We start from the raw sequence: 44,500 nt of genomic DNA on the forward strand, positions 1-44,500 counted from the left end.
ATTTAAATAGTTAACTAGTTTAAATTTTATATATTTAACTAGGCATATAGTTAAAATTTTCTATAGTTTCATAGGTAAATATAAACATAGGTATATAGGTTTATATTTATCTATTAATCTAGTTAAATAGTTTCATATATGGGTATTATAACTAAAAATAGAAAATTTAAAGGCGTTGCAATGATAAAAGATTTATGTTAATATTAATTTTGCGAGTAAGCCAGACAATCGCTGCTGAGAAATCAGGAGAGGAAAGTCCGAGCTCCATAGGGCAGGGTGCTGGGTAACTCCCAGTGAAGGCGACTTTAAGGAAAGTGCAACAGAGATATACCGCCTTAAGGAATACATTCTAACTTGTTAGAATGTATAAGTTCGAGGGACTAAATCTTAGATTTAGACTCTCACTTAATTTAGGGTAAGGGTGGAAAGGCGAGGTAAGAGCTCACCAGCGCAATGGCGACTTTGCGGCTATGTAAACCCCATCTGGAGCAAGATCGAAAGTGGAACATTATGGGGCTGCCCGTCCCGTTCCCGGGTGTATCGCTTGAGCCCATTAGTAATAATGGGCCTAGATAGATGGTTGTCTAACACAGAACTCGGCTTATAGACTTACTCGATCCATTAAAAACACTAAGGTATGAACTTAGTGTTTTTATTTTAGCGTTTTTGAACAAATCGTGAATAATTTACTTTTTAAAATCTTATTCTTTCAATTAGAAAGAATAAGATTTTTATTTTTCATCAGAATTGAGTATTAACCTTATGGAGGAAAAATATATTCTTGCAAAATGAAACTTAATATAAAATAAAATGTATCATATAATAAAAATAATCAGTAAAAATCTTTGAAATAGCTACAAAAATGTAGTAATATATAGGAAAATAAGGTTATTTTACATAAATAGCCTTAAATGAAGTGAAATGAAGTTTCCTAATTCTTAAATATGTTATATTATACTAATATAAAGAAAATTTAGTAAATTGCATGAAAATGAAACAATTAACTTCAAATTTGGTTTCGAAATAGTTACATAGCTTTACAAAATGAAAAAGACTTAATTGAAATTAAAGATTTTAATCTTTAATAATATTATTTAAGGGGAGGTTATAATAATGAAAAAGAAAAGTCTATTAAGTATATTCTTACTAGCTATTTTTCTTTTCTCAATGACAACTGTAGCTTTTGCGGAAAATTGGTATTATGTAGGAGTGCCAGTTATAAGACAACAAAAAACACAATGGTGCTGGGCAGCATCGGGAGAAATGGCAGGAAAAGCTGTAAATCCAAGCTCTACTAGAACTCAAGCAGACGGAGTTTATTATGTTACAGGAGGATATGAAAATTATCCCAACACATCTAATGCTGCAGCATCCGTAGCTACCTATGTATCAAAGAACCAAAAGAGGTTTTATGTAGACAGAGGTACATGGACCATTAATTCTATTCGTTCAGAGATAATGGACAAGCAGAGCCCTCTAATAACTCTAGGCGGATATTATGATTACTATGGAAATAGAAATGGTGGTCACTTTGTAGTAATTGATGCAGTATATGAATATAGTAACACTCTTCGTTATGTAGATCCATGGGATGCAACTACCCATTGGTGTTCATATCAAGCATTTAAAGATGGAAGTTACAATAGTAGAAAATATGAAGAAACTGTTTATGGAAGATAGAGTTTACTAAAAACTCAAAGGAAAGGGATATTTTATGAAGGGTATAGGTATAAAATTTTTAAACTTATCATTAATAATTGTTCTGTTATTTTCATCAATAACAGTTTTTGCCGTAGATGGGGATAGAGATGTATCTACATTATTAAGTGAAGAATCATTGCAGGTATCTTCCGATAGAGGTAGCATAGAGGGTATTTTAGATGAAGCTTCAGAAGAGATAAAAGATATATTAAAGATAGAGAAGGCACCATATTTTCAAGTGGAAAGCTTTATAAAAATATATAACCTTCAGGATAGTGATATTGTAAAACACTATAAAGAAAATAAGGAGTTTAAAAAGAATATTTCAGATGAGTATAGGTGGGTTGCACCAGCTTTTCAAGAGGATAATAAAACTCTTTTAGTTAACTTTATAAAAAAGACTGAAGGTGAAGGTTGGTCCATGGCTGGTTTTTCAGATGGACTAGCTACAGAGGGATATTCCTTCTTACTAGATAAAGAAAAGATAATAGAGCTTCTTGAGGATAATGAAATAAAAAACATAGATGAAATGAAATTTGTCAGAACAGATTTATATGTTACTAATATTATTTACATAAATATGGATAATAAGGAGTTTGCAATTCCTTTTAGTAACAATGCGGAAGTGCTAGGTTTTGAAAATGGTAAACTATACAATATAGATAAATTGATGAACCAAATTGCAGAGAAATATACCCCTTATGACGTAGAGGCTTCATCAAAGGATGTAGCTATGGAAGAAGGTAGTGATAAAGATAAGGTTATAATAGCTTCCATAAAAATAATATTTGTGGGAATAGCAATAGTATCTATAGGTTTATTAATAATAGTAAATAAAAAATCCCTAAAATCTAATAAACAATAAGCATTTCCTACAAGCACTAAATATATGCCTCGTAGTGTTTGTATATACCATAAAAAGACTAGGATTTCCCCCAATCCTAGTCTTTTGCTTTATGAAAAAATAATTTTAACTATAAAAAATCTTTAAAAAAATTTAAAAAAATTTATTAAAACAATGGTAGAATTAAGATATATTTTTATAAAGAAAAGAGTATCTCCTAGGAGCTTAAATCATAGTACTATCAAGGGTTTAAACAAGGAAGGACATAAAAACATAAAAAGCTAAGAATATTAAAACATAGGAATATAGTATTGTTTTAAATATATTAAAGTTTATATAAAAGATTTAATTAAAGGATATATTTGGATATAACCTCGCGGGTAAACAGTAAAATATATGGCAAATTATTATAAATTGTGATATAATTTTTTGAGTAACGACAGAAATAAAATGTTCTTGTTAACGAAAGCTAGTAATTGTGTAGGTTAACAAAGATTCGTGGAGCTTAAAAATTAGACAAGCTTATTGGTTGTACATAAATAAAATATAGAAAATAAAACTCATTACAGAAGATGAAATGAAATATATGGTGTTATAAGTAATATGTCTCTTTTAATATCGTATATTATATAAGGGAAGTTTAGTATTATTTTGTTTGGAGGTAAGAACTATGGAAAAGGCAAGCTTGCATAGTGAAGAAATTAATGTAAATTATAAAGAAAATTTAGATTATACCGAAAAGAAATCAAGTTTATTTATTTATAATCTATTAAAAAGAGGGTTTGATATTGTATTTAGCATAATAGTAATTATAGTTACTAGTCCAATACTTATAATATCAATGCTCATAGTATTTTTCCAAGATTTTAAAAGCCCTATATTTGCTCAAAAGAGAGTTGGGATTAATAATGAGGAATTTACTATGTATAAAATTAGATCTATGGTTTACAATGCAGAATCTGAAGGATTTAAGTGGGCAAGCAAGGATGATTGTCGAATTACTACCTTTGGTAAATTTATAAGAAAAACTAGGATTGACGAATTGCCACAATTGCTAAATGTTTTAAAAGGCGATATGAGTGTAGTAGGACCAAGACCAGAGTTGGAATTTTTCTATAGAAAATTTGAAAAGACTATACCAAACTTTCGAGATAGACTAGCTGTAAAACCTGGTTTAACAGGTTGGGCACAGGTAAATGGTGGCTACGATTTATTGCCAGAAGAAAAGCTTAAATATGATATAGAATATATAGAAATAAGAAGCATTATGATAGATATTAAAGTTTTGTTTAGGACTATTGCAGTGGTTTTTACAGGAGATGGAGCTAGATAATTAAGATAACTATAGCAAATATTAGAGGTGGTAGAATGAAAATAGTAGTTGTATCAGAGTTTTTTTATCCTTACAAAACGGGAACACAAAAAATATTAACAGAGTTATCAGAGGATTTTGTGGAATATGGATTGGAAGTAGATGTTTTAACTACGAAAAATGGTTGTAGGGAAGAAAAACAAAAATTGGATAAATATGAAACGTATAAAGGCATCAATATAAAACGTATATTTACCACTGATGGAGATAGGGATAGTAAATATAAAAGGATAATTAGTTATGCTGTATTTACATGGAATGTGTTTATAAATTTGTTGTTAAAAAAAGATTATGATAAGATTTTATTTGTATCTAATCCGCCGTTGGTACCTTATATTGGATATATAATGAAGAAACTTAAAAAAAAGGAATATATATACCTTGTTCACGATATATATCCTGATGTAGCAGAGAAACTTAATGTTATAAAGGAAAATAGTATTATATCTAAGGCTATGAATCGTATAAATAATAAAGTTTATAATAATGCCCACAAAATAATTGCCTTGGGAAGCGACATGAAACAGGTAATCGTAAATAAAGGTATAGATAAGGATAAAATAGAAATTGTAACAAACTGGGCAGACTCAAAAGTAACTTATGAAAAAAACGTAGGTAGTGAATTCTTCATGAACTCTGTAATGGAAAATAAATTTAATATAGTCTACTCGGGTAATATAAGTAAAGTTCATGATGTAGATACTTTATTAGATGTTTCAAGGCAATTAAAAGATGATGAAGAAATAAAATTTATATTCGTTGGCAATGGTAATAGAAGGGACTATATTATAGAAGCTAAGGAAAATGAAAGTTTACATAACGTTGAAGTTTACGATTATATGTATGGAGAAGAGTATAATAATCTATTAAACTCTGCCAGTGTTTTTATAACTACTTTGCAGAAAGGTATAGAAGGACTAGGCGTACCATCTAAAACATACACATATATGTCAGTGGCAAAGCCGCTAATAGCCATAATGAACAAAGATAGCGAAATAGGAAATATGGTTAACAAATATAATTTAGGAAGACAATTTAGCAGTAATGAATCAAAAGAAATTACGGAATTTATATATAATATAAAAAATAATAAATTGTTATATGATGAAATTTGTTCTAATGTTAGAACTGTATTTAATTCATGTTATGAAAGAAAAAAAGTAACTCGAAAGTTTTATAATGTAATTACAAAATGAATATAAACGGGGGCGTTTTAATTATGTTTAAAGATAAAGTATTATTAATAACTGGGGGTACAGGATCCTTTGGAAATGCTGTATTAGATAGATTTTTAAATACTGATATTGGAGAAATTCGTATTTTTTCTCGTGATGAAAAAAAGCAAGATGATATGAGAAAAAAATACAATAATAGTAAAATAAAGTTTTACATAGGTGATGTAAGAGACTTACAAAGTATTAAAGCTGCTATGTATGATGTAGATTATGTATTTCATGCAGCAGCATTAAAACAAGTTCCTAGTTGTGAGTTCTTTCCTTTAGAGGCGGTAAAAACAAATGTTATAGGAACTGATAATGTACTTACAGCAGCCATAGAAGCTGGAGTAAAAAAGGTAATATGTTTATCTACAGATAAAGCAGCTTATCCTGTAAATGCTATGGGAACTTCTAAAGCAATGATGGAAAAAGTTTTTGTAGCTAAATCAAGAACAGTATCACCAAAGAAGACTTTAATCTGTGGAACTAGATATGGAAATGTTCTATGTTCAAGAGGTTCAGTTGTTCCTCTATTTATAGAGCAATTAAAGAGTGGAAAGCCACTTACAATAACAGAACCAAAGATGACAAGGTATATAATGAGTCTAGAAGAGGCTGTAGAGTTAGTTGCCTTTGCTTTTGAAAATGCAGAAAGTGGAGACATTATGGTTCAAAAGGCACCAGCTTGCACAATTGAAGTTTTAGCTCAAGCTGTAAAAGAGTTATTTGGAGTAGAATCTGAAACAAAAATAATAGGGATTCGTCATGGAGAAAAGATGTATGAAACACTTTTAACTAATGAGGAATGTGCAAATGCTATAGATATGGGAGATTTCTATAGAGTACCAGCAGATAAAAGAGATTTAAACTATGATAAGTACTTTACTGATGGAAATGAAGGAAGAACACAACTTGAAGAATATAACTCTAATAATACGGAACTTTTAAATGTAGAAGAAGTAAAAGCAAAACTTTTAACACTAGATTATATTAAAGAAGAATTGGAAGCATGGAGGAATAGATAGTGAAGGTATTAGTAACTGGCTCAAATGGTTTCATAGGTAAAAATCTAATTGAAAAGTTAAAAGAAATAGGTGGATATGAAATACTATCCATAGATAAAGAAAATTCTAAAGAAGAGTTAAAGTCAGGGGTATTAACTTCAGACTTTATTTTTCACCTTGCTGGAATAAATAGACCTGAAAAGGAAGAAGAGTTCTTTGAAGGTAATTCAGGGTTAACAGGGGAGATAATAGAATTATTACTAGAGAATAATAAAAACACTCCTATTTTAATAACTTCATCTATTCAAGCAGAGCTAGATAATGCTTATGGAAAAAGCAAAAAAATGGCTGAAGAGGAATTGTTAAAATATAAGGAAGTTGCAGGAGCAAGAGTTTTCCTATATAGATTACCAAATGTTTTTGGTAAATGGTGTAGACCTAACTATAATTCTGCTGTGGCTACTTTTTGTAATAACATAGCCAAGGGTGAAGAAGTGTGGGTATCAGATCCTAGTAAAGAAATGACTTTAGTTTATATAGATGATGTAGTAAGATGCTTTATAAACTCTATGAAATCTAATGAAGAAGTAATAGGATATGCTTCAGTAGACGTAGAGCATAAAGTGACATTAGGAAGAATAGTAGAACTTTTAAATTCCTTTAAAGATAGTAGAAAGAATTTAATGGTTCCAGATATGAAGGATGGGTTTACTAAGAAGTTATATAGTACCTATCTTAGTTATTTGCCAGAGAAGGAATTTAGTTATCTTCTAAAGATGAATGTAGATAATAGAGGTTCCTTTACTGAGTTTTTAAAGAGTCCAGATAGAGGTCAAGTATCTGTAAATATATCTAAACCAGGTATAACTAAGGGAAACCATTGGCACCATACAAAAAATGAGAAGTTTCTTGTGGTCAGTGGAACTGGACTTATTAGATTTAGAAAAATTGGTAGTGAAGAAATAATAGAATATAAAGTTAGTGGAGAAAAGCTTGAAGTAGTAGATATTCCAGTAGGATATACTCATAGTATTGTTAATACTGGTGATACTGATATGGTAACCATAATGTGGGTTAATGAAGTTTTTGATCCTCAGGTTCCTGATACAATATTCTTGGAGGTATAGAGATGGAAAAATTAAAGGTAATGACTATAGTTGGAACAAGACCAGAGATTATAAGATTAGCTGAGACAATAAAAAAGTGTGATGAATACTTTGAACATATATTAGTTCATACAGGACAAAACTGGGATTATACTTTAAATGATGTGTTTTTTAAAGAGCTAGAGCTTAGAGAACCAGATCACTTCCTAGGGGTAGTGGGAGAAGATTTAGGTGAAACTATGGGAAATATATTAGCTGAAAGCTATAAGATACTAGTTAAAGAAAGACCAGATGCACTACTAATACTAGGTGATACTAACAGTTGTTTGAGTGCTATTTCAGCTAAAAGGTTAAAAATTCCAGTATTCCATATGGAAGCAGGAAATAGATGCTTTGATCAAAATGTACCAGAAGAAATAAATAGAAGAATTGTTGACTGCACAAGTGATGTAAATTTAGCATATACAGAACATGCAAGAAGATATCTTTTATCAGAGGGTATGAGAAAGGAATATACTTTTGTAACAGGGTCACCATTACCAGAAGTATTTAAAAAGTATATGCCTAATATAGATGCTAGTGATGTTTTAGAAAGATTATCTTTAGAAAAAGGTAAATACATATTAGTAAGTGCTCATAGAGAAGAAAATATAGATAATGATGAAAACTTTAAAAGTTTAACAGATGCTTTAAATGCTATAGCTGAGGAATATAATATGCCAATAATATATTCAACTCATCCTAGAAGCTGGAAGAGAATTGAAGATAAAGGCATCAAGTTCCACGAGAATATTAAACAATTAAAGCCTTTTGGATTCTATGATTATAATAAACTTCAAAAGGATGCTTTCTGCGTATTATCAGATAGTGGTTCTTTAGCAGAAGAGTCTAATATCATGGGGTTCCCAGCAGTATCTATAAGAACAAGCACTGAAAGACCAGAAGCCATTGATAAAGGTTCAATAGTTCTTGGTGGAATAACTTTTGATAGCATAACTCAAGCAATGGAAGTTATAGTTAAGCAAAAATCATTAGGTGAAGAGACAGTAAAAGTTCATGATTATACAGATGTAAATGTAGGAATGAAGGTAGTAAATGCTATTCAAGGATATACATCAGTAATAAATAAATTTATATGGAGAAAATAAAATGAAAATTTTACAGATAAATTCAGTATGTGGATTTGGAAGTACTGGAAGAATAGCTACAGATCTTTATAAAGTACTAGAAGAACGAGGCCATGAGTGTTTAATAGCTTATGGTCGTGGTACTGCACCAGAAAGTATAAAATCTATTAAAATAGGTACGAATCTGGATAATTATATGCATGTAGCTAAAACAAGAATATTTGACAAGCATGGATTTGGATCTACTAAAGCTACTAAAGAATTTATAAAAAAGGTTGAAGCATATGATCCAGATGTAATCCATCTTCACAATATACATGGATATTATATTAATATAGAAATGCTATTTGAATATTTAAAAAAAGTAAATAAGCCGGTTATATGGACTCTTCATGATTGTTGGGCTTTTACAGGGCACTGTTCCTATTTTGATTATGCTCAATGTGAAAAGTGGAGAGTAGGATGTATTGATTGTCAGCAAAAGGGAACATATCCATCATCTAAATTACTTGATAATACTAAATGGAATTATAAAAAGAAAAAAGAAATATTTACTTCCTTAGAAAATGTAACTATTATTACACCATCTATATGGTTAGGTGATTTAGTAAAAGATTCTTTTTTAGGAAAATATCCAGTTAAGGTAATTAATAATGGTATAGATTTGGATGTTTTTAAACCAGTAGAAGGTAATTTTAGAGATAAGTATGATATTAAAGATAAATTTGTAATTCTAGGTGTAGCAAGTGTATGGGAAGAAAGAAAGGGCTTAAAATATTTAGTTCAACTAGCAGAAAAATTAAACTCTGGTTATAAGATTGTTATTGTTGGTGTAACAGAAAAACAAAAAAATGAACTACCTAACTCTATTATAGGAATAACAAGAACTAGTAATGTACAAGAATTAGCTGAAATTTATTCCACTGCAGATGTATTTATAAATCCTACTTTAGAAGATAATTTTCCAACTACTAACTTAGAATCACTTGCATGTGGTACTCCAGTTATAACCTTTAATACAGGTGGAAGTGGAGAAAGCTTAAATGAGGGTTGTGGAATAATTATTGAAAAAGGAAATATAGATTTAGCAGTAAGTAAAATTATAGATTTAGGTAAAGAAAATTTATCTAGTGAGCAATGTGTTAAACAATCTAGAGTTTATGATAAACATCATGCATATAATAAATATGTAGACCTTTATGAAAAAGGTAGGGATAAAATATGAAAAAAGTGCTATATATATCTTCAGCAGTAGATCCTACTAGGATAAAAGAAATAATAAAAAGAAGAGTAAGTAAAAATTCAAATAGTTTAGAACCTATAGCAAAATATAACAATCTGTTAATTGATGGACTAAGTAAAGATAGAAATATAAAAGAAGTAACTTCATTAATTGGAGCTCCTATTTCAAAAAATGCGTTTTCATATAAGTATTTTAAAGGAAGTAAAAGAATTGAAGGTAAAAAGACTTATTTAATGTTAGGTTTTTTTAATTTTCCAGGTATAAAACATTTAACTATCATATTAAAATCTTTGATATATATAGTTTATTGGAATATTAAAAATGCTAAAGAGGATAAAGTTATTATTATTGATGGATCGTACTATTCAGAAATCATAGCCGTTCATATTGGTAATCTGTTTTTTAAAACCCCTATAGTATATAGTGTATTAGATGTATATAATTACATGGCAAAGTTGAAAAATATTGACAATGAAAGTTTTAAAATAAAATTTTGTAGAAAAGTATATGAAAAGTTAAAATATAAAGTTAGTGGGTTTATATTAATCACTAAACAAACTAATGATCTTATTAATACTATGAATAAGCCATATGTAATTATTGAGGGACTAGTACCCTACGAAGAAAATAAAGATGAATTTACCCCTGAGCATAAAAATATGTTTATTTACGCTGGAGGGTTACAAGAACAGTATGGTATAAGAACGTTAGTTGACGCATTTACTAAAATAGACTCTAAATATGAATTGTGGCTTTTTGGATTAGGAAATCAAATAGATTACATAGAAAAAGTTTCTCAAAAACATAAAAATATATTTTATAAAGGTAGCATAAGCAATGATGAACTAATGAAGATAGAAAAGCAAGCCTTTTGTTTAGTTAATCCTAGACCAACCAATGAAGAATATACTAAATATTCTTTTCCTTCAAAAACAATGGAATATATGTTAACAGGAAGACCAGTATTAACTACGCGTTTAAAAGGAATTCCTTCAGAATATGATAACTATATATACTATATTGAGGATGAGTCAGAAAATGGAATTGTAAATGCAATAAAATTTATGATTAATAATGATAAAAATATACTTTCAAAAAAAGGAGATAGTGCTCGAAAATTTGTTTTAAACGAAAAAAATAATTTAAAACAAGGTAATCGACTAAGTGACTTTTTAAACACAATATAGAGAAAAGGAGATTTTTTAGATGCAAGAAAAAACCTCAATAAAATATTTGCCGATATTCACAGTACTTGCATATTCAACATTTACAATTTTGTTGTTTGCAATATCACCTTGGGAGTGGAATATAAATAATCCAGGTAAATTTTATTCATATTTAATAATATTAAATTTAGCTTTATTTTTTGGATATTTTATTTCTGTTAGAAAACACAAGTATGTTAATATTGATTATAGTAAATACGACATTAATATAATAAAAATATTAACTATATTTTTATATATACTACTTGCCATAACATTGTGTGGATTTTTTTTGGATTTTGATGTTAGAATTGATAACCTATTTCAAACATTAATAGAGGCTATTAAGAATCCAGCTAAATTTTATTATTCATATAAGCCTAAGTCTAACATATATTTTAAATTAGTAATTTGGACCAATGTATTACTTGCACCTGCTTTTTATTGCGTAATACCATTATGTACTTACTATTTTAAACATCTAAAATATCATGCAAAGATAACATTTATAATTTTAGTATTTTTTGAATTGTCTAAGTGGATATTAAAGGGGACTAACAAAGGTATATTTGATTTGTTTTTTATTATTTTTATAGTAATTTTCTTAAAGAAGATTAAACATATTAGAGAAGTAAATATGAAGAAATTCTTTAAAAAAAATAAAATTATAATAAGTGCATCAGTATTGGCTATTATCATTTTCTTGGTATATTTTACAAATAATATTAGCAGTAGAATATCTGATAATGTGGGACATTCTTTAGGTAGCATAATGGCAGGAATGAAAGTAAAAGAAAATAGTATATTACAATCAATATTACCTACTGGTATATTTAATATGATCTTAATAGTTAGTACTTATTTATGTCAGGGATATTATGCACTTTCAATGGCACTGAATTTACCTTTTACATCTACTTATGGTATTGGTTTTTCTAATTTCTTAATGGCTAATTCCAAAGAAATGTTGAGTATAGACTTATATTCAAGAACATACTTAGTAAAACTAGAAGAATTCGGATGGAGTTCTACAGTTAACTGGCATACTATGTATTTGTGGTTTGCAAACGATGTTTCTTTTGTTGGAGTAATAGGAGTTATGTTTATTATAGGATATGTATTTGCTAAGATATGGTTATCTTTTATTGAAACTAATAATCCCATTGCTTTATGCATATTAACGTTATTTGGAACTATGTTTTTATATATGTCAGCTAATAATCAAATATTTAATTTTCCAACTACATGTGTTGCATTTTTTGGATTAGTGTTTATTTGGTTTATAACTAAAATTTTTGAAAGAAAAAAATTAGAAATTCCAATTTTTAAATTTAGAGGTTTAAAAAATGAAAAAAATATTAAATAGTGGCTTTCTAGGAAATGTACTAAAAGTTTCATCGTCTAATTTATTGGTTTTAATATTAGGTGTGATGCTAACTTTTATTTTACCCATGAAATTATCTACAGAAGGATTTGGATATTGGCAGTTATTCGTATTATATACTAGCTACTGTGGTTTTTTTATACTTGGTTTTTCTGATGGCGTAAATTTAAGATATGGTGGATATAAATATGAAGATTTAGATTTTAAGTTATTCAGAACTGAATTTAAATATCTGATCATATATACAATACTTGTATCATTAGCTATGATATTAACTCTATTATGGTTGTTTTCAGATAGCCCTAATTTATTTGTATATATTGGATTTGCAGTAAATATAACCTTATTTAATATTCAAGGGTTTTTTATACATATTTGTCAAATAACTGGTAAGTTCAAGCAGTATTCTATTGGTATATCATTAGAGAGAATACTATTAGTCACATTTATAGTTTTTACGTTAGTGTTACCTATAAATAATTATGAAATATATATATGTGCAGATTTTATTGCTCGAATTTGTGTTATATGCTACTTTTCATATAACTGTAAAGAAATAGTTTTTGGTCAAAGATATAAGCTAAATAAAGTTAGAGATGAGATTATAACTAATGTTAAAATTGGATTCTTTTTAATGTTTTCAGCAATTATTTCTATGATGATGAGTAACTATATAAAGTTCTTTATTGAAAGAAATTTTGGAATAAAGGAATTCTCATATTTTGCTTTTGCAACCTCAATGCTTTCATTAGTTTTACAAACTATAGTATCAATTTCTACAGTTTTATATCCTATGATGAGAAGAATAGAAACTAAAAAATTAAAAGGTATCTACAAAAGCTTGAATAACATACTAAATGATATTTCTGGAATACTTTTATTAGCTTATTATGTAGCAGTATTTTTTATAATATATATAATACCAAAATATTCTTTAGTATTAGAATTCTTAATGATATTATTTCCAGTAATACTATTTAATATAAAAAATAATATGCTAATAACTCTGTTTTATAAAGTATTTAGGCTAGAAAAACAAATTTTTTATAATAATATAATTGGTTTAGGATTAATGATGATATTAACTTCAGTTGGATTTTATTTTAATAAAAGTATTGGTATAGTTGTTGTTGCTTATCTTTTATCATACTTTTTAATTACAATATATACTGAAAGAAAGTTATTTAAGATAAACAATTGGAGTAATGATAATAGAAATAACATGACTTATATTATTATAATATTTATTGCTATAAATTACTTTATACCAACACCTACCAATTTATTAATCTATTGCCCTGTATCGCTTATTATTTTTGGGTTACATGCTAAAAGAATATTAAAGGAAGTAAAATTTTTAGGTGGATTATTAAAATAGAGAAATGACAGTTAACTATATTAACATAGAATAAACTTAAAATATTTGAATTAGGAGATTAAAATGGACAATATGTTAGAACAAGTTCATAGACTGCAATTAGATCTAGCTTTGGAAGTAAAAAGAATATGTGATAAGCATGAAATTAAGTATTTTTTAGTAGCTGGAACATTGCTAGGTGCTATTCGTCATAAAGGTTTTATACCTTGGGATGATGACTTAGACATTGGGATGTTAAGAGAAGAATATGAAAGATTTATTTTAGTTGCAAAAACTGATTTGTCGGAAAAATATTTTTTGCAAAATGTGAATACAGATGAATTTTATGGATTACCATTTACTAAAATAAGAATAAATAATACTAAGTATATTGAAAAAAACTCATGTAGAAGTAAAGGTCATCAAGGTATATTTATTGATATATTTCCATTTGATAATGTACCTACAAATGATATTTCTAAGAAATTTCATAGTACTAAAACTTATATGTTAAAAAGATTGCTTTTATGTAAATTAGGATATCAACTTTGGACAGAGGAACAAGTAGTTAAGATGTTAGTTTATAAATTTATAAAGTTTATAACATTATTTATTTCAACTAACAAGATAAAGAAATTAATAGAAAAAGAATTTAAAAAGTATAATAGTATTGATACAGAATATGTTGTGGCTTTGGGTGGCTCATATGGATATTATAAAGAAACAATAAAAAAAGAATGGTTAAGTAATTTAGCCTATGTTGAATTTGAAGGATATAATTTTTTAGTTCCGAAAGATTATGATAAATATCTCATATATTTTTATGGAGATTATATGACCCCTCCACCGGAAGACAAAAGATATAATAGACATGGAATAGTTGAAATAGATTTAGGAGAAAAATAGTATAAAGGAGTGCTAAACTAAAGTTTTTATTAATCAAAATTCAATTTTATTGGTTCGTAATATTATTAAATTTATTTAGAATCATAATATTTTATCCTTAACTAGCGATAATTGATTGTATTCTGATAGTAAGGTAATTCTAAATATAAATTAATTTATATTTAGTATAAGAAACTAATAATTAATATTATCTAGATATATTATAGTAAATAGAATTAGAAGGAAAATTTCGTATTTACTATACTTTATAGGGGAGGCTAAAATGCTATTTAATTCATACGATTTCCTGATTTTTTTTCCTGTAGTGTTAGGAATTTATTTTGTAATTCCACGAAGAGTGCAGTATATATGGCTACTAATTAGTAGCTACTATTTTTACATGTCATGGAATCCTAAATATGCAATATTAATGCTAATATCTACTTTAATTACATATTTAAGTGGAATACTGATACAAAAATATAAGCAAAAAGTTAAGATGAAGAAACTTTTTGTTTTTAGTAGTTTTGCTATAAATTTAGGGATACTATTTTTATTTAAATATTTTAATTTTGTATTCGACAATATGAATATAATTTTAAATAAATTTAATATAGGAATAGCTACACCGGGATTTGACTTAATTTTACCAGTAGGTATATCTTTTTATACATTTCAAGCATTAAGCTATACCATAGACATATATAAAGGAAATATAAAGGCTGAATATAATTTTTTTAGATATGCGTTGTTTGTTTCATTTTTTCCTCAATTGGTAGCTGGACCAATTGAGAAATCTAGAGATTTATTACCTCAATTACAAGAAACTCATGAGTTTGAGTTTGAAAGAGTTAAAAGCGGATTACTACTAATGGTTTGGGGTTTCATTCAAAAATTAATAATAGCTGATAGATTAGCTATTATAGTAAATAATATATATAATAACTATACTGAATACAGTGGATTCTACTTGATTATAGCCACTATTTGCTTCTCATTACAAATATATTGTGATTTTTCATCTTATTCAGATATAGCTATGGGGTCTGCAGAAGTAATGGGATTTAAATTATCTAGAAATTTCCATAGACCATATTTTTCTAAAAGTATAAGTGAATTTTGGAGAAGATGGCATATTACTTTAGGGGCTTGGTTTAGAGAGTATTTGTATATTCCACTAGGAGGTAATCGAAAAGGAACAATTAAAAAATATAGAAACATAATGATGGTGTTTTTGGCAAGTGGATTATGGCATGGAGCAAGTTGGGGATTTGTTATTTGGGGAGGATTGCATGGGTTATACCAAGTTGTAGGAGATATTTTAAAGCCAATTAGAATTAAAATTATTAATATATTAAATATTAATAAGAGATCCTTTGGTTATAAAGCTTCACAAATTACATGGGTTTTCATTTTAACAAGTTTTGCATGGATATTTTTTAGAGCTCCATCAGCAAAAATAGCTATAGAAATTATAAGAAAAATATTCTCAATAGATTTAATTGGATTATTTAGCAATAAGATCTTTGATTTAGGATTTACAACCTATCAATTATTTTACTTATTTATAAGCTTATTATGCTTAGTTCTAGTTTCTTTATATAGAAGAAATCACAGCATTCGAGACTTTATTAAAAATCAGCATGGTATATTTAGGTATAGCATATATTCCGTGGTTATAGTCGTTTTGATTTTTTATTGGGTTAGTGGACAAGCTGCTGGAGATTCTTCATTTATATATTTTCAATTTTAAGGAGGCACAATGAAGAAGTTTTTTATTAAGATTACCATTATTATAGCTTTAGTAATTGCTATAATGAGTACAATATTTATTGGAGTAGTTGAAGTGATGGGTTCTGGATTTGCCGATACATACCAATCTGTAATAGTGAGAAAATATGATAAGTTAATTACTACTAACACCCCTAAAATAATAATTATTGGTGGTTCAAGTGCAGCATTTGGAATTAATGAAGAGATTATCAGTAAGAGTACAGGTTATGATGTAGTTAACTTAGGGTTACATGCAGGCTTTGGAAGTAATTTTCCTACGCAGTTATCAAAAGCTAACATTAATAATGGAGATATAGTTATTTTGGCTTATGAATATGGATGGATTGAAGAAGGTGCATTTGATAAACTAGGTGTGGACCTAGTTATGAGTGGAATAGATAATCATATAAGTTTATATAAGCATATTAGATTTCAAAATTATGATGATATTATAGATTATATTTTTAAGTATGCAAATAAAAAAGCCGAGAGAATAAGTACAGATGAAATACAAAAAGATGTATATTCTTCAAGCTCATTTAATGATAAAGGGCAAATGATTTATGATAGACAAAAGTCGATTATAACAGAAAAGTATGATGAAAAAAAATATGGTAATATAAATATAGATGACTTTAAAATTTATGATGATACTAAGAAATTTTTGATTAATTATCGTAAATTTGTAGAGAAAAAGGGTGCAAAGATATTCTTTACCGCAGCTCCTATAATGAAGTCTTCTAATAGGTCGGATAGTTATAAGTATAGTAATATGGTTAATACAGTGGAAAAAGAGTTAAATATTAAATATATATCAAATCCCACAGAGTATTTCTTTGATACTAAATATATGTATGATACTATATATCATTTGAATAGTGAAGGTGAGAAGATACGCAGTAACAAATTAGCTGAGGATATAAATAACGCATTAATAGATTATAAGTGATATATAAATAAAACTATTTTAGAATTAAACATTTTCTAAGGTAGTTTTATTATTTTATACTACTTATATTAATAATAAAATTTTAATTCTTACACCCCACACATCAAAATTATTAAGAATTTTATCATAATCTTAAAGAAAAAAACTGATAATATATTAATAGATGATATAATACCTAATTTGTGGTATATTTGTTTAGTATGAAATTTTATTAAACATAAGAAAAAAATATTTTACTTTTTTATAAATTGGTGTACAATTGTATGTGTAAAAATAGGAGGAAGAAGAATGAAGATCAATTTTTATGAATCACAAAGAGAATATAAAGAAAAAAAACATGAGTTTGATGGAGCTATAAAAAATATAATAGATAGTGGAGCTTTTATATTAGGAAATGAAGTTAAAATCTTTGAGGAAGAAATAAAAGATTTTACTGGAGCTAAACATGCCATAGGAGTGGCATCAGGAACGGATGCTTTAGTTATAGCATCAGATATCCTTGGTTTTAGTGATAATAAGGAAATAGTAACCACACCTTTTACTTTTTTAGCTTCGACATCTTGTCTTGCAAAGCATGGTGGTAAACCTGTATTTGTTGATATAGATGAAGAGTCCTGTGGTATGGATGTAGCTCAATTAGAGGCTGCTATTAATGATAATACTGTAGGAGTACTTCCAATACATTTATTCAATCAAATGTGTGATATGGATAAGATAATGGAAATTGCTAAGAAACATGATTTAAAGGTGCTAGAAGATGCTGCTGAAGCCTTTGGAATGAGATGGCAGATGCAAGGTGAAGAAAGATATAGACATGCAGGAACCATTGGAGATATGGGTGTGTTTTCATTCTTCCCAACTAAAACATTAGGTGGATATGGTGACGGTGGAATGATAGTTACTAATAGTGATGAACTAGCAGATATGTGCCGTATGTTTAGAGTTCATGGAGCATCAAAGAAATATCACTATGACTATGTAGGCTATAACTCAAGATTAGATGCTATGCAAGCAGCTGTTTTAAGGGTTAAACTTAAATATATAAACAATGCCATAGAAAATAGAGGAAGAGTTGCTAAGCTCTACACTGAAGGATTAAAAAATGTAGAAGGTGTAAAAGTTCAAGGAATTAAGGCTGCAAACCAAAAGAATGTTTATTATGTATTTAATATCTTTGCTGAAAACAGAGATGGTCTTGCGGAATTCTTGAAATCTAAAGGTGTGGCAACTAGTATATACTATCCAAAGCCATTACACCTACAAAAGTGTTTTGAATACCTAGGATATAAAGAAGGTCAGTTCCCAGTAACTGAAAAGATGTGTAAGCAAATTCTTGCATTACCTATATATCCAGAGCTTACTAATGAAGAAGTTGAATATATATGTGAATGTATAAAAGAATTTTATAATTAATAAAGGCTTTGTTTATCCAACAACAACCAGGTTGTTGGATAAACCTAATTAATTGTTAAAAAAGTATCAATATTTATTAAAATAGTAATTGCTAATTTGAACAGTAGGAGACGATATAATGAAAGATTTAAAAATATCCTTAGTAGGACTTGGCTATGTAGGAATGCCTTTAGCAGTAGCTTTTGCTAAAAAGGTTCCTGTAGTTGGATTTGATGTAAACAAGGAAAAGATAAATAAGTACTTAAGCGGAGTAGATGTGACTAATGAAGTTGGCGATGAGGCTATTAAAGCATCTACTGTAGATTTTACAAGTGATGAAACAAAACTAAGAGGATGTAACTTCCATATAGTTGCAGTACCAACTCCAACTAATGAAGATAAAACTCCAGATCTAAGACCAGTTATAGGTGCTAGTGAAATTTTAGGAAGAAACTTAACTAAAGGTTCTATAGTAGTATATGAATCTACAGTATATCCAGGGGTAACAGAGGAAATCTGTGTACCAATACTAGAAAGAGAATCTGGACTTATCTGTGGACAAGATTTTAAAATAGGATATTCTCCAGAGAGAATAAACCCAGGTGATAAGGTTCATAGATTAGAAAACATAATGAAGATAGTATCTGGTATGGATGAAGAAACTCTAGATACAGTTGCTAAAGCTTATGAACTAGTTATAGAAGCTGGAGTATATAGAGCTGAAAGCATAAAGGTTGCAGAAGCAGCTAAATTAATAGAAAACTGTCAAAGAGATGTTAACATAGCCTTCGTTAATGAACTTGCTATGATCTTTGATAGAATGGGTATAGATACTAAAGCTGTAATAGATGCTGCAGGTAGTAAGTGGAACTTTATAAAGCTAAACCCAGGTTTAGTAGGAGGACACTGTATAGGAGTAGATCCATATTACCTAATCCACAGAGCTAAAGAGGTTGGTGTTGAATCAAAGGTTATAGCTGCTGGAAGAAACATAAATGATGGAATGGCTAAGTATATCGCAGAGAACACAGTGAAAAGTTTAATAAAAGCTAATAAGAGAGTTAAAAATGCAAAGGTAGCAGTTCTTGGACTTACCTTTAAGGAAGATTGTCCAGATACAAGAAATACAAAGGTAGTGGATATTATAGATGAACTTAAAGACTATGGAGTTAATGTATTAGCCACAGATCCTGTAGCATGTAAAGAAGAAATTAAACATGAGTATGGAATAGATATGGTTTCTATGGAAGATATTAAAGAGGTAGATGCTATTATACTTGCTGTATCTCATCATAATTACAGAGAAATGACCATTAAAGACTTTGCTCCACTATATAGAAGCGAAGCTTTAGATGAAGTAGCAGCAGCTAAGGATGAAGTAGAAAAAGATGTGTTCATAGATGTAAAAGGCATCATTGATAGACATAGTGTAGATACAGATTCTGTGGTTTACTGGAGATTGTAATATAAAAAATAAACAACATAAATAAAACACCGAATATCTTAGATATTCGGTGTTTTTACTATTATTTTTTATCGGCAAATATATAATCTCTCATTTGTTTTTTAACAGTTTCAATATCAAACTTTAGGTAGTATATTCCAGTGCTCATATCACCAGCTCCATCTCCATCTCTTGGGAATCTTTCTTGCTCTAAATTCCCATTTCCTAAACCGGCTACCTTAGTTGCTAGAGATATAAAATCACCAGAACTTAGGTTAGTTTGAACTAAAGGAAGGATGTTATTTAGAATACTAGGATAAGATGTAGGAGATGCAGCAAGAGCTTTATTAAACACTGCAGACATTACATTTCTATGTCTGTGGGTTCTTTCATAATCTCCACCACTAGCATATCTTATTCTAGAATAGGCCAAGGCTTGATTACCTGTTAATAAGGTAGGGCCTGTAGAACTTACTCCAGGAATATGAGATACTTCCTCTTCAGTAATATCTATTGTAATTCCACCAAGGATATCAATAATTTCTGGCAATGAAGAAAAGTTTACTGATACAAAATCCTCTACATTAAGGCCAAAGTTTTCATTTAAGGTTCTTAAAGCTAAGGTTGGCCCTCCAAAGGCATAGGCATGATTTATTTTATCCATACCACGGTCTGGGATATTAACATAAGAATCCCTCATAATAGATGTTACTTTAACCTTATTATGAGCGGAATCAATGGTAGCTATCATTATGGAGTCAGAACGACCAGCTTGTCCTTCTTCTGCATCAATACCATATAAAGCTATATTTTTTATGGATTCATGGTTGTCGTATTCTTTAAAGGCATCCTTTGAAGCAATACCTAACTTAGATTTGTCAATCTCTACTTTATCCATCTTATTATATAATGAATAAAAATATCCTCCTCCAATAGCTATTATAAATATCAACACTCCTAGAATTCCCATTGAAATTTTAAATCCCAGTGAGCGTTTTTTCTTTTTTCTTCTTTTATTTTTCTTTTTTTCAGGATCAATTCTGTTTTGTGACATAGTTACACTCCTCTCTGTACCTAATTCTATCATCATATGTTAAAGGTGTAAATATAAAGAAAAGCATAATGGTCAATTATTCCATGAAGTTTATTATAAATTTTTATGAACATGATACGATGATATAATTATGAACTAATAATAAAAATAATAGTATATATAGGCGCAAAATCAAGGATATTGTAGAATACATTAGGTTATTATTCATAATTATACATAATATTACTAGTAACATTGGTTTTTTACTAGTAATGTTACTGGAAATATGATATTATACAAATGTGACAGTTATGTATGCAATTGAAATATAAAGAAATATGTACTATTATACGGATGTTACAACTAGGTATTCAAATTATATTTTTACATGGTAAAAATATACATAAAATGTTGTAATATGTATAAATTGATTTTGTAAGGAGAATTAATTTGGAAGAGAATATTATTAGTTTAAATGACATCTTCGAAATTTTAAAAAGAAAGTGGAAAATTATATTGGTATTTGCTTTGACCTCTACTTTAGTAGCATCAATAGCATTATTTTTACTAATAACTCCACAATATGAATCAACCACTAAGGTATTTATAGGTAAAGAAGAAAGTCAGCAGGAAGGATATAATATTTTAGATATACAAATGTATCAAAAATTATTAAAGACCTATGCTGAAATTATTAAAACTGAAGATTTGGTAAAAAAAGCTATAGATAAAACAGGATTCGAAATAAAGCCTAAAGAGGCAGTTGGAAATTTAACAGTGGTATCCCTAGCTGATACACAAATTATTGAAATAAAGTATAAGAGTAGCTCACCAGAAGAAGCTGTAAAGTTAGTATCTGCTATAAAAGATGAATTTGTTAAATTATCAACAGAATTAGTTCCTAATGGAAATGTACAAGTCCTAGAAGAACCTAGATTTCCATTAAGAGCAGTAAGTCCTAACAAAAGTATGGGGCTTATAATAGCTATAGTATTGGGAGTGTTTATAGGAATAGGAGTTATCTTCCTTATAGAGTTTATGGATAACACCTATAAAAATAAAGATAGGCTAGAAGAAGAATTAAACATACCAGTTTTAGGGATAATACCAAAGATAGACCTATAAAATCTTAAGTGGGATGATTAACACAAGATGGAAACGGAGGAATAATAATTTTGGAAGAACAAGTAATTAGCCTTGGAGAAATTCTAGAAGTGTTAAAGAAAAGGTGGAAGTTGATACTAATAGTAACTTTATTAGCGACTTTAGTATCAGGTTTGGTAAGCTTTTTCTTAATAAGTCCTAAGTATGAAGCAAGTACTAAGTTATTTATAGGTAAAGAAGCAGGAGCAGAGGCAGGTTATGATCAAAATGAGATAGCCATGTATCAAAAGTTAATGAAGACTTATTCTGAAGCCATAAAAACTAGAGATTTAGTTGGTAGAGCTATAAAGGTTGCAAACAGTAATCTAACAGAAGATGAAGTTCTTAAGAAGCTTACAGTGGTAACTGTAGCTGATACACAAATCCTTCAAATTAAAATTGATGATAAAAATCCTAATATGGCAGCAACTATGGTACAAGCTATAACCAATGAGTTTGTAACTACATCTAAGGTTTTGGTGCCAAATGGTAATATAAAAGTTATAGAATCAGTAAAAGTTCCAGAAATACCAGTGAGCCCTAATAAAAAAATGAATATAGCTATAGCCTTTTTATTAGGATTAATGGTAAGTGTAGGAGTAAGCTTTTTACTTGAGTTTTTAGATAATACATATAAAAATAGGGAACAATTAGAAAAGGAATTAGATATTCCTGTAATAGGAACTATACCTCACACTGAGCAGTAGAAAGTTACAGCAGATAATCTTATTAGATTTTTACTTAAGGAGAGAAATTAATGTTTATAGTAGAAAAAGATCCCAGGTCTATAGCTTCAGAAAGTTATAGGACTCTAAGAACAAATTTGCAATATTCATCCTTTGATGAGGAATATAAAGTAATAGTAGTAACTAGTGCAGAACCAGGAGAAGGAAAGAGTACTACAGCAGGAAACTTAGCATTATCTATAGCTGAAGGAGATAAAAAGGTGGTACTTATAGATTGTGACTTAAGAAAACCATCACTACATAAAAAATTTGAAATATCTAATACTGCAGGACTTTCTGATGTAATAGTTGGGAAGGAGAGTATTTCTGTAGTAGGACATAGATATAATAATAATCTTACCGTATTGACCTCAGGTAAGATTCCACCTAATCCATCTGAGATGTTAGGTTCAAAATCCATGAAGGCTCTCATAGATGCCTTAAAAAAGGTTTTTGATTATGTAATATTAGATACGCCACCAGTACAAGCCGTTACTGATGCGCAAATACTATCTACTAGAGCCGATGGAACATTACTTGTCATTAGAGCAGAAAAAACAAAAAAAGATTCTGTTGTAAATTCTATTAATCTTTTAAAAAAGGTTAATGCAAATATCATCGGTACCATATTAAATGGAGTAGACACTAAAAGAAATACCTATTATTACTATTATGGTGATAAATAATGTATAAAATTTCACTTAAAGGTTGGAGGAGTGCTTATGGTAGATTTTCATAGCCATATACTTCATGGAGTGGATGATGGATCTAAAGATGAAGATATGACTGTAGACATGCTTAAATTAGCAAAAAAGTCAGGAACCACAGGAATTGTTGCCACTCCCCATTTTTTTAGGGGTAGGTTTCAAGTACCTTATAAAGAAATTAAAAAAGAAGTAGCTAAATTGAAAATTTTAGCTAAAAATAAGGATATAGATATAGAAATATATTGTGGGCAAGAGGTTTACTATACTAGTAGAATTCTAGAAAGCTTTCAATGTGGTGATATAGGTACCATAGAAAACAGTAGATATATGTTAATAGAATTTCCTTTAAGAGAGTTTTCTGTGGATGAAGTTATAAATGACATCTATGAACTTCAATTAAAGGGAGTTGTACCTATCATCGCTCATCCTGAGCGGTATAAAAAGTTTATAGAAGCCCCAGAATTGATAAATAAGTTTATTGAAGAGGGGTTTTTATTTCAACTAAACACAGGGAGCATAACAGGAGATTTTGGTGGTGGAGTTAAAAAGACTGCTAAACTATTTGTAAAACATAAAATATATAGCACTATAGGTTCCGATGGTCATAGGTCCCAAGTTAGAACCATAGATATGACAGCAGGGATAAAAGCTATAGAAAAAATAAACCCTGGATATGCAAGGGAGATGGAGAACATTTCTCAGGAAATCTTAATGAATAATAAGGTTGAATTTAGAGGAGAAAGAATTAGAAAACAAGGTGGAATTTTTAATATATTTAAAAGATAAGTTGAACATTGTTCAATATACATAAATTTAAACTGGGTGTATCGGTTATATAAAAGTCGGGAAATTGGGGGAACTTTTTAGAATCGATAGGGGTTAAATAAAATTCGACATAAATAACTTAAATTTAAAGGGAATTATGAACTGTAGTCTGTACTTGGGCGCTTGGACTACAGGGAGTTAGTAGCGCAACCCACCTTTATCTTATTAATTCGGGGTAACTATAAGTTTGAAGGGGAAATTTATGGTATATGAGTTAGTGAAAGATAGCGGTGGGTTATTTTTATCTGGTTTTATAAATTAAGAATTGGTGGGCAGTCTTAATAAAGGAAAGTATAAAGATGAAAATGAAATATTAGGGGGTTATTATATGGCAAATCATAACTCAAATAAGAATTTAATAATTCTAGGTGCTGGTGGCCATGGTCATGTAGTTAAGGAAGTTGCAGAAGCTATGGGGATATTTAATAAAATAGACTTTTTAGATGATAATTCTAATGAAGCCATAGGGTTATGCTCTGAAAATTCGAAATTTATAGAAGAATACACCTATGCAATACCAGCCTTTGGAAACAATAAACTACGTATGGAGTGGATTGAAAAACTTGAAAAGAATAAATTTCAAATTCCAATTTTAATTCATCCTACAGCATATATTAGTCCATCAGCTACAGTATCTTTAGGTACAGTAGTAGAAGCTAAAGCAGTTGTAAATACAAACTCAAAGATTGAAAAGGGTTCTATTATAAGTATTGGAACAATTATTGATCATGATGCCACCATTGGTTATGGATGTCATGTAGACTGTGGAGCAGTGGTAAAGTCTAACTGCATCATTGCTGCCTTATCTAAAATTAATAGTGGTCAGGTTATAGAATATAATAATTTAACGGGATGAAGTAATAGATCATAATATTACTTTAACTTAAGGGAGGAATTGATATGTATTTAAAAGTAAAAAGATTATTTGACTTTATACTTGCACTTATAGGATTAATTTTACTATCACCATTATTTTTGATAATTATTATAGCTATAAAACTTGACTCTAAAGGTCCTGTTTTCTTTAAACAAAAGAGAGTAGGGTTTAATAAAATTCACTTTAATATTCTGAAATTTCGCACCATGAGAATAGATACACCTAAGGATATGCCAACCCATCTCCTTAAAAATCCAGAGCAATATATAACTAAGGTAGGTAAATTCTTAAGAAAGACTAGTTTAGATGAATTGCCACAAATTTTGAATATAATAGCTGGCTCCATGGCGATAGTTGGACCTAGACCTGCTCTATGGAATCAATATGATTTAATAGCAGAAAGGGACAAGTATGGAGCTAATAACATACGTCCTGGTCTCACTGGATGGGCACAGATCAATGGAAGAGATACAGTATCCATTGAAGACAAGGCAAGATATGACGGAAATTATGTTGAAAATTTGGGAGTAAAAATGGATGCAAAATGCTTCTTTGGAACAGTTATTTCTGTACTAAAGAGAGACGGGGTACTAGAAGGTGGAGTTAAGGAAGCAGTGAAGGGAAAAGAAGTTGAGGTGCAGAGGGATTCGGTGTCCTTTTGATATAGGAAGGTGATTAGCTGATGAAGAAAATACTTATAACAGGTGCTAATAGTTATATAGGTACAAGCTTTGAAAAGTGGGTAAAGCAATGGCCAGGAGATTATTTAGTTGATACTGTGGATATGATAGATGGAACTTGGAGAGAGAAGAACTTTTCAGGATATGATGTAGTATTTCATGTGGCGGGGATTGCTCATGTTTCTACAGATCCCAATATGGAAGAACTATATTATAAGGTTAATCGTGATTTAACTATAGAAACTGCAAAGAAGGCAAAGACAGAAGGTGTAAAGCAGTTTATTTTTATGAGTAGCATTATTGTATATGGTGATAGTAGCCATATTAATCATAAAAGAGTTATTAATAAAAATACAGTACCAGAGCCAAGTAACTTCTATGGAAGAAGTAAGCTTCAAGCTGAAGAAGGAATACTTCCACTTCAAGATGATAATTTCAATGTAGTAGTTATAAGACCGCCTATGATATTTGGAAAAGGGTCTAAAGGTAATTATCCTAAGCTTGCGAAGATGGCTCAGAAGCTACTGATATTTCCTGATGTTAAGAATGAAAGAAGTATGCTTCATATAGATAACCTTTGTGAGTTTATCAGATTAATGATTGTAAATGAAGAAAGAGAAATATTCTTTCCACAAAATAGAGAGTATGTGGGAACGAGTGAATTAGTGAAGCTTGTGGCTGAAGCTCATGGGAAGAGAATAGTACTTACAAAACTGTTTAATCCAATTCTAAAGTTAATGGGGAATTTTGTAGGGATTATTAATAAGGCCTTTGGCAATTTGGTTTATGAGAAGTCCATGAGTGGCTACGATAAAGCGAATTACCGAATAAGATCATTTAAAGAATCTATTGAGTTGACGGAATTGGAGAGTGGGCAATGATGAAAGCAGTTATTGTTAATTGCTTTGATACTTATGAGGAGAGAGCTGATTTAGTTCATGAGTTTTTCAAAGAACAAGGGTATAATGTAACAGTTATTCAATCAGGTTTTAGACATTTTAAAAAAACGCATAGAGAAGAGCCTAAAGAAGGTTTTATTTTTGTTAATTCAAAGCCGTATTATAAGAATTTGTCAGTAGCAAGACTTATATCACACTATAAATACTCAAGTGATGCTTTTAAGATTGTTGAAGAGATAAAACCAGACTTATTGTATACATTTGTACCACCTAATTCTTTGGCAAAGTTTGCAGCGGACTATAAGCAGAAGCATAAAGAAGTAAAACTTATATTTGATCTTATAGATTTATGGCCTGAAACAATGCCAATAGGAAAGGTTAAGAAGTTTTCACCTTTTACATTTTGGGGCGCAATGAGAGATAAGAGTATAAATAATGCGGATCTTGTGATTACTGAATGTGACTTATATCAAACTGTTTTGAGTGATGCGCTTAAAGGCGTAAAGGCAGAGACTGTCTATTTAGCGAAAAGGGAAATAAATGTGGTTAGCAATCCAGAGTTAAGTGATGATGAGATACATTTAGCTTACTTAGGGTCAATAAATAACATCATTAATATCCCAAAGATAAAAGAAATTATTGAAACTATTAAAGTAGTCAAGCCAGTGACGCTTCACATTATTGGTGATGGTGAAAGTAAAGAAGAGCTTATCGATTCAGCAAAAGCAGGCGGTGCAAAAGTAGAAGATCACGGAAAAATTTATAATTCACAAGAAAAGCAAGACATTTTTGATAAGTGCCATTTTGGATTAAATATTATGAAAGATAGTGTTTGTGTTGGCTTAACGATGAAGTCAATTGATTATTTCCAACATGGACTTCCTATCATAAATAATATTCCTGCTGATACTGCAGAGATTGTTGAGAAGTATAGAATCGGAGTCAATTTGACTGCCAATAACAATATTATTTTACAAAGCATTAGCGTTGACAATAGTACATATCGAAAGCAGGTTAATAAAGTGTATAGAGATATGTTTTCAGTAACTTACTTTACAAAAACTTTGGAGAAGATAATAAAAGAAATGAATAGAATTATGGAGGGAAATTAATGTTATTAAGCGTTATTGTTCCAGTTTATAATAGTGAGAAATTTATAGCTGATTGCATAGAAAGTGTAATTAATCAAACATACGTAAATATTGAGATGATTATAGTAAATGATGGATCTACAGATAAATCATATGACATATGCAAAGAATATTCTAGTAAATATGAAAGTATCAGGTTTTTTTCTATTGAAAACAGTGGTTCTGCATATGCAAGAAATTATGGACTGAAACAAGCAAAAGGTGATTATGTTGCATTTATTGATTCAGACGATTGGATAGAATTGGATATGTTTGAAAAGCTTATGTTAATCGGTGCCCCAAATAAATTAGATATAGTATCATGTAATTTAATTCATGTTAAAAATAACGGAAAAAGATATATAGAAAAAAGTAATAATAGAGGAGGTATATACAATAGAAATCAGATTAGAAAAGAAATATTTCCAGTACTCATAAATTCATCAAGTTTGTCTCAGCAAGAGTGGCCAATGAGAATGGTTACAAAAATATATAATAGAGATTTTCTAATTATGAATAACATAGGTTTTGAAAATGAGTTAAGAGCTGCTCAGGATTTTGTTTTTTCTGTAACAGCAATGTATCATGCGAGTTCATTTTATTATTTAAAAGATGAGTCACTTTATTATTATCGTGAAAACTTTGAATCGAGAACTCACAAGCACTTACATAAGGCTTGGGATAATTATTTAAGTATGAACAATTATTTGAAGCAATTATTAGAGAAATCTAATGAGTACGATTTTTCGAATCAATTAGAGTTGAGTAAACTACATGGCATTTTATCCTCTATTTCTTATATTTACAGAGATGGCAATAAGAATAGCTTTCTAAAAAAATACAAGTACACTAAAGAAATTGCGAGTTATTATGACTTAATAAATGTAGCTAATCTGATTGACTGGGAAAAGACACCAATGAAGAAAAAGATATTCATTTTTCTTCTGAAGAACAGGATGTGTTTTTTAGTAGCCTTGTTAGCAAATTCATATTACTTAGCAGTAGATCGAGTATATAGGAAGATTCTAAAAGGGAGAGTTATATCATGAAAAAACTACTTTTCGTTGTAAACAATTTTAACATAGGTGGTCCTCAAAAAAGTTTATTAGCATTGTTGGATAATATAAACTATGATCTATTTGATGTATCCTTAGTATCATTAGAGTCAGATGGTACACTAATAAAATATTTAAATGATAATGTTAAATTAATTCAAGTAAGTGAGTTGTTTACAGCATACACACTTCCATCAAAAAATACTTTTTATTACTTTAAAGTTATGTTAAAGCATAGAAAATATTTAGCAGCAATAGATTTTTTGTTGATTTTACTTAAGTATCTACTAAATAGAGATATGAATCCAGAACGTCAAAGGTTTTGGAAAAGACATAGTAAAGAACTGCCTAGGATAAAACAGCAATTTAATGCGTCTTTTGGAGTGTCTTCAGGCCTATCAACATATTTTATTGTAGACTGTATTAAATCAGAAAAGAAGTATCATTGGGTACGCGGCGATTATAGTAGAACATCTATAGATAAAAATGTTGACGATTATTATTTTAGTAAAGTTGATGGCTCTTTATCAGTGTCAAAAGAATGTGCTGATATTTTTGATAATATTTTCCCTTTCATGAAAGGGAAAATGAAAGTTTTTTATAATGTTTTACCAATCAAATTTTATGAACGTACAGCATCAAATACTAATGAAATTGCAGAAGATCAATCTATAAAATTTCTTACAGTTACAAGGATTGATCCAGATAAGGGCCTAGATATGGCAATAGATGCTTGTGAAACATTAATTAAAAAAGGTGTTGACTTCAAATGGTATATCCTTGGGGACGGAAAATATCGAGATAAAGTAGAAAGATTAATTGAAGATAGGAACTTAAAGAATCATATATTTCTATTAGGGTTTAAGCTAAATACTTTCGAGTATATTAAAAGGTGTGATGTTTTTGTGCATCCCTCAAGATCTGAGGGAAAATCAAACGCTGTAGATGAGGCGTTGTATTTAAAGAAGCCAATTGTAATTACTAATTATACTACCGTGAGGGAACAGATCACAGACAATGTTAATGGATTTATTTGTGGAATGAGTGGTAGTGAAATAGCCTACAAGATTGAATATGTATTAGATAACATGGATGATTTGAATAGAAAATTAAGTACTAATACTACGTATGACTACGATAAAGATCCAACGGGCTTCTTTATGAGTTTATTATAATTAATTGAGGTGTCATAATGAAAGAATCTGCTGTTTTAAGAATGTATAGAGTCGGGCATTGGCTTAACAAAAAAAAAATACCATTGCTTCCTGCAATTATTCAGCGAATGATTAGAGTTTTATTCGCATGTGAGTTACCTATGACAGTGAAAATTGGTAAGGGTTCTCAACTACACCATAATGGATTAGGCGTTGTAATTCACGAGAAAGCCGAATTGGGAAACAACACGCATATATATCAAAATGTAACAATTGGTGGAAGGGGTGGAAGAGGAGTTCCCAAAATAGGAAATAACGTATTTATTGGTTGTGGAGCATGCATACTTGGTGGAGTTGAAATAGGTGATAATGCTGCTATAGGAGCTAATGCATGTGTAATTGAAGATGTTATGCCAAATTCAGTAGTTGTTGGACCAAAGGCAAGAGTAGTTAGAGTATAGTTACAACTATAATACTGTAAAGGAGGATCGCAATGAAAAGTATGAATAAGTTAATCATAGTATTTTTAAATGTTTTTATCACTTTTTTCATGTTCATATATGCATATTCCAACATTAATAATGTAAATCAAAATTGGACTGTTATTATTAGTGTGATTTCAATCCTATCTCTAATCATTCAGCTCATAAGTCAACGTAGATTAGGTTTTGGGATTTATGATTTTGTTACATATTTCTTTTTATTTAGTCATATTTTCATGTTTGGTAATATTTATTTAATTGCTGCTGATAAAGCTGAATTTATATCTTGGGGATTAATTCACAGATATAATGCAAATCTTTTGTTTGAGGCAGCATTGTTTATATTGTGTTATTTACAGACGTTAAATCTAGGAATTGTCATTTTTACAAACAAGAAAAATAGAAATCTAAAGAGTAAATATAGAATTAAATTGAATGATAGGGGTGTAAAATATATAGGAATAGCTATTGCTGTTATTTCGACTCCTTTTAGAGTGATTATTGATATTGGAAACATTATAGCAGCACAAAGCGTTGGTTCTTATTATGCATTAGAATCGCAATCGGGAATATCTGATGATGTAGCTATGTTATTTGTACCGTCAATAATTTTTATACTGAATTCATCAATAAGTAAGAAAAAGAAAAGTGTTATGGTGATTGTTTTTGTTGTGTATTCTACATTGATTATGGTGCTGACAGGAGACCGGAGATATCAGTTTATAGGAATAATAATAGTTATGCTCAATTACTTCTACGTTAATAAAATTAAATTAAAAGTATCTAAAACATTAACTTTTTCAATTTTAGGAATTATAGGTTTAAATATTCTTACACAAATAAGTGAGATCAGACAAAAGTCTTTAATTTCAATTCCAGCTTTTTTTAGTGAATATTGGTCAAAACTTTTTTCCTTTGACTTTATATATAAAATATTCGGTGAATTTGGATTGTCATTTATGACTGTTGTTATTGCAGTTAAAAATATTCCTACACTAATCCCTTTTCAAAGGGGATTTAGCTTTTGGGGAGCAGTACCGTCTATTCTACCAATCGGATGGATTTTTCCTGAATTCTTTTATAGGGTTTCAATTTTTAGAAGACTCTATGAAATTGAAGGTTATCCGGTAGGGGCATCATTACCAGGAGAATTATATGCAAATTTTGGATGGCTAAGTCTAATTTTAGCATTTGTCTTTGGTAGTCTACTAGGGAAGTACTTTAAGTTTAACAGAACGAATAGTTCTCTTAAAACAGCACAGTATTTTTCTGTTTTTTATATACTAATTAACATTGTAAGAGCTTCATTCTTAGAGATAACTAGAAATGTTTTTATTATTGTATTTATACCGTTTTTCATATATTACTTTTTTAAATCAATGCGAATGAAATCAAATTAGATATATCGCAAATAAATATACGAATTTTGTGGGGTGACCAATGAGTATAAAAGTAACTAGAAAGGATATTGTTTGGAATTATACAAATCTTTTCTTAACAACAGCAATAAATATAATATTATTACCATTCATACTTCAAAATCTGTCTTCTAATGAGATGGGACTTTGGTATGTATTCACTTCATTTGGGTCTTTAGCTGCTTTAATAGATTTTGGATTTTCTACTACTATATCAAGAAATGTAACATTTGTATGGTGTGGAGCTAAAGAAATTTCAAAAGAAGGTTTTACTCAGAATACTGAAAATATAGAACCGAATTATTACCTGCTTTTCAAACTGATAAGAACATCCAAAACTATCTATCTGATTTTAGCATCGGTTGTATTTTTCGGTCTTTCTACCGCGGGTACACTTTTTATAATTGAGTCTGCAAAAGAGCAAATAGCGCAAAGTGATTACATGATTGCATGGATAATTTATCTCCTATCAGTAGTAATAAATATTTATTTTGCATATTGGATACCCCTTTTAAAGGGGATAGGAGCTATCAAAGAAAGCAATCAGGTGGTAGTAATATCAAAATTAGTACAACTATTCTTAACAATAGTTGGATTGTTTATGGGATATGGTTTGATTGCTGTTGCGGCAGCCTATTTTGTTAGCAATTTAGTTATGAGATTAGCAGCAATCTATTTATTTAACAAGTATGAAAATGTTAATTATAATTTATCTCAGTTCGAAACAACTAAGATACCAATGAAAGAAAAGAAAGATTTGTTTCTTACTGTATGGCCTAACGCATATAAACAAGGTTTGATATCATTATCAAATTTTATTCAAAAAAGAGCAAGTACGTTAATTAGTTCTGCATATTTAGGGCTTGAAATGGCGTCAGCAGTAGGATTAACGCAGCAAATATTCGATATAATTATGTCAGTTGGAAATGCATTGTTTAATACGTATATCCCTTCAATGTCATATGAAAGAGTAAATGGGAACAAGAAAAAACTTAAGAATTATTTTCTAAAGGCAACAGGACTCTCTTTTTATACTATCCTGTTTGGTGGAGTGATATCTATTTTGGTTATGCCCTTTTTACTAGAATTGATAAATTCAGACACAGGTATACTGCCAATAGGTATATCATTAGTACTTTTGATCCAAAACTTGTTGATAAACAATCATACGCTTTCAGGCGCATATATAGCAACAGGGAATAGAATTCCAATGTACAAGTCATATATCATTACATCTATTGGAACAATTGTATTGCAGCTTGTATTTGTCAAGGTTACTTCTTTTAACATTTTTGGTGTGATTCTCAGTGGTCTTATTAGTAACCTAGCATTTAACAATTGGTATTGGCCTTTACTATCAAGTAAAGATTTAGGACTTACACTTAAGGCGTTTGTTATTGGACTATTGAGGGAACCGTTAAAACTTGTGACAGATGTGAAAATATCTTTTGCTAGCAAGTAACATAGCAATTTGGTGAAATATTAATGAAACATATTGGGTATTAAAAATATCAAGCATTGTTAATTGAAAATAGATAGGCATATTAAGCAATAAAAGGAATACCCTTAGCATATGGATCTGCTACACAGCTTTATACAATTAGGTATCATTGCCTAATAGCACTGATGTTATTAGAAATTAAAGATAATTATATAGTAACTTAAGAAATATGATATTGATATGAAAGTATATGATCCCATTTCTGAAACCAGGGAAGTATAGCTTATGTATCGGACTTAATTGAGCAATTTACAAGAAATAAAAGGGATGGATGCAGTTATTTTTTTAGTATCACATAGTAAGTTTAGTAAATTCACTATAGAGAAAGTTAAAAGGATACTTTTTAATAATTACAATGAACTCAATGAAGTTACAACAGGTGCTGTTCAGCAAAAAAAATGTATTAATTTATGTAAAAGATATGCTTAATAAACAAGAATCTAGATAAAATGGATAAAAATGTTGGAGGTTATAATTATGGGATATGAAAATATTAAATTTGAAGATAAAACAAAGTTTTTAGTTACAGGAGGAGCAGGATTTATAGGTTCTAATCTTGTTGAAGCAATTTTAAGATTAGGTTATAAAGTTAGAGTTTTAGATAATTTTGCAACAGGAAAATGGCAAAACATAAAAGAATTTTTGAATAATCCTAATTTTGAAATGATTGTTGGAGATGTAAGAGATACAGAATCGTGTCAAAAGGCTTGCTCAGATATAGACTATGTTCTTCATCAAGGGGCCTTAGGATCAGTGCCAAGATCTATTAATGATCCAAGAACGTCAAATGATGTTAATACAACTGGAACTTTAAATATGATGATAGCAGCAAGGGATAATAATGTTAAGAGATTTGTTTATGCATCATCATCATCAGTTTATGGAGATGAGCCAAATTTACCAAAAGCAGAAGGCAGAGAAGGAAAACTTTTATCACCATATGCTATTACAAAAAAAGTATGTGAATTATATGGTCGTAATTTTTATGAACTTTATAATCTTGAAACTGTAGGTTTGAGGTATTTTAATGTTTTTGGTAAAAGACAAGACCCGGATTCAGTTTATGCAGCAGTAATACCTATTTTTATTAAAAAACTTTTGAATAATGAAGCTCCAGTTATTAATGGAGATGGAAGACAGTCAAGAGATTTCACATATATAGAAAATGTTATTGAAGCAAATTTAAAAGCATGTTTAGCACCTAAAGAAGCATGTGGTGAAGCTTTTAATATTGCTTATGGGGGAAGAGAATATTTAATAGATTTATACAATAAATTGAATGAACTTTTAGGAAAAGATGTAACACCAATTTTGGGACCGGATAGAATAGGTGATATAAAACATTCAAATGCAGATATAAGTAAGGCAAGGAAATTATTAAAATATGATCCATCTTATGATATCAACAAAGGACTTGAATTAGCAATTGAGTGGTATAAGGAGTATTTAAGCTAAGGGGTTAGATACTAATTTAGGTTTAGCAAGTAGTTGCCATCTGCTATGCCGATACTTTCAAAGCGCCCATTGAACTTAACTAGGTTGCTAAATGAAGTATAGTAGGTATGTGTAGCTATGCTTGAAGGTTTGTGAAGAATTATAAAGATTATGTGTTTTTTTAGTTGCTTGCAAAGGCTGCAGTTAAAGTTTACATTCATAAAAAATATTATATTAATATAACTGTGTAATATAAGGAGAAATTAATTATGAATTTATATAAAGAGTTATTAGATAAGAAAACAAAACTATCATTAGTTGGCTTAGGATATGTAGGATTACCTATAGCGGTTGCTTTTGCCAAAAAATTAGATGTTATAGGATTTGATATTAATAAGGAAAAAGTAGGAACTTACAAATCTGGAATTGACCCTACAAATGAAATAGGTGATGAAGGAGTTAAGAATTCTACAGTGCATTTTACTAGTAATGAAAAAATGTTAAAACAGTGTAAATTTCACATTGTAGCAGTGCCAACACCTACTAATGATGATAAAACACCAGATTTAAGACCTGTTAAAGGTTCAAGTGAAATAATAGGAAGAAATTTAACTAAAGGTTCTATAGTAGTATATGAATCAACAGTATACCCAGGGGTAACTGAAGAAATATGTGTACCTATATTAGAAAGAGAATCAGGATTAAAATGTGGACAAGATTTCAAAGTTGCGTATTCACCTGAAAGAATAAACCCAGGGGATAAGGTACATAGACTTGAGAACATAGTAAAAATAGTTTCAGGTATGGATGCTGAAACTTTAGATACTGTGGCAAAAGTTTATGAATTAGTTATAGAAGCTGGTGTGTATAGAGCAGAGAGAATAAAAGTTGCAGAGGCAGCTAAATTAATTGAAAACTGTCAAAGAGATGTGATTATTTCTTTTGTAAATGAATTATCAATGATATTTAATGGGATGGGAATTGATACTAAAGCTGTTATTGATGCAGCGGGAAGTAAGTGGAATTTCATTAAAATGAATCCAGGTTTAGTTGGAGGACACTGTATTGGAGTTGATCCTTACTATTTAATTCATAGAGCAAAAGAAATAGGTGTAGAATCACAAATAATAGCAGCTGGTAGAAGAATAAATGATGGCATGGCTAAATATGTTGCTGAAAATACTGCTAAGAGTTTAATAAAAGCTAATAAGAGAGTAAAAGGTGCCAAAGTAGCCGTATTAGGAACTACATTCAAGGAAGACTGTCCTGATACTAGAAATACTAAGGTTGTAGATATCATAGATGAATTAAAAGAATATGAAATAGAAGTTGTTGTTACTGATCCTGTTGCTGATAAGAATGAGTTAAGAGAAGAATATGGTTTAGAGTTAAAAGAGCTTGAAAATATAAATAATATGGATGCAGTTATATTAGCAGTATCTCATAGTCAATATAGAAACATGGATATTAATAATTTTAGCAAGTTATATGATAAAAAGAATGTTTTAAGTGAAGTAGCAGCAACTACAGAAGTAGAAGAAAAAAATGTATTTATAGATGTTAAAGGTATAATGGATAAAGATAGTATTGATAAAGAAAGATTTGTTTACTGGAGATTATAGAAATTTTAAGAAAAAACTTATATTTATAAATCGTAGATATTGATGTATTTCAAAAGGAGAATTAGCATGAAGGGTATAATTTTAGCCGGAGGTTCCGGTACTAGACTCTATCCAATAACTAAGTCTGTTTCGAAACAGATTTTACCTATATATGATAAACCAATGATTTATTATCCATTATCAGTTTTAATGCTTGCAGGCATTAAAGAGATACTTATAATTTCAACTGAAAGAGATCTTCCTTGCTATGAAGAATTACTTGGTAATGGGAGTGATGTAGGTTTAGATATTAAATATGCTGTACAAGCTGCCCCTAATGGGCTAGCGGAAGCTTTTATTATAGGAGAAGAATTTATAGGTAATGATAAAGTTGCTTTAGTTTTAGGAGACAATGTTTTCTATGGTTATGGATTTAGTGAAAGACTTAAAAATGCAGTAGAAAGGGATGAGGCTACTATTTTTGGTTACCATGTTAGTAATCCAAAAGAGTTTGGAGTAGTAGAATTTGATGATGTAAATAATGTTGTTTCTATAGAAGAAAAGCCTCAATTTCCTAAATCAAATTATGCAGTACCAGGGTTATACTTTTATGATAATGATGTAATTCAAATAGCTAAAACAATTAAACCATCAAAACGTGGTGAGCTTGAAATTACTGCTGTTAATAATGAATATTTAAGAAGAGGAAAACTAAAAGTTGAGTTATTTGGTAGAGGTATGGCATGGCTTGATACTGGTACACACAGAGGGCTTTTAGATGCGGCTAACTTTGTTGAAGCAATTCAAACAAGACAAGGATTATATGTTGCTTGTATTGAAGAAATAGCTTATAAAAAACATTTTATAACGAGAGAACAGCTTATAAAACTTGCAGAGCCATTAATGAAGGTTGAATACGGTAAATATTTAGTTCAAATTGCTAATGATTATAAAGAAGTTCAAGCTGAGGTAGCTACAACTGAAAATATATAGTGGATATGGAGGTAACTATGGGAAAGTTTAATTTTATAGAAACTAAAATAAAAGACTTATATATAATAGAACCTACAGTATTTGGTGATAATAGGGGTTATTTCATTGAAACTTATAGTAAAAAAGATTTTTATGAAGCAGGGCTTACTATGGAATTTGTTCAAGACAATGAAAGTAGGTCTAAAAAAGGTGTTTTAAGAGGCATGCATTTTCAAACAAAGCATACTCAAGGGAAACTTGTTCGTGTAACAGAGGGTGAAGTATTTGATGTTGCTGTAGATTTAAGAAAAGGTTCTCCTACTTTTGGACAGTGGGAAGGTGTGCTGTTAACGGCTGAAAATAAAAAACAGTTTTATGTACCAGGGGGTTTTGCTCATGGATTTTTAGTTATGTCTTATACAGCAACTTTTAATTACAAATGTACAGACTTTTATGCACCTGAATATGATAGTGGTCTTTTATGGAATGATGAGAAAGTGGGTATAAAGTGGCCACTAGAAAACATAGATGAAATTCTTTTATCAGAAAAAGATAAGGTACAAAAGAGACTATCAGAATTAGATGTACCTTTTATATTTGAATAATAAAAGTAAGGGGAAAGCTATTATGAAAACTTATTTAGTAACTGGTGGAGCTGGCTTTATAGGATCAAACTTTGTACTTTATATGATTAATAAGTATGAGGATATAAAAATAATAAATTTAGACAAGCTAACTTATGCAGGAAACTTAGAAAATCTTAAGGCTTTAGAAAATGATGAAAGACATGTATTTGTTCAAGGTGATATATGTCATAATGAATTAGTATCAAGCTTATTTGAAAAGTACGAAATAGATTATGTTGCTCACTTTGCAGCAGAATCTCATGTGGATAGAAGTATAAAAGAACCAGAAATTTTTGCAAAGACAAATGTATTAGGAACAGTTAATTTATTAAACTGTGCTAAAAATGCTTGGGAAACAGCTGATGGATGGAAAAAAGGCGTTAAATTCCTTCATGTATCTACTGATGAAGTTTATGGTTCATTAGGTGAAACAGGTTTCTTTATAGAAAGTACACCACTTGATCCTCATAGTCCATATTCAGCTAGTAAAACTGGTTCTGACTTAATGGTTAAGGCTTATGCAGATACATATAAAATGCCAGTTAATATTACAAGATGTTCAAACAACTATGGTCCTTATCAATTCCCAGAAAAATTAATACCATTACTTATAAACAACTGTTTAAATCATAAGGATTTACCAGTGTATGGTACCGGGATGAATATTAGAGATTGGCTTTATGTTGAAGACCACTGTAAAGCAATAGACATAGTTATTAACAATGGTAGGTTAGGTGAAGTTTATAACGTAGGTGGACACAATGAAAGAACTAATATTACAATAGTTAAAACTGTTATAAATTACATCAATGAACATGTAGATAAAGAAGTTACTGAAAACTTAATTAAATATGTAGCAGACAGAAAAGGTCATGATTTAAGATATGGAATAGATCCAACTAAGATTAAAGAAGAGCTTGGATGGTATCCTGAAACATCTTTTGAAGTGGGGATAGTTAAAACTATACAATGGTATTTAGATAACCAAGATTGGATGAAAAATGTTACTTCAGGAGAATATCAAAAATACTATGAGAAGATGTATCAATAGATAAAATTTATAAACTCTTAGGGCTGGCTCTGAGAGTTTTCTCATAAGAGGTGAAAAAATGAAGGTATTAATAACGGGAGCTAATGGACAATTAGGTCGAGAGTTAACTAAGCAATATTTAGATCAGAAGAATATAGAATTAATTTTAACTGATATTGGTGATTTTGATACAACTAAATACAATTTTAAAGAAAATAATACAATACAGAAAATAAGTTTAGATATAACTAACGAATCTAACATAAATAAAGTTTTAAATGAATATAAACCAGATGTGGTTATAAATTGTGCTGCCCATACAGCCGTTGATAAATGTGAAACTGATGGGGACAATGCATATAAATTAAATGCATTAGGACCTAAATATTTAGCGGTAGCTACCAGTGCAATAGGTTCAGAAATAGTACAAGTTTCTACAGATTATGTTTTTGATGGAGAAGGTAATACTCCACTAATTGAAACAGATAAAATGAATCCACAAACAGTATACGGAAGCACAAAATTACAAGGTGAAAACTTAGTAAAAGAAAATAATTCTAAGCATTATGTAGTGAGAACAGCATGGTTATATGGTGATGGAAATAACTTTATAAGAACAATGATTAAGCTAAGTGGAACTAATAAGGTTTTAAAAGTAGTAAATGACCAAAAAGGAACACCTACAAGTACAGTAGATTTAGCTAGAGTTATAATAAAGCTAATTGAAAACAAGTCTTATGGACTTTATCATTGCACGTGTAAAGGTGAATGTACATGGTATGATTTGACTAAAGAGATATTTAGATTAAAAGATATAGATACAGAGGTTATTCCTTGTACAACAGATGAGTTCCCAAGACCAGCTAAAAGACCTAAATATTCAGTACTTAGAAATTTAGCATTAGAAAATAGTATTGGAGATATAACTAGGAGCTGGGAAGAAAGTTTGGAGGAGTATCTGAATATTATATAGAGGATTATTTTAAAATACTAGGAGATTGAAATATGAAGGATATAGATATTAGGAATTTATTAGGTAGGGATACAATACAACTTAAATCAGAGCACATTGATAGGTATATCAAGGATAAGGTTATTCTTGTAACCGGCGGTGGAGGAAGTATTGGTTCAGAGATAATTAGGCAAATAACTAAATTTTCACCAAAGAAAATTTTTATTTTAGATATATATGAAAATAATGCTTATGATTTACAAATGGAGCTTAATAGAGACTGCCCCCAGGTGTGTAAAAGTGTGATAATTACTTCAGTGAGGGATTTAGTTAGAATGGATCAGGTGTTTTGTCAGTATAGACCTGATGTGGTATTTCATGCTGCTGCTCATAAGCATGTGCCTTTGATGGAAGAGAATATGGCTGATGCAATTAAAAACAACATAATAGGTACCTATAATGTTGTTAAGTGCGCCCATAAGTATGGAGTAGATAAGTTTGTATTAATAAGTACAGATAAAGCTGTGAATCCTACTAATATAATGGGAGCTACTAAGAGGTTTTGTGAACTTATAGTACAAGCTTTTAATGAAGTTAGTCAAACTGATTTTGTAGCAGTGAGATTTGGAAATGTTTTAGGAAGTAATGGTTCTGTGATACCACTATTTAAAAGGCAGATTGAAAAAGGTGGCCCTGTCACAGTAACACATCCAGAGATAACTAGGTTTTTTATGACTATACCAGAAGCAGCTCAGCTTGTAATTCAAGCAGGAGGCTTTGCCGAGGGTGGAGAGATCTTTGTCCTTGATATGGGTAAGCCAGTTAAGATGGTAGAGCTAGCTAAGGAATTAATATCACTTTCAGGCTATAAGCCAGAGGTTGATATAAAGATAGAGTATATAGGCCTAAGACCTGGAGAAAAACTTTATGAAGAACTACTCATGGATGAAGTTGCATTAACTTCTACAGAACACGATAAAATCTTTGTAGAAAAACCTAAAGAAGCAAATATAACCTTCATAGAATCATCTATAAAAGAATTTAAAAACGTAGACAATATGTCTAAAGAAGAAATTATAAAACTAATGAAAGAAAAGGTTCCTACTTACTACCCTATGGGGTTAGATTACGGGGTATCCCCAATAGCTGAAATCTCGCAAACCCTTGCTACGTAAACAACTAGTTAACTAGTTATATAGTTTTATTACACAGACTCTGTTCAATGAAAGAAGAATATTTATGTATTCTTCTTTTTTGCGTGATCAGCATTTATGCTGAGCCGGTAGGCTGAAAGAATTTAGCTTCCCCACCGGGGCTTGCTAATAGAAGAAACTAAAAACATAAAATATAGTGCAGTTTTTAATGAGTTTGGTTATAATATAAGTAAGTAAATATATTTTAAAATGATAGGTGAAGAACAAAATGAAGATAAAAAAAGAAATACATCATATACATGATAAAAGTTATAAGGATTTATTTTCTAATAAAGAAATTTTAATAAATATGGTTCAAAGTTTTGTTAAAAGTTCATGGGGAAAAGATATTACAAAAGATAATATTGAGTTAGTAAATAAGTCATATATTCTTTCAGACTATGAGGAGTTAGAATCTGATATAGTTTATAAGGCTACAATAGAAAATAAAGAAGTTATATTTTATATTTTGTTAGAATTTCAGTCATATGTGGATTATAGTATGCCTATAAGATTATTTTTATATATGACAGAAATATGGAGAGAAGTTTTAAAAAACACTAAAAAAGTAGAAGTAAAAAGCAAAGACTTTAAATTACCAGCAATAGTACCTATAGTGTTATATAATGGTGAATATAAGTGGACAGTAGAGAAAAAGTTTAAAAATGTTATAAGTAAAAGTGAATTATTTGGAAATAACATAATCGATTTTGAGTATATATTAATAGATATAAATAAATATGAAAAAGAACAATTAATGGAACTAAAGAATATAGCATCAGCAGTGTTTTTATTAGATCAAAAAGTTGACATTGAAGAATTTATAAGTAGAGTTAAGGATATTGCCATAGGATTTAATACCTTAAGTGAAGAACAAAAAATCATGTTAAGGCGTTGGCTAAAGAATACTTTATCAGATGAAATTAAAGATAAATTAGGAGAAAGAATAGAAGATATTTTAATTGCAAATAAAGAGGAGGTGGCTATCATGACTTCTAACATTTCAAAGACAATAAAAGAAACTTTTGAAAAAACAAGAGAAGAAGGAATTCAAAAAGGAATAGAGGAAGGTATCGAAAAAGGCATCGAAAAAGGCGAAAAAAATAAAGCTATAGAGATAGCTAAAAACTTATTAGATATTTTAGATGATGAAACTATTTCTATGAAAACAGGCTTAACAATAGAAGAAGTAAAAAGATTAAGAGACTAGCAAATTAAAGTTAGTCTCTAATTTGTTTCTAGGAGACTTAACTTTAGTAGTAATAAGGGTTTACACCGGGAAGAACATAAGAACATAAAAACATGAAATCTAGTGCAGGTTTTAATGAGTTTGGTTATAATATAAATAAGTAGATTTAGAGCGTGGAGGATATTATAAATATAAAAAAGAAAAGCTAGAAGAAAAGCTTGTAGAAAGTAAAGTCTTTTTAGTCAGAATATGAGAGTGTTTAAAGAGAAATCCAAATAGTGATGATGAGATAGTAGATGAAGCCATGATATCTTACTTTAATTCTTTCTGTGAATTTATATTAGATATGTGTGAAACATATTTAGTAGCAACAGAAAATTATATACCTAATAAATCAGGAGTTGATATAATAGAATTATCATCAAACTTTGGATTCATATCTTCAGAGGATTCTAAGAAACTTCAAGGAATAGTGAGACTTAGGAATAGACATACTCATGATTTTTATCAAAGGAAATTAGTAAGGAAAAGAATTATAGCTATATGCAAATCTGAAATGATAACTTTAGATTTATTTCTAGAAACATCTTCTGAGAAAATAAGATTAGTTGTTAGTGACAAAGGTTAAGAGACTAGCAAATTAACTTATGGAGGTAATGTTTTATGAATAAAGTAACTTTAATTGGTAATGTAGTAAGGGAGTTAGAATTAAAAACTTATGATGGTTCCGAGGGGGAGGGAAGCTATATTAAGATAAATCCCTTAATAATGATAAAATAATTAGAAATTATGTAATAGCACTTGTCAATATTATTCCAGACAGTTGCTGATTGCCATATATAGTATTATAATAAGTAATAAAGGGAAATATAAAAAATAAAGCAATTTATTTTTTGGGAGGAATTTAATAATGAAAAAAGTAATTACATACGGCACATTTGATTTATTGCATTATGGTCATATAAACATATTAAAGAGAGCCAAAGAGCAAGGAGACTATTTAATAGTAGCTTTATCGACAAATGAGTTTAATGAAGTTAAAGGTAAGAAGTGTTATTTTTCATATGAGGAGAGAAAAAAATTATTAGAAGCAATTAGATATGTGGATTTAGTTATTCCAGAAAATAATTGGGAACAAAAAATTCATGATATAAAAGAATTTCATGTAGATACTTTTGTCATTGGAGATGATTGGGAAGGAAAGTTTGATTTTCTTAAAGAATACTGTAAAGTTATATATTTAGGCAGAACTCCTGAAATATCAACAACTAAAATAAAACAGGAACTAGGTATAGGACAAGTTGCGATAGGTAAATAATATACATTATCATGGGACTAGTTATTGATTTACTAGTCCTAATTTTATTGTCTAAGATATAAATAAAAACAGTATAAGTTAAATAATTAGGAAGCTCAAGGCAAGCCTTTTGCAATGACCCTCGGGGGATGTGAATAGAATGTTAATATAGGACGGAAAGTATGGTAAAATGGTATATTTGATACCAAAGAAAATCTAGATAGTAAGTTTATTAAAGTGCAATTCTGCAATAGTGTATAATGTGGTTACAAAGACTAAATGTAAATATATATAATTTTGGATATATAATGCGCAGATTTACAAATGGAGCTTAATAGAGACTGTCCCCAGCTGTGTAAAAGTGTGATAATTACTTCGGTGAGGGATTTGGTGAGAATGGATCAGGTATTTTGCCAGTATAGACCTGATGTGGTATTTCATGCTGCTGCTCATAAGCATGTTCCCCAGATGGAAGAGAATATGGCTGATGCAATTAAAAACAACATAATAGGTTTATATTTATATAGTTTCCTAAGGAAAATTTTAAATAGTTAAATATAATAAAATGTAATGG

Annotated in this window: 40 protein-coding genes, 1 other RNA gene, 2 pseudogenes and 1 riboswitch; of the genes and pseudogenes, 42 read left to right on the forward strand and 1 reads right to left on the reverse strand. The window is 29.5% G+C overall.

Going from position 1 to position 44,500, the window contains the following annotated elements; all coding sequences use genetic code 11:
- Positions 1-212 precede the first annotated feature (212 nt).
- The 17 genes from rnpB (at position 213) to B3Z56_RS09705 (ending at position 20,024) form a co-directional block, all read left to right on the forward strand.
- An RNA gene (gene rnpB / locus B3Z56_RS09625) (RNase P RNA component class A) lies at positions 213-620 on the forward strand.
- Between the two features lie 493 nt (positions 621-1,113).
- A complete protein-coding gene (locus tag B3Z56_RS09630; RefSeq protein WP_346848488.1) occupies positions 1,114-1,680 on the forward strand; it encodes a papain-like cysteine protease family protein in 567 nt (188 codons plus the stop codon).
- 34 nt (positions 1,681-1,714) lie between these two features.
- Positions 1,715-2,566: a hypothetical protein gene (locus tag B3Z56_RS09635; RefSeq protein ID WP_346878659.1), complete on the forward strand. Its 852-nt coding sequence runs from the start codon at positions 1,715-1,717 to the stop codon at positions 2,564-2,566.
- A 649-nt stretch (positions 2,567-3,215) separates the two neighbouring features.
- Positions 3,216-3,878, forward strand: coding sequence for a sugar transferase (locus tag B3Z56_RS09640; RefSeq protein WP_346878660.1), 663 nt, complete (start codon positions 3,216-3,218; stop codon positions 3,876-3,878).
- A 35-nt stretch (positions 3,879-3,913) separates the two neighbouring features.
- On the forward strand, positions 3,914-5,113 hold the full coding sequence (locus B3Z56_RS09645) for a glycosyltransferase family 4 protein (RefSeq protein ID WP_346878661.1): 1,200 nt from the start codon (positions 3,914-3,916) through the stop codon (positions 5,111-5,113).
- A gap of 23 nt (positions 5,114-5,136) precedes the next feature.
- Positions 5,137-6,159 (forward strand): nucleoside-diphosphate sugar epimerase/dehydratase, encoded by a 1,023-nt coding sequence (locus B3Z56_RS09650; protein ID WP_346878662.1) that lies wholly within the window; start codon positions 5,137-5,139, stop codon positions 6,157-6,159.
- Positions 6,159-7,265, forward strand: a complete 1,107-nt coding sequence (locus tag B3Z56_RS09655) for an NAD-dependent epimerase/dehydratase family protein (RefSeq protein WP_346878663.1) — start codon at positions 6,159-6,161, stop codon at positions 7,263-7,265. The genes B3Z56_RS09650 and B3Z56_RS09655 overlap by 1 nt, the downstream gene beginning before the upstream one ends.
- Positions 7,266-7,267: 2 nt before the next feature.
- Positions 7,268-8,392, forward strand: a complete 1,125-nt coding sequence (gene wecB / locus B3Z56_RS09660; protein ID WP_346878664.1) for a non-hydrolyzing UDP-N-acetylglucosamine 2-epimerase — start codon at positions 7,268-7,270, stop codon at positions 8,390-8,392.
- A 1-nt stretch (position 8,393) separates the two neighbouring features.
- Positions 8,394-9,596 (forward strand): glycosyltransferase, encoded by a 1,203-nt coding sequence (locus tag B3Z56_RS09665; RefSeq protein WP_346878665.1) that lies wholly within the window; start codon positions 8,394-8,396, stop codon positions 9,594-9,596.
- On the forward strand, positions 9,593-10,801 hold the full coding sequence (locus B3Z56_RS09670) for a glycosyltransferase (protein ID WP_346878666.1): 1,209 nt from the start codon (positions 9,593-9,595) through the stop codon (positions 10,799-10,801). The genes B3Z56_RS09665 and B3Z56_RS09670 overlap by 4 nt, the downstream gene beginning before the upstream one ends.
- 19 nt (positions 10,802-10,820) lie before the next feature.
- Positions 10,821-12,185 carry a hypothetical protein gene (locus B3Z56_RS09675; protein WP_346878667.1) on the forward strand — a complete coding sequence of 455 codons (1,365 nt, stop codon included), beginning with the start codon at positions 10,821-10,823 and terminating at the stop codon, positions 12,183-12,185.
- Entirely contained in the window at positions 12,166-13,581 is a 1,416-nt protein-coding gene (locus B3Z56_RS09680) for a hypothetical protein (RefSeq protein ID WP_346878668.1), read from the forward strand. The genes B3Z56_RS09675 and B3Z56_RS09680 overlap by 20 nt, the downstream gene beginning before the upstream one ends.
- Positions 13,582-13,644: 63 nt before the next feature.
- Positions 13,645-14,466, forward strand: coding sequence for a LicD family protein (locus B3Z56_RS09685; protein WP_346878669.1), 822 nt, complete (start codon positions 13,645-13,647; stop codon positions 14,464-14,466).
- A 262-nt stretch (positions 14,467-14,728) separates the two neighbouring features.
- Positions 14,729-16,198, forward strand: a complete 1,470-nt coding sequence (locus B3Z56_RS09690) for an MBOAT family O-acyltransferase (protein ID WP_346878670.1) — start codon at positions 14,729-14,731, stop codon at positions 16,196-16,198.
- 9 nt (positions 16,199-16,207) lie between these two features.
- Positions 16,208-17,167: a hypothetical protein gene (locus B3Z56_RS09695; RefSeq protein WP_346878671.1), complete on the forward strand. Its 960-nt coding sequence runs from the start codon at positions 16,208-16,210 to the stop codon at positions 17,165-17,167.
- Between the two features lie 288 nt (positions 17,168-17,455).
- Positions 17,456-18,580, forward strand: a complete 1,125-nt coding sequence (locus B3Z56_RS09700; protein WP_346876511.1) for a DegT/DnrJ/EryC1/StrS family aminotransferase — start codon at positions 17,456-17,458, stop codon at positions 18,578-18,580.
- Positions 18,581-18,698: 118 nt separating this feature from the next.
- Entirely contained in the window at positions 18,699-20,024 is a 1,326-nt protein-coding gene (locus tag B3Z56_RS09705; protein ID WP_346878672.1) for a nucleotide sugar dehydrogenase, read from the forward strand.
- 61 nt (positions 20,025-20,085) lie between these two features.
- Here the strand turns inward: B3Z56_RS09705 and B3Z56_RS09710 are convergent, their stop codons facing one another.
- A complete protein-coding gene (locus B3Z56_RS09710) occupies positions 20,086-21,057 on the reverse strand; it encodes an LCP family protein (protein WP_346878673.1) in 972 nt (323 codons plus the stop codon).
- 429 nt (positions 21,058-21,486) lie between these two features.
- Here B3Z56_RS09710 and B3Z56_RS09715 point away from each other — a divergent pair, with 429 nt between their 5' ends.
- The 25 genes and pseudogenes from B3Z56_RS09715 to B3Z56_RS09835 all read left to right on the forward strand — a co-directional run.
- Positions 21,487-22,161, forward strand: a complete 675-nt coding sequence (locus B3Z56_RS09715; protein ID WP_346878674.1) for a YveK family protein — start codon at positions 21,487-21,489, stop codon at positions 22,159-22,161.
- A gap of 50 nt (positions 22,162-22,211) precedes the next feature.
- Positions 22,212-22,886 carry a YveK family protein gene (locus B3Z56_RS09720; RefSeq protein ID WP_346878675.1) on the forward strand — a complete coding sequence of 225 codons (675 nt, stop codon included), beginning with the start codon at positions 22,212-22,214 and terminating at the stop codon, positions 22,884-22,886.
- 50 nt (positions 22,887-22,936) lie between these two features.
- Complete coding sequence (locus tag B3Z56_RS09725; RefSeq protein WP_346878676.1) at positions 22,937-23,590, forward strand: CpsD/CapB family tyrosine-protein kinase; 654 nt, start codon at positions 22,937-22,939, stop codon at positions 23,588-23,590.
- Positions 23,591-23,626: 36 nt separating this feature from the next.
- Positions 23,627-24,397 carry a tyrosine-protein phosphatase gene (locus B3Z56_RS09730; RefSeq protein WP_346878677.1) on the forward strand — a complete coding sequence of 257 codons (771 nt, stop codon included), beginning with the start codon at positions 23,627-23,629 and terminating at the stop codon, positions 24,395-24,397.
- A gap of 120 nt (positions 24,398-24,517) precedes the next feature.
- A riboswitch (cyclic di-GMP riboswitch) is annotated at positions 24,518-24,601 on the forward strand.
- 163 nt (positions 24,602-24,764) lie between these two features.
- Positions 24,765-25,292, forward strand: a complete 528-nt coding sequence (locus B3Z56_RS09735) for a hypothetical protein (RefSeq protein WP_346878678.1) — start codon at positions 24,765-24,767, stop codon at positions 25,290-25,292.
- Positions 25,293-25,336: 44 nt separating this feature from the next.
- Positions 25,337-25,975, forward strand: coding sequence for a sugar transferase (locus B3Z56_RS09740; RefSeq protein WP_346878679.1), 639 nt, complete (start codon positions 25,337-25,339; stop codon positions 25,973-25,975).
- 20 nt (positions 25,976-25,995) lie between these two features.
- Complete coding sequence (locus B3Z56_RS09745) at positions 25,996-26,874, forward strand: NAD-dependent epimerase/dehydratase family protein (protein ID WP_346878680.1); 879 nt, start codon at positions 25,996-25,998, stop codon at positions 26,872-26,874.
- Positions 26,871-28,004, forward strand: coding sequence for a hypothetical protein (locus tag B3Z56_RS09750; protein WP_346878681.1), 1,134 nt, complete (start codon positions 26,871-26,873; stop codon positions 28,002-28,004). Before B3Z56_RS09745 ends, B3Z56_RS09750 begins: the two co-directional genes overlap by 4 nt.
- Positions 28,004-29,071 carry a glycosyltransferase gene (locus B3Z56_RS09755; protein ID WP_346878682.1) on the forward strand — a complete coding sequence of 356 codons (1,068 nt, stop codon included), beginning with the start codon at positions 28,004-28,006 and terminating at the stop codon, positions 29,069-29,071. Before B3Z56_RS09750 ends, B3Z56_RS09755 begins: the two co-directional genes overlap by 1 nt.
- Positions 29,068-30,252: a glycosyltransferase gene (locus B3Z56_RS09760; protein ID WP_346878683.1), complete on the forward strand. Its 1,185-nt coding sequence runs from the start codon at positions 29,068-29,070 to the stop codon at positions 30,250-30,252. The genes B3Z56_RS09755 and B3Z56_RS09760 overlap by 4 nt, the downstream gene beginning before the upstream one ends.
- Before the next feature lie 17 nt (positions 30,253-30,269).
- The gene (locus tag B3Z56_RS09765) at positions 30,270-30,692 is read left to right on the forward strand and encodes a serine O-acetyltransferase (protein WP_346878684.1); all 423 of its coding nucleotides are present in this window, start codon (positions 30,270-30,272) and stop codon (positions 30,690-30,692) included.
- A gap of 32 nt (positions 30,693-30,724) precedes the next feature.
- Complete coding sequence (gene wzy / locus B3Z56_RS09770) at positions 30,725-32,113, forward strand: O-antigen polysaccharide polymerase Wzy (protein ID WP_346878685.1); 1,389 nt, start codon at positions 30,725-30,727, stop codon at positions 32,111-32,113.
- A gap of 40 nt (positions 32,114-32,153) precedes the next feature.
- Positions 32,154-33,593 (forward strand): O-unit flippase-like protein, encoded by a 1,440-nt coding sequence (wzx, locus tag B3Z56_RS09775; protein WP_346878686.1) that lies wholly within the window; start codon positions 32,154-32,156, stop codon positions 33,591-33,593.
- A gap of 279 nt (positions 33,594-33,872) precedes the next feature.
- A complete protein-coding gene (locus B3Z56_RS09780; RefSeq protein WP_346878687.1) occupies positions 33,873-34,061 on the forward strand; it encodes a hypothetical protein in 189 nt (62 codons plus the stop codon).
- A gap of 48 nt (positions 34,062-34,109) precedes the next feature.
- The gene (locus B3Z56_RS09785; RefSeq protein WP_346878688.1) at positions 34,110-35,087 is read left to right on the forward strand and encodes an SDR family oxidoreductase; all 978 of its coding nucleotides are present in this window, start codon (positions 34,110-34,112) and stop codon (positions 35,085-35,087) included.
- 248 nt (positions 35,088-35,335) lie between these two features.
- Complete coding sequence (locus B3Z56_RS09790) at positions 35,336-36,688, forward strand: nucleotide sugar dehydrogenase (protein ID WP_346878689.1); 1,353 nt, start codon at positions 35,336-35,338, stop codon at positions 36,686-36,688.
- A 66-nt stretch (positions 36,689-36,754) separates the two neighbouring features.
- Positions 36,755-37,660, forward strand: coding sequence for a glucose-1-phosphate thymidylyltransferase RfbA (gene rfbA / locus B3Z56_RS09795; RefSeq protein WP_346878690.1), 906 nt, complete (start codon positions 36,755-36,757; stop codon positions 37,658-37,660).
- A 17-nt stretch (positions 37,661-37,677) separates the two neighbouring features.
- Positions 37,678-38,244, forward strand: a complete 567-nt coding sequence (rfbC, locus tag B3Z56_RS09800; RefSeq protein WP_346878691.1) for a dTDP-4-dehydrorhamnose 3,5-epimerase — start codon at positions 37,678-37,680, stop codon at positions 38,242-38,244.
- A gap of 22 nt (positions 38,245-38,266) precedes the next feature.
- Positions 38,267-39,316, forward strand: a complete 1,050-nt coding sequence (gene rfbB / locus B3Z56_RS09805; RefSeq protein WP_346878692.1) for a dTDP-glucose 4,6-dehydratase — start codon at positions 38,267-38,269, stop codon at positions 39,314-39,316.
- 58 nt (positions 39,317-39,374) lie between these two features.
- Positions 39,375-40,268, forward strand: coding sequence for a dTDP-4-dehydrorhamnose reductase (gene rfbD / locus B3Z56_RS09810; RefSeq protein WP_346878693.1), 894 nt, complete (start codon positions 39,375-39,377; stop codon positions 40,266-40,268).
- A gap of 47 nt (positions 40,269-40,315) precedes the next feature.
- Positions 40,316-41,422 (forward strand): annotated as a pseudogene (locus B3Z56_RS09815) (UDP-N-acetylglucosamine 4,6-dehydratase family protein); the annotation flags it as partial.
- 247 nt (positions 41,423-41,669) lie between these two features.
- On the forward strand, positions 41,670-42,650 hold the full coding sequence (locus B3Z56_RS09820; protein ID WP_346878694.1) for an Rpn family recombination-promoting nuclease/putative transposase: 981 nt from the start codon (positions 41,670-41,672) through the stop codon (positions 42,648-42,650).
- A gap of 268 nt (positions 42,651-42,918) precedes the next feature.
- Positions 42,919-43,257 (forward strand): HepT-like ribonuclease domain-containing protein, encoded by a 339-nt coding sequence (locus tag B3Z56_RS09825; protein WP_346878965.1) that lies wholly within the window; start codon positions 42,919-42,921, stop codon positions 43,255-43,257.
- A gap of 282 nt (positions 43,258-43,539) precedes the next feature.
- Positions 43,540-43,947 (forward strand): glycerol-3-phosphate cytidylyltransferase, encoded by a 408-nt coding sequence (gene tagD, locus B3Z56_RS09830; RefSeq protein ID WP_346878695.1) that lies wholly within the window; start codon positions 43,540-43,542, stop codon positions 43,945-43,947.
- Positions 43,948-44,241: 294 nt separating this feature from the next.
- Positions 44,242-44,445: pseudogene (locus B3Z56_RS09835) on the forward strand (polysaccharide biosynthesis protein); the annotation flags it as partial.
- Positions 44,446-44,500 lie beyond the last annotated feature (55 nt).

Origin of the sequence: Clostridium sp. UBA7791 (assembly GCF_002480755.1) — a bacterium.
Classification (GTDB): Bacteria; Bacillota; Clostridia; order Clostridiales; family Clostridiaceae; genus Clostridium_J; species Clostridium_J sulfidigenes.

Bases quoted from the DNA above. Each gene is read 5' to 3' on its own strand.
- B3Z56_RS09630 (WP_346848488.1), top strand. From the start codon at position 1,114: ATGAAAAAGAAAAGTCTATTAAGTATATTCTTACTAGCTATTTTTCTT.
- B3Z56_RS09635 (WP_346878659.1), top strand. From the start codon at position 1,715: ATGAAGGGTATAGGTATAAAATTTTTAAACTTATCATTAATAATTGTT.
- B3Z56_RS09640 (WP_346878660.1), top strand. From the start codon at position 3,216: ATGGAAAAGGCAAGCTTGCATAGTGAAGAAATTAATGTAAATTATAAA.
- B3Z56_RS09645 (WP_346878661.1), top strand. From the start codon at position 3,914: ATGAAAATAGTAGTTGTATCAGAGTTTTTTTATCCTTACAAAACGGGA.
- B3Z56_RS09650 (WP_346878662.1), top strand. From the start codon at position 5,137: ATGTTTAAAGATAAAGTATTATTAATAACTGGGGGTACAGGATCCTTT.
- wecB (WP_346878664.1), top strand. From the start codon at position 7,268: ATGGAAAAATTAAAGGTAATGACTATAGTTGGAACAAGACCAGAGATT.
- B3Z56_RS09665 (WP_346878665.1), top strand. From the start codon at position 8,394: ATGAAAATTTTACAGATAAATTCAGTATGTGGATTTGGAAGTACTGGA.
- B3Z56_RS09670 (WP_346878666.1), top strand. From the start codon at position 9,593: ATGAAAAAAGTGCTATATATATCTTCAGCAGTAGATCCTACTAGGATA.
- B3Z56_RS09675 (WP_346878667.1), top strand. From the start codon at position 10,821: ATGCAAGAAAAAACCTCAATAAAATATTTGCCGATATTCACAGTACTT.
- B3Z56_RS09680 (WP_346878668.1), top strand. From the start codon at position 12,166: ATGAAAAAAATATTAAATAGTGGCTTTCTAGGAAATGTACTAAAAGTT.
- B3Z56_RS09685 (WP_346878669.1), top strand. From the start codon at position 13,645: ATGGACAATATGTTAGAACAAGTTCATAGACTGCAATTAGATCTAGCT.
- B3Z56_RS09690 (WP_346878670.1), top strand. From the start codon at position 14,729: ATGCTATTTAATTCATACGATTTCCTGATTTTTTTTCCTGTAGTGTTA.
- B3Z56_RS09695 (WP_346878671.1), top strand. From the start codon at position 16,208: ATGAAGAAGTTTTTTATTAAGATTACCATTATTATAGCTTTAGTAATT.
- B3Z56_RS09700 (WP_346876511.1), top strand. From the start codon at position 17,456: ATGAAGATCAATTTTTATGAATCACAAAGAGAATATAAAGAAAAAAAA.
- B3Z56_RS09705 (WP_346878672.1), top strand. From the start codon at position 18,699: ATGAAAGATTTAAAAATATCCTTAGTAGGACTTGGCTATGTAGGAATG.
- B3Z56_RS09710 (WP_346878673.1), bottom strand. From the start codon at position 21,057: ATGTCACAAAACAGAATTGATCCTGAAAAAAAGAAAAATAAAAGAAGA.
- B3Z56_RS09725 (WP_346878676.1), top strand. From the start codon at position 22,937: ATGTTTATAGTAGAAAAAGATCCCAGGTCTATAGCTTCAGAAAGTTAT.
- B3Z56_RS09730 (WP_346878677.1), top strand. From the start codon at position 23,627: ATGGTAGATTTTCATAGCCATATACTTCATGGAGTGGATGATGGATCT.
- B3Z56_RS09735 (WP_346878678.1), top strand. From the start codon at position 24,765: ATGGCAAATCATAACTCAAATAAGAATTTAATAATTCTAGGTGCTGGT.
- B3Z56_RS09740 (WP_346878679.1), top strand. From the start codon at position 25,337: ATGTATTTAAAAGTAAAAAGATTATTTGACTTTATACTTGCACTTATA.
- B3Z56_RS09745 (WP_346878680.1), top strand. From the start codon at position 25,996: ATGAAGAAAATACTTATAACAGGTGCTAATAGTTATATAGGTACAAGC.
- B3Z56_RS09750 (WP_346878681.1), top strand. From the start codon at position 26,871: ATGATGAAAGCAGTTATTGTTAATTGCTTTGATACTTATGAGGAGAGA.
- B3Z56_RS09755 (WP_346878682.1), top strand. From the start codon at position 28,004: ATGTTATTAAGCGTTATTGTTCCAGTTTATAATAGTGAGAAATTTATA.
- B3Z56_RS09760 (WP_346878683.1), top strand. From the start codon at position 29,068: ATGAAAAAACTACTTTTCGTTGTAAACAATTTTAACATAGGTGGTCCT.
- B3Z56_RS09765 (WP_346878684.1), top strand. From the start codon at position 30,270: ATGAAAGAATCTGCTGTTTTAAGAATGTATAGAGTCGGGCATTGGCTT.
- wzy (WP_346878685.1), top strand. From the start codon at position 30,725: ATGAAAAGTATGAATAAGTTAATCATAGTATTTTTAAATGTTTTTATC.
- wzx (WP_346878686.1), top strand. From the start codon at position 32,154: ATGAGTATAAAAGTAACTAGAAAGGATATTGTTTGGAATTATACAAAT.
- B3Z56_RS09785 (WP_346878688.1), top strand. From the start codon at position 34,110: ATGGGATATGAAAATATTAAATTTGAAGATAAAACAAAGTTTTTAGTT.
- B3Z56_RS09790 (WP_346878689.1), top strand. From the start codon at position 35,336: ATGAATTTATATAAAGAGTTATTAGATAAGAAAACAAAACTATCATTA.
- rfbA (WP_346878690.1), top strand. From the start codon at position 36,755: ATGAAGGGTATAATTTTAGCCGGAGGTTCCGGTACTAGACTCTATCCA.
- rfbC (WP_346878691.1), top strand. From the start codon at position 37,678: ATGGGAAAGTTTAATTTTATAGAAACTAAAATAAAAGACTTATATATA.
- rfbB (WP_346878692.1), top strand. From the start codon at position 38,267: ATGAAAACTTATTTAGTAACTGGTGGAGCTGGCTTTATAGGATCAAAC.
- rfbD (WP_346878693.1), top strand. From the start codon at position 39,375: ATGAAGGTATTAATAACGGGAGCTAATGGACAATTAGGTCGAGAGTTA.
- B3Z56_RS09820 (WP_346878694.1), top strand. From the start codon at position 41,670: ATGAAGATAAAAAAAGAAATACATCATATACATGATAAAAGTTATAAG.
- tagD (WP_346878695.1), top strand. From the start codon at position 43,540: ATGAAAAAAGTAATTACATACGGCACATTTGATTTATTGCATTATGGT.